At 36.9% G+C, this 57,671-nt stretch carries 55 protein-coding genes and 1 pseudogene (1 of these 56 running past the window's edge); 12 read left to right on the top strand and 44 right to left on the bottom strand.

Going from position 1 to position 57,671, the window contains the following annotated elements; all coding sequences use genetic code 11:
- The 19 genes from BAQ49_RS28445 to BAQ49_RS28355 all read right to left on the bottom strand — a co-directional run.
- Window positions 1-50: the 5' end (the start) of an NUDIX hydrolase gene (locus BAQ49_RS28445; RefSeq protein WP_001190080.1), read on the bottom strand. It extends 409 nt beyond the left edge of the window; the window shows 50 of its 459 coding nt (coding positions 1-50); it begins with the start codon at window positions 48-50; its stop codon lies off the left edge, out of view.
- 215 nt (window positions 51-265) lie between these two features.
- The gene (locus BAQ49_RS28440) at window positions 266-1,072 is read right to left on the bottom strand and encodes a DUF368 domain-containing protein (protein WP_071748028.1); all 807 of its coding nucleotides are present in this window, start codon (window positions 1,070-1,072) and stop codon (window positions 266-268) included.
- Between the two features lie 161 nt (window positions 1,073-1,233).
- On the bottom strand, window positions 1,234-2,190 hold the full coding sequence (gene trxB, locus BAQ49_RS28435; protein WP_044738134.1) for a thioredoxin-disulfide reductase: 957 nt from the start codon (window positions 2,188-2,190) through the stop codon (window positions 1,234-1,236).
- 84 nt (window positions 2,191-2,274) lie between these two features.
- Complete coding sequence (locus BAQ49_RS28430) at window positions 2,275-3,786, bottom strand: tetratricopeptide repeat protein (RefSeq protein ID WP_071748027.1); 1,512 nt, start codon at window positions 3,784-3,786, stop codon at window positions 2,275-2,277.
- 145 nt (window positions 3,787-3,931) lie between these two features.
- Window positions 3,932-4,438 (bottom strand): acyltransferase, encoded by a 507-nt coding sequence (locus BAQ49_RS28425; protein WP_071748026.1) that lies wholly within the window; start codon window positions 4,436-4,438, stop codon window positions 3,932-3,934.
- Window positions 4,439-4,516: 78 nt separating this feature from the next.
- Entirely contained in the window at window positions 4,517-5,167 is a 651-nt protein-coding gene (gene ppaX, locus BAQ49_RS28420; RefSeq protein WP_071748025.1) for a pyrophosphatase PpaX, read from the bottom strand.
- A 66-nt stretch (window positions 5,168-5,233) separates the two neighbouring features.
- On the bottom strand, window positions 5,234-6,046 hold the full coding sequence (gene lgt, locus BAQ49_RS28415) for a prolipoprotein diacylglyceryl transferase (RefSeq protein WP_071748024.1): 813 nt from the start codon (window positions 6,044-6,046) through the stop codon (window positions 5,234-5,236).
- 24 nt (window positions 6,047-6,070) lie between these two features.
- Window positions 6,071-7,000 (bottom strand): HPr(Ser) kinase/phosphatase, encoded by a 930-nt coding sequence (gene hprK / locus BAQ49_RS28410; protein ID WP_002016091.1) that lies wholly within the window; start codon window positions 6,998-7,000, stop codon window positions 6,071-6,073.
- Window positions 7,001-7,156: 156 nt separating this feature from the next.
- Window positions 7,157-7,537, bottom strand: a complete 381-nt coding sequence (locus tag BAQ49_RS28405) for a phage holin family protein (protein WP_071748023.1) — start codon at window positions 7,535-7,537, stop codon at window positions 7,157-7,159.
- A 187-nt stretch (window positions 7,538-7,724) separates the two neighbouring features.
- Window positions 7,725-10,595, bottom strand: a complete 2,871-nt coding sequence (gene uvrA / locus BAQ49_RS28400; RefSeq protein WP_071748022.1) for an excinuclease ABC subunit UvrA — start codon at window positions 10,593-10,595, stop codon at window positions 7,725-7,727.
- A gap of 5 nt (window positions 10,596-10,600) precedes the next feature.
- Window positions 10,601-12,577, bottom strand: a complete 1,977-nt coding sequence (gene uvrB / locus BAQ49_RS28395; RefSeq protein ID WP_071748021.1) for an excinuclease ABC subunit B — start codon at window positions 12,575-12,577, stop codon at window positions 10,601-10,603.
- A gap of 152 nt (window positions 12,578-12,729) precedes the next feature.
- A complete protein-coding gene (locus tag BAQ49_RS28390) occupies window positions 12,730-13,161 on the bottom strand; it encodes a DUF4362 domain-containing protein (protein WP_071748020.1) in 432 nt (143 codons plus the stop codon).
- Between the two features lie 45 nt (window positions 13,162-13,206).
- The gene (locus BAQ49_RS28385; protein ID WP_071748019.1) at window positions 13,207-13,827 is read right to left on the bottom strand and encodes a hypothetical protein; all 621 of its coding nucleotides are present in this window, start codon (window positions 13,825-13,827) and stop codon (window positions 13,207-13,209) included.
- Window positions 13,824-14,585 (bottom strand): MerR family transcriptional regulator, encoded by a 762-nt coding sequence (locus BAQ49_RS28380; protein ID WP_071748018.1) that lies wholly within the window; start codon window positions 14,583-14,585, stop codon window positions 13,824-13,826. Before BAQ49_RS28380 ends, BAQ49_RS28385 begins: the two co-directional genes overlap by 4 nt.
- 100 nt (window positions 14,586-14,685) lie before the next feature.
- On the bottom strand, window positions 14,686-14,913 hold the full coding sequence (locus BAQ49_RS28375; RefSeq protein WP_071748017.1) for a hypothetical protein: 228 nt from the start codon (window positions 14,911-14,913) through the stop codon (window positions 14,686-14,688).
- Window positions 14,914-15,018: 105 nt separating this feature from the next.
- Entirely contained in the window at window positions 15,019-15,240 is a 222-nt protein-coding gene (locus tag BAQ49_RS28370; RefSeq protein WP_002089582.1) for a hypothetical protein, read from the bottom strand.
- Between the two features lie 17 nt (window positions 15,241-15,257).
- The gene (locus BAQ49_RS28365) at window positions 15,258-15,647 is read right to left on the bottom strand and encodes a hypothetical protein (RefSeq protein ID WP_071748016.1); all 390 of its coding nucleotides are present in this window, start codon (window positions 15,645-15,647) and stop codon (window positions 15,258-15,260) included.
- Window positions 15,648-15,658: 11 nt separating this feature from the next.
- On the bottom strand, window positions 15,659-15,856 hold the full coding sequence (locus BAQ49_RS28360) for a helix-turn-helix transcriptional regulator (RefSeq protein ID WP_071748015.1): 198 nt from the start codon (window positions 15,854-15,856) through the stop codon (window positions 15,659-15,661).
- 253 nt (window positions 15,857-16,109) lie between these two features.
- Window positions 16,110-17,132, bottom strand: coding sequence for a YeiH family protein (locus BAQ49_RS28355; protein ID WP_071748014.1), 1,023 nt, complete (start codon window positions 17,130-17,132; stop codon window positions 16,110-16,112).
- A gap of 152 nt (window positions 17,133-17,284) precedes the next feature.
- On the opposite strand from BAQ49_RS28355, the gene BAQ49_RS28350 reads away from it, so the two are divergent.
- From BAQ49_RS28350 to abc-f, 4 genes are all read left to right on the top strand, one after another.
- The gene (locus tag BAQ49_RS28350) at window positions 17,285-18,178 is read left to right on the top strand and encodes a LysR family transcriptional regulator (protein ID WP_071748013.1); all 894 of its coding nucleotides are present in this window, start codon (window positions 17,285-17,287) and stop codon (window positions 18,176-18,178) included.
- Between the two features lie 51 nt (window positions 18,179-18,229).
- Window positions 18,230-18,598, top strand: a complete 369-nt coding sequence (locus tag BAQ49_RS28345) for a MerR family transcriptional regulator (protein WP_002016114.1) — start codon at window positions 18,230-18,232, stop codon at window positions 18,596-18,598.
- 4 nt (window positions 18,599-18,602) lie between these two features.
- Window positions 18,603-19,148 carry a flavodoxin family protein gene (locus BAQ49_RS28340; RefSeq protein ID WP_071748012.1) on the top strand — a complete coding sequence of 182 codons (546 nt, stop codon included), beginning with the start codon at window positions 18,603-18,605 and terminating at the stop codon, window positions 19,146-19,148.
- Window positions 19,149-19,412: 264 nt separating this feature from the next.
- Window positions 19,413-21,047, top strand: a complete 1,635-nt coding sequence (gene abc-f, locus BAQ49_RS28335; protein WP_071748011.1) for a ribosomal protection-like ABC-F family protein — start codon at window positions 19,413-19,415, stop codon at window positions 21,045-21,047.
- 114 nt (window positions 21,048-21,161) lie between these two features.
- Here abc-f and BAQ49_RS28330 read toward each other — a convergent pair whose 3' ends face one another.
- The 10 genes from BAQ49_RS28330 to BAQ49_RS28285 form a co-directional block, all read right to left on the bottom strand.
- A complete protein-coding gene (locus BAQ49_RS28330) occupies window positions 21,162-21,473 on the bottom strand; it encodes a heavy metal-binding domain-containing protein (RefSeq protein ID WP_002068307.1) in 312 nt (103 codons plus the stop codon).
- Between the two features lie 65 nt (window positions 21,474-21,538).
- Window positions 21,539-23,254: an ABC transporter ATP-binding protein gene (locus BAQ49_RS28325; protein WP_071748010.1), complete on the bottom strand. Its 1,716-nt coding sequence runs from the start codon at window positions 23,252-23,254 to the stop codon at window positions 21,539-21,541.
- Between the two features lie 227 nt (window positions 23,255-23,481).
- Window positions 23,482-24,666 carry a PDZ domain-containing protein gene (locus BAQ49_RS28320; RefSeq protein WP_180237312.1) on the bottom strand — a complete coding sequence of 395 codons (1,185 nt, stop codon included), beginning with the start codon at window positions 24,664-24,666 and terminating at the stop codon, window positions 23,482-23,484.
- Window positions 24,667-24,761: 95 nt separating this feature from the next.
- On the bottom strand, window positions 24,762-26,198 hold the full coding sequence (locus BAQ49_RS28315) for a S41 family peptidase (protein WP_084667599.1): 1,437 nt from the start codon (window positions 26,196-26,198) through the stop codon (window positions 24,762-24,764).
- Window positions 26,199-26,316: 118 nt separating this feature from the next.
- Window positions 26,317-27,210 carry a permease-like cell division protein FtsX gene (gene ftsX / locus BAQ49_RS28310; protein ID WP_071748007.1) on the bottom strand — a complete coding sequence of 298 codons (894 nt, stop codon included), beginning with the start codon at window positions 27,208-27,210 and terminating at the stop codon, window positions 26,317-26,319.
- Window positions 27,200-27,886: a cell division ATP-binding protein FtsE gene (gene ftsE, locus BAQ49_RS28305; RefSeq protein ID WP_071748006.1), complete on the bottom strand. Its 687-nt coding sequence runs from the start codon at window positions 27,884-27,886 to the stop codon at window positions 27,200-27,202. The genes ftsX and ftsE overlap by 11 nt, the downstream gene beginning before the upstream one ends.
- A 322-nt stretch (window positions 27,887-28,208) precedes the next feature.
- A complete protein-coding gene (gene cccB, locus BAQ49_RS28300; RefSeq protein ID WP_071748005.1) occupies window positions 28,209-28,532 on the bottom strand; it encodes a cytochrome c551 in 324 nt (107 codons plus the stop codon).
- 458 nt (window positions 28,533-28,990) lie between these two features.
- A protein-coding gene (prfB, locus tag BAQ49_RS28295) for a peptide chain release factor 2 (protein ID WP_098888432.1) occupies window positions 28,991-30,089 on the bottom strand; the annotation gives its coding sequence in 2 pieces (ribosomal slippage) (window positions 28,991-30,016 and window positions 30,018-30,089; 1,098 coding nt in all).
- 143 nt (window positions 30,090-30,232) lie between these two features.
- The gene (gene secA, locus BAQ49_RS28290; RefSeq protein ID WP_071748003.1) at window positions 30,233-32,740 is read right to left on the bottom strand and encodes a preprotein translocase subunit SecA; all 2,508 of its coding nucleotides are present in this window, start codon (window positions 32,738-32,740) and stop codon (window positions 30,233-30,235) included.
- 253 nt (window positions 32,741-32,993) lie between these two features.
- Window positions 32,994-33,932: a helix-turn-helix transcriptional regulator gene (locus BAQ49_RS28285; protein ID WP_071748002.1), complete on the bottom strand. Its 939-nt coding sequence runs from the start codon at window positions 33,930-33,932 to the stop codon at window positions 32,994-32,996.
- Window positions 33,933-34,015: 83 nt separating this feature from the next.
- Here BAQ49_RS28285 and BAQ49_RS28280 point away from each other — a divergent pair, with 83 nt between their 5' ends.
- Window positions 34,016-34,459: a VOC family protein gene (locus BAQ49_RS28280; protein WP_071748001.1), complete on the top strand. Its 444-nt coding sequence runs from the start codon at window positions 34,016-34,018 to the stop codon at window positions 34,457-34,459.
- A gap of 104 nt (window positions 34,460-34,563) precedes the next feature.
- Here BAQ49_RS28280 and hpf read toward each other — a convergent pair whose 3' ends face one another.
- The 7 genes from hpf to BAQ49_RS28245 form a co-directional block, all read right to left on the bottom strand.
- Window positions 34,564-35,106 (bottom strand): ribosome hibernation-promoting factor, HPF/YfiA family, encoded by a 543-nt coding sequence (gene hpf, locus BAQ49_RS28275; protein WP_002034758.1) that lies wholly within the window; start codon window positions 35,104-35,106, stop codon window positions 34,564-34,566.
- 321 nt (window positions 35,107-35,427) lie between these two features.
- Complete coding sequence (gene cspC, locus BAQ49_RS28270; RefSeq protein ID WP_001990088.1) at window positions 35,428-35,625, bottom strand: cold shock protein CspC; 198 nt, start codon at window positions 35,623-35,625, stop codon at window positions 35,428-35,430.
- Window positions 35,626-35,751: 126 nt separating this feature from the next.
- On the bottom strand, window positions 35,752-36,432 hold the full coding sequence (locus BAQ49_RS28265) for a ComFC family protein (protein ID WP_071748000.1): 681 nt from the start codon (window positions 36,430-36,432) through the stop codon (window positions 35,752-35,754).
- Entirely contained in the window at window positions 36,432-37,781 is a 1,350-nt protein-coding gene (comFA, locus tag BAQ49_RS28260) for an ATP-dependent helicase ComFA (protein ID WP_071748083.1), read from the bottom strand. Before comFA ends, BAQ49_RS28265 begins: the two co-directional genes overlap by 1 nt.
- 130 nt (window positions 37,782-37,911) lie before the next feature.
- Entirely contained in the window at window positions 37,912-39,258 is a 1,347-nt protein-coding gene (locus BAQ49_RS28255; protein WP_116733515.1) for a C40 family peptidase, read from the bottom strand.
- Between the two features lie 233 nt (window positions 39,259-39,491).
- Window positions 39,492-39,806 carry a winged helix-turn-helix transcriptional regulator gene (locus tag BAQ49_RS28250; protein WP_000400851.1) on the bottom strand — a complete coding sequence of 105 codons (315 nt, stop codon included), beginning with the start codon at window positions 39,804-39,806 and terminating at the stop codon, window positions 39,492-39,494.
- A 172-nt stretch (window positions 39,807-39,978) separates the two neighbouring features.
- Window positions 39,979-40,821, bottom strand: a complete 843-nt coding sequence (locus BAQ49_RS28245; protein ID WP_000844771.1) for a DegV family protein — start codon at window positions 40,819-40,821, stop codon at window positions 39,979-39,981.
- A 238-nt stretch (window positions 40,822-41,059) separates the two neighbouring features.
- Here BAQ49_RS28245 and BAQ49_RS28240 point away from each other — a divergent pair, with 238 nt between their 5' ends.
- Both BAQ49_RS28240 and BAQ49_RS28235 read left to right on the top strand, forming a co-directional pair.
- Window positions 41,060-41,695: a YigZ family protein gene (locus BAQ49_RS28240; RefSeq protein ID WP_071734660.1), complete on the top strand. Its 636-nt coding sequence runs from the start codon at window positions 41,060-41,062 to the stop codon at window positions 41,693-41,695.
- A gap of 74 nt (window positions 41,696-41,769) precedes the next feature.
- Window positions 41,770-42,888, top strand: a complete 1,119-nt coding sequence (locus tag BAQ49_RS28235) for an LCP family protein (protein ID WP_000392810.1) — start codon at window positions 41,770-41,772, stop codon at window positions 42,886-42,888.
- A gap of 102 nt (window positions 42,889-42,990) precedes the next feature.
- Here the strand turns inward: BAQ49_RS28235 and wecB are convergent, their stop codons facing one another.
- Together wecB and BAQ49_RS28225 are read right to left on the bottom strand one after the other, a co-directional pair.
- Entirely contained in the window at window positions 42,991-44,106 is a 1,116-nt protein-coding gene (gene wecB, locus BAQ49_RS28230) for a non-hydrolyzing UDP-N-acetylglucosamine 2-epimerase (RefSeq protein ID WP_071747999.1), read from the bottom strand.
- A 75-nt stretch (window positions 44,107-44,181) separates the two neighbouring features.
- Window positions 44,182-45,552, bottom strand: coding sequence for a UDP-glucose dehydrogenase family protein (locus BAQ49_RS28225; RefSeq protein ID WP_071747998.1), 1,371 nt, complete (start codon window positions 45,550-45,552; stop codon window positions 44,182-44,184).
- 439 nt (window positions 45,553-45,991) lie between these two features.
- Here BAQ49_RS28225 and BAQ49_RS28220 point away from each other — a divergent pair, with 439 nt between their 5' ends.
- From BAQ49_RS28220 to BAQ49_RS28210, 3 genes are all read left to right on the top strand, one after another.
- A complete protein-coding gene (locus tag BAQ49_RS28220; RefSeq protein WP_071747997.1) occupies window positions 45,992-47,065 on the top strand; it encodes a UDP-N-acetylglucosamine--undecaprenyl-phosphate N-acetylglucosaminephosphotransferase TagO in 1,074 nt (357 codons plus the stop codon).
- 208 nt (window positions 47,066-47,273) lie between these two features.
- Window positions 47,274-48,011 carry a polysaccharide deacetylase family protein gene (locus BAQ49_RS28215; RefSeq protein ID WP_071747996.1) on the top strand — a complete coding sequence of 246 codons (738 nt, stop codon included), beginning with the start codon at window positions 47,274-47,276 and terminating at the stop codon, window positions 48,009-48,011.
- A 104-nt stretch (window positions 48,012-48,115) separates the two neighbouring features.
- Entirely contained in the window at window positions 48,116-50,791 is a 2,676-nt protein-coding gene (locus BAQ49_RS28210; RefSeq protein WP_071747995.1) for a sigma-54-dependent transcriptional regulator, read from the top strand.
- A 105-nt stretch (window positions 50,792-50,896) separates the two neighbouring features.
- On the opposite strand, the gene exsM is transcribed toward BAQ49_RS28210, so the two are convergent.
- The gene (exsM, locus tag BAQ49_RS28205) at window positions 50,897-51,310 is read right to left on the bottom strand and encodes an exosporium regulatory protein ExsM (RefSeq protein WP_071747994.1); all 414 of its coding nucleotides are present in this window, start codon (window positions 51,308-51,310) and stop codon (window positions 50,897-50,899) included.
- Window positions 51,311-51,499: 189 nt separating this feature from the next.
- Here exsM and BAQ49_RS28200 point away from each other — a divergent pair, with 189 nt between their 5' ends.
- Window positions 51,500-52,681 (top strand): chromate transporter, encoded by a 1,182-nt coding sequence (locus BAQ49_RS28200; RefSeq protein ID WP_071747993.1) that lies wholly within the window; start codon window positions 51,500-51,502, stop codon window positions 52,679-52,681.
- Window positions 52,682-52,776: 95 nt separating this feature from the next.
- Here the strand turns inward: BAQ49_RS28200 and chbG are convergent, their stop codons facing one another.
- The 5 genes from chbG to BAQ49_RS28175 all read right to left on the bottom strand — a co-directional run bounded on the left by chbG (window position 52,777) and on the right by BAQ49_RS28175 (window position 56,995).
- Window positions 52,777-53,481: a chitin disaccharide deacetylase gene (chbG, locus tag BAQ49_RS28195; RefSeq protein WP_071747992.1), complete on the bottom strand. Its 705-nt coding sequence runs from the start codon at window positions 53,479-53,481 to the stop codon at window positions 52,777-52,779.
- A 51-nt stretch (window positions 53,482-53,532) separates the two neighbouring features.
- A complete protein-coding gene (gene celF, locus BAQ49_RS28190) occupies window positions 53,533-54,858 on the bottom strand; it encodes a 6-phospho-beta-glucosidase (RefSeq protein WP_071747991.1) in 1,326 nt (441 codons plus the stop codon).
- A 3-nt stretch (window positions 54,859-54,861) separates the two neighbouring features.
- Window positions 54,862-55,185: a PTS lactose/cellobiose transporter subunit IIA gene (locus BAQ49_RS28185; protein WP_000989047.1), complete on the bottom strand. Its 324-nt coding sequence runs from the start codon at window positions 55,183-55,185 to the stop codon at window positions 54,862-54,864.
- Between the two features lie 183 nt (window positions 55,186-55,368).
- Window positions 55,369-56,676: a PTS cellobiose transporter subunit IIC gene (gene celB, locus BAQ49_RS28180; RefSeq protein ID WP_071747990.1), complete on the bottom strand. Its 1,308-nt coding sequence runs from the start codon at window positions 56,674-56,676 to the stop codon at window positions 55,369-55,371.
- Between the two features lie 16 nt (window positions 56,677-56,692).
- The gene (locus BAQ49_RS28175; RefSeq protein WP_071747989.1) at window positions 56,693-56,995 is read right to left on the bottom strand and encodes a PTS sugar transporter subunit IIB; all 303 of its coding nucleotides are present in this window, start codon (window positions 56,993-56,995) and stop codon (window positions 56,693-56,695) included.
- Between the two features lie 427 nt (window positions 56,996-57,422).
- Between BAQ49_RS28175 and BAQ49_RS28170 the strand changes: the two are divergent.
- Window positions 57,423-57,671: pseudogene (locus BAQ49_RS28170) on the top strand (polyamine aminopropyltransferase); the annotation flags it as partial.

Genomic DNA, 57,671 nt, shown 5'->3' with positions numbered 1-57,671 from the left:
AAGAGTACTTCATTATCTCTAATTAACACACAGTTTGTCACTCTTTGCATGTTTCTTCACCTCAGCTACTTGCAGCAAAATTTCTCACTGCATACTCATTTCATTATACTATCAAAAACAGTTTGCTACAACGAAGGTGCCAGTCCCCTTTTGCTAAGTAATTGTAAAAATTTTTTCTATAACAAGCAATCAAAATGCCTTACTTCCCATGAATAGCACATAAAAATCCCCTTAACGTTTTTACCGTTAAGGGGACGAAAAATCCTTATTTCTTACCGAAATAAGTAACGACCGCAAATCCTAAAATAAAAGTAATAATTGAACTTACAATTGAAATTCCACCAGTCGGAATGCCAGGGAACACAATGACAATTGAACCGATAACAAGTCCAATAATTGCCGCAAATGTCATACTTTTATAACGATCTAATAAAAAGCTAATCCCTTTACTACTTACAACAAATCCAACCATAACGCCAGCACCGATAACCGCGATTAATGGTAAATTGAGTGTAGTTAAAGCGTTAATTGCTGTCGGGTACACACCAATAATTAATAAAATAAACGATCCGCTAATTCCAGGAAGAAGCATAGCCATACTAGCCATCCATCCTGCGAAAAATAAACCAATTGCATTTAAAATTGTTAACGTCGTAATTGGATCAGCTGCCTTATCTGGTTTAAAGAATGCTGTTATCGCAACAAGAATTGCTGCAATTATTAATAAGACAATATGACCACCTTTAAACGTTGCCTTTGCATCCGCTTCTCTCATTAACATCGGTAATATACTAATAATTAAACCAAGGAAGAAAAATTGAGTCGGTTCATAATGATTTGCTAATAAATATTTAATAACGTGACTTAACGTTAGAAAAGCTGCCGCTACACCCGCTGCAAGTGGGATTAAAAATGCTAAATGTTTTTTCCATTCGCGACTAAAGAATCCGCTAATTGCTGCCAGCAATTGTTCATAAATCCCTAACACAACAGCGATTGTTCCGCCGCTCACACCAGGAATTAAATCACTAACGCCCATACAAAATCCACGATATATATTACGCCATTCCATACTGAATAAATTCCTCATTTCTTATAGTGATTTTTTCCGTAAATTCTAGTATAACAATAAGAAATATTAAATTCTTAATTATTTTTGACAAAAGTTTGACATTTGAACAAAAAAAAGAAAGCCACCCATCGGTAGCTTTCTTCTCAAAAGGAAAAATCCCCTTATTTTTCTGTTACAGTTTTTAATCCTTCTAATAACTCTTCTACGTAGTGCTGTGCACTCTGCGCTGCAATACTACCATCGCCTGTTGCAGTTACAATTTGACGAAGCATTTTTTCACGAACATCACCGGCTGCGAAAATACCAGGAACTTTCGTTTCCATACGCTCGTTCGTTTCAACATAACCATTTTCATTTGTAATACCTAACTCAACAAACGGTTTTGATAATGGTAGCATACCGATGTATACGAAAACGCCGTCAGTTTTAACTTCTTGTTCTTCTCCACTGTTTACATCTACAAGTGTTACGCTTCCTACTTTACCATTTGCATCGTTAATTTCTTTAATCGTGTGATTCCAAATGAAATCTACTTTCTCATTTTGGAAAGCACGATCTTGTAAAATTTTCTGTGCACGAAGAGTGTCACGACGGTGAACGATCGTTACTTTTGATGCGAAGCGTGTTAAGAACACACCCTCTTCAACAGCAGAATCTCCGCCGCCAATAACAACAAGTTCTTTCCCTTTAAAGAATGCACCATCACATACTGCACAATATGATACACCGCGGCCACCAAGTTCTGCTTCGCCTGGCACACCAATTTTTTTATACTCTGCACCGCTTGCAACGATAATTGCACGTGTTTTATATTCTTTTTTACCAGCAATAATTGTTTTGTATTCTTTGCCATCGATGATTTCTTTCACATCACCGTATGCATATTCAGCACCAAATTTCTTCGCATGCTCAAACATTTTATTTGATAAGTCTGGTCCTAAAATAGACTCATAACCTGGATAGTTCTCTACATCTTCTGTATTTGCCATTTGTCCACCTGGAATACCACGCTCAAGCATCAATGTGCTTAAATTCGCACGAGATGTATATACCGCAGCTGTCATACCAGCTGGTCCTGCACCAATAATAATGACATCATAAATTTTTTCTTCTGACACACTATTCACTCCCATTCATTCATACACATTAAGTTACCCTCATTATACTGTTAGCATCACTTTTTTCCCAATGATTTGCCTATCCTACGTGTGCGTGCGCTTAACAGCCTGCACATACTTTCGTACAGTCGCTACAGATACATTATATACATCACCAAGCTCTGCCTGTGTCATCTTATTTCTTTGTTCGCCGCGCACAATGTATTCAATTGCCGCTGACCAACCGTACACATTTGTAAAAGTCGCTCCAGATGTATATAAACGTATGAACGTACAAAACCAAAAGTTTAAACACTCTTCGATTAATTCATCGTCTTTTTTCGTATAATTGTATAATGCATCCGCGATTCGCGCGCACTGTTCAAATTGCTGTAAATCAGCTGGGATGCTTTTATGACTATTAAGTAAAAAGAAATATTTTGCAAGTTGCGATACGATTGGAACACCATTTTTCGCTTGCGTTACATCAAAGAAGAATCCAACCTTCTCTGGTGTTGACAACTCATTCATTAAATATAAAGCTAGCATTTTCTCTTCTAGCGTTGTACTTTTCTGAAATGATTTCCGTAACTCTTCAAATAAAAGATTTTGTCCTTCATCTGCTAAATTCAGTGCATTCCACGGTTCTTTTCCTTTTTTATCAGGATGCAACTCTACTACATGTTGCCACATTTTTTCAGCCACTTGCTGATCTTTCATCATATAGGCAGAATATGCAAACCAATAATAAAAACTAACGTCTCCCTCGTATCCTTGACGCTTTAATACTTTGAACCATTTATAGGCACACTCGAAATGACCAATTGTTGCAAGCGTCGTTGCAAGTTTCAAACGATGTTCAAATGAAATCGGATATACTGAAACGAGCTGCCCCGCTAATGCTTCTACTTGTTTATGTTCTCCAATTGAATATAGAAAAATAAGCGTATTACAAAGCGCATGAATATTACCAGGATTTCCCTCTAAAATCATTTCTGTTAACTTAAGCGCTTGATCTACATTACCTGATTGGAAATGTGCAATCGCTAAATTATTATGACCCGACCAAAATTCTGGATATTCTTTCGTAACAACTTCTAGTGTAGCAATCGCCTCTTCTAATTGTCCGTTACGAATGTAACGGTTCGCTTCTTCCTGCATAACAATTAACTCATCTTCATCTTCAATCTCTTCCGCACCCATTGCTTCTTCTTCCATAATCTCAAGCAAATCTAACGTATCTTCTACAAATTCCTTCTCTTCCGCAACTTCTAAATATTGCTCTGCATACTTTTTTGCCTGTTGAAACAAGCCCATATATGCATAATTATTTGCAATAAAATAATAGCATTGCTCAAGTTCCGGATTGGATCTAACAAGCTTTAGAAATATCTGATTCGACTCTTGATATTCACCAGATTCAGATAATGCTATTGCTAGTTGGCATAAAATAAACGGCTCCTTCTCGCTTTGTGCCGCTCTTCGAAAATATTTAATTGCATCTTGCAATTTTTGCCCTTTATAAGCCCTCATCCCTTTTTTATAAAAGAAGTCCGCTAATTGATTAAAAGAGATAACTTGTCCGTTCTCCTTATATATTCTTTGATTTTTCCCCATATATCCTCCAGTTTTTTGTTTTCTTCGTTCACACATTCTTCTATCTATAAGTATAAACGATTCCGTAAAAAACAAAACAGTATATTATAATCAATTATTTCCTTTTTATTCATAAAAAGAGAAGGGAAATGTTACATTTTTAACATCAACCTTCTCTAGTGGCCATTTCCTCTTTCGTATAAATAATACGCATCGGATTTCCGCCTACGAAAGCGCCCTCTGGTACATCTTTATGGACAAGTGTGCCAGCAGAAACGATAGCACCATCTCCAATCGTTACACCTGGTAAAATTGTCGTATTCGCTCCAATCATAACTTCATTCCCTATGATGATTTCTCCGAGTCGATACTCACGAATTAAATATTCATGCGCTAAAAGCGTTGTATTATAGCCGATAATTGAATTGTCTCCCACAGTAATCTTTTCTGGAAACATAATATCTGGCATTACCATAAGTGCAAACGACGTTTTCTTTCCTACCTCCATCCGCAAAAACGTGCGATACAACCAATTCTTCACGGATAAAACGGGCGTGTAACGTGCGATTTGGATAATAATAAAGTTTTTCATTACCTTCCAAAAAGAAACTGTTTTATACACATTCCACAATGAATTCTCTCCTGAAACAGGATAGCGCGTTGTCCGTCGCACTTAACTCTCTCCTCTACTAAAAAAAGTGAAACTTGAAGTTAGTAGAGAAACATTTCCCCTACTTGCTTACTTGGACCTTTATGAACGGTTCATATTAGACAAAATCGGTAGTAAATCACTCATTTTATCTAGCATAAAGTCCGGCTTGTAAGCCTCTAAATACGCTCTACCTTTCAATGTCCATGAAACCGCTACTGTTTTCGTACCTGCATTTTGTCCACCGACGATATCATGATGATTATCACCAACCATCAATGTTTCTTCTGGTTTTGCATCTAATAATTTCAATGCTTTTTGAAGTGGTTCTGGATGTGGTTTCACATGTTCCACATCATCAATCGTCACGACAACATCAAAAAATTGATCAAGTTTTGAAAGCTTTAATCCCATTTCAACCGTCTGTCTCGCTTTCGTTGTAACGATACCGATTTTATAGCCTTGCTTCTTCAATTCTTGAACAGTTTCATATACAGTCTCATATTCTTCCACTAACTCATCATGATGCTCATGATTAAATTGGCGATAACATGCAATCATTTCTTCAACCTTACTTGTATCCATCTTACTAAAAGTGTCATGCAAAGATGGACCGATAAATGCCAATACATCTTCACGCTTATATTGATTTGGATAATATGTATGTAACGTATGCAAAAAAGAAGAGATAATAAGTTCATTTGTATTAATTAACGTTCCATCTAAATCAAATAACACTGTATTTATTTTCATCGTCCTTAACCCTTTCATTACCTGAATATGAAAGAAGCAGCATCTTATATAAGATGCTACTTTTCTCTAATTTTCTAAATATCTTTTATCAGCTTGCCCCATCTTTCGTCTCACAATAATGAAAATGATAGAAATAACAACAATTCCAATAGACATTACTTGTGCAATACGAAGTGGTCCTAACATTAAACTATCTGTACGCAAACCTTCTACGAAGAAGCGTCCCACTGAATACCAAATTAAATATGTGAAGAATAGTTCCCCGCGGCGTAAATTCACTTTTCGTAACGCGAGTAGTAAAATAACACCTGCAAAGTTCCATAATGATTCATATAAAAACGTTGGGTGATAATACACACCATCAATATACATTTGATTAATAATGAAATCCGGTAAATGAAGGCCTTCTAAAAACTGTCTCGTTACTTCATCACCATGCGCCTCTTGGTTCATAAAGTTTCCCCATCGGCCAATTGCTTGTCCTAATAAAATACTCGGCGCAGCAATATCCGCTAACTTCCAGAATGAAAGCCCGCGTCGTTTCGCAAAAAGGATTCCTGTAATAACAGCCCCGATTAAACCACCGTGAATCGCCAAACCACCTTGACGAATATTAATAATTTGACTCGGATTTTGCGAATAATATTCCCATTCAAAAATGACATAATACATTCTCGCAAACAGAATGGCGATTGGTACTGCGATTAATACAAGATCAATAAATGTATCTTTCGGAATACCTAGCCTTTCTCCCTCACGAGTTGCTAGCCAAAGACCTAGTAGCACGCCTGTACCGATAATAACCCCATACCAATAAACAGGGAACGGTCCGAGCTGAATTGCTACACGGTCAAGCTGTGGTACGGAACCTAGCAGCATATGTATGACCTCCCTCTCCAGAGTCTACTCTTGATTTCCTAACTCAATCGCACTCATTAATCGTTCAGAGAACTGCTGTGCCGCATTGACTCCCATACGTTTTAATCTGAAGTTCATCGCTGCTACTTCAATAATAACAGCCAAATTTCGACCAGGACGAACTGGAAGTGTAATCTTCGTAAGTTCTGTATCAATAATCTTCATCTTCTCTTCATCAAGACCTAAGCGATCATAATTTTTCTTTTGATCCCAAATTTCAAGATTAATAACAAGCGTAATACGTTTATAATTTCTTACTGCCCCTGCACCGAATAACGTCATTACGTTAATGATACCTAGACCACGAATTTCTAATAAGTGCTCAATTAAATCAGGTGAGCTTCCTACTAATGTGTCTTCATCTTCTTGACGAATTTCTACGCTATCATCTGCAACAAGGCGGTGACCACGCTTTACAAGTTCAAGTGCTGTCTCACTTTTCCCGACACCACTTTGACCTGTAATCAAAACACCAACGCCATAAATATCTACTAACACACCATGAACAGCTGTTGTTGGCGCTAACTTACCTTCCAAGTAGTTTGTTAAACGACTTGATAATCTCGTCGTCGTTTGAGCAGAACGTAATAAAGGCACGCCTGATTCACGTGATGCTTGTAATAACTCATCCGGTACATCTTGATTACGAGTTACAATAATACATGGCGTCTCCTCAGTACAAAGCGCTTTCATTCTCTCTTGCTTTTGTTCTGTCGTTAACGTATCAAAGAACGTAAGCTCCGTTTTTCCAAGAAGCTGCACGCGATCAGCTGGATAATATGTAAAAAATCCTGCCATTTCAATTCCAGGTCGTGATAAATCACTTGTATCAATCGGACGATGAATCCCTTCTTCACCACTTACTAACTCCAATTGAAATTGTTCAATTAAATCTTTTGTCCTTACTTTCGGCATATGTATAAACCTCCACTCCGCTGCGGGTTCAGTCTCATTTGATGTAAAATTCCATTCTATCGGATATTGTACCATTTTTTTCTGGAAACAAGAAATACGGTTTCTAATAAATAGAAAAAAACATTTCATACGAATCATGAAATGTTTTTCTTTTTGTCATTTTCTCTTTTTTTCGTATAACGGTTCAACAATTGCCTTTTCGATTATCATATTAAAAATCGAAATACAAATTGCCGCAACAATCGCTACACCAAATCCTGATATATTAAATGCGTCTCCCAATAATGAATCTGCCATTTTTAACGTAATCGCATTAATAACAATTAAGAAGAAACCAAACGTTATAACAGTAATCGGTAGCGTAATTAAAATTAAAAACGGCTTTACGAACACATTTAAAACCGCCAATATAATACTCGCAATAATTGCCGTTTGTATATTTGCTATGTAAAATGCGTCTGGTGCAACCCCTTTTAAAAGTCCGGATACAGCAATTAACACAACGCTATTTACAAGAAGTGATACAATCCATCTCATTTCGTTACACATCCTTTTAACATATATATTTCATCATACGCTAATAGTTAATAAACGCAAGTATCCTACAAACACTTATACCAACTTATTCTATTCTATATGCTTGTATACCTACTAACACTCTTACCCGTTTTCCTTTGCAAAATAAAAACCAAGTGTACTTCCCACTCGGTTTTCATAAATAAACTTATTGCGATAATTCTACTTCTTTTATCTTCTCTTTCATTCTTGCTTTATCACGATTTAAAATCTCTTTTAAATACTTACCTGTATACGAGCGTTCTTCTTTTACTACTTGCTCTGGAGTTCCGGAAGCAACGATTTGTCCGCCTTTGTCTCCGCCTTCTGGTCCAAGGTCAATGATATAATCCGCTGTTTTAATAACATCTAAATTATGCTCAATTACAAGTACTGTCTCGCCACTCTCAACAAGACGTTGCAACACTTCTAGAAGACGTGCAATATCATGGGCATGTAAGCCAGTCGTTGGCTCATCTAAGATGTATAACGTACGCCCTGTAGAACGACGGTGCAATTCAGAAGCTAATTTCACACGCTGCGCCTCGCCGCCTGATAACGTCGTAGCTGGTTGCCCTAATTTCATATAACCAAGCCCTACATCTACAAGCGTTTGAAGTTTACGCTTAATTTTCGGGATATTAGCAAAGAACTCTACCCCATCTTCAATCGTCATTGCTAATACTTCAGAAATGTTCTTATCTTTATATTTAACTTCCAACGTTTCACGATTATAACGTTTACCGTGACAAACTTCACACGGAACATACACATCTGGTAAGAAATGCATTTCGATTTTAATAATTCCATCACCGCGGCACGCTTCACAACGGCCACCTTTTACGTTAAAACTAAAACGTCCCTTTTGATATCCGCGTACTTTCGCTTCATTCGTTTGTGCAAACACATCACGAATATCATCGAATACACCCGTGTACGTCGCTGGATTAGAACGTGGTGTACGACCAATTGGCGATTGATCAATATCAATAACTTTATCTAACTGCTCAAGACCCTTAATTTCTTTATGAGCCCCTGGCTTCGCTTTCGCTTTATATAGCTTTTGAGCTAACGCTTTATATAATACTTCATTAATCATCGTACTTTTTCCAGATCCAGATACGCCTGTTACTGCTACGAATGTACCTAGAGGGAATGACATTTTCGCGTTTTTCAAGTTGTTTTCTTTCGCACCGACGATCTCCACTTTACGTCCGTCACCTTTACGTCTTTCAAGTGGTACTGGAATGAACTCTTTACCGCTTAAATATTTCCCAGTTAATGAATTCTCGTCTTGCATCACTTCAGCTGGTGTACCCGCTGATACAACTTGACCACCATGAATACCTGCACCCGGTCCGATATCAAGTAAATAATCAGCAGCCATCATCGTATCTTCATCATGCTCAACGACAATTAACGTATTTCCTAAATCACGCATTTCCTGCAATGTACGAATAAGACGATCATTATCACGTTGATGCAAACCGATAGAAGGCTCATCAAGAATATAAAGCACACCCGTAAGACGAGAACCAATTTGCGTCGCTAAACGAATACGCTGCGCCTCACCACCTGATAAAGTTCCTGCAGCACGACTTAACGTTAAATAATCTAAACCAACGTTCACTAAGAACCCAACGCGCTCCTGAATTTCTCTTAAAATTAAATGAGCAATTTTTTGTTGTTTCTCCGTTAACTCAACATTTGAGAAGAATTCCTGTACTTCTTGAACAGAATATTTCGTTACGTCAGCAATCGTTTTATCACCAACGAAAACAGCTAAACTCTCAGGCTTTAATCGTCCGCCTTTACACTTCGGACAAGCTTGCTCTGCCATATATTTCTCCATTTGCTCACGAACATAATCAGAACTCGTCTCACGATAACGACGCTCGATATTCGGAATAACACCTTCAAATAAAATCTCATTTTCCTTTACTTGACCAAATTCATTCACATAGCGGAAATAAACTTTCTCTTCCCCGCTTCCGTACAATACTTTATCAAATAAATCTTTCGGTATATCTTTCACAGGCATATCCATATCAACGCCGTAGTGATTACATACAGATTGTAAAAGTTGCGGGTAATATTGTGAACTTGTCGGTTCCCACGGAGCAATCGCATGTTCATTTAATGATAAATCCCAGTTCGGAATAACAAGCTCTAAATCTACCTCTAGCTTTGAGCCAAGTCCATCACAAGAAGGACATGCACCGAACGGACTATTGAATGAGAACATGCGCGGCTCTAATTCTCCAATTGAAAAACCACAATGCGGACAAGCATGATGCTCACTAAATAAAAGTTCTTCTTCTCCCATAACGTCGATTAAAACTCGGCCCCCGCCAAGCTTTAAAGCACTTTCGAGTGAATCTGCAAGACGACTCGCAATTCCTTCTTTTACAACAATACGGTCAATTACAACTTCTATAGAATGCTTCTTATTTTTATCTAACGTAATCTCTTCAGATACATCAAGCATTTCACCATCGACACGTACACGAACATAACCTTGCTTCTTAATATCTTCAAGCACTTTTACATGTGCACCTTTACGCCCTGACACGATAGGTGCTAGCACTTGCAGCTTCGTACGTTCAGGATATTCGAGAACACGGTCTACCATCTGTTCTACTGTTTGCGATGTAATTTCAATTCCATGATTCGGACAAATTGGTGTACCAATTCGCGCAAATAATAAACGCAAATAATCATAAATCTCCGTTACCGTTCCAACCGTTGAACGCGGGTTACGACTCGTCGTTTTTTGATCAATTGAAATCGCTGGAGATAAACCTTCAATCGTATCAACATCCGGCTTATCCATTTGCCCTAAAAACTGACGTGCATACGCAGATAACGATTCTACGTATCTGCGCTGCCCTTCTGCATAAATCGTATCGAATGCTAACGATGATTTTCCTGAACCAGACAATCCCGTCACAACAACAAGCTGATTTCTCGGAATGGTTACGTCAATATTTTTTAAATTATGCGCTCTAGCACCTTTTACAACAATAAAATCTTTACTCACTATTTTCACCCTTCCGCTTTTAATTCTAATAGTAAATCTCTTAATTCAGCTGCACGCTCGAAATCTAACGCTTTTGCTGCTTCTTTCATCTCTGCTTCCATCTTCGCAATTGTATTTTCACGTTCTTTTTTCGTCATCTTCTTAGCTGGTGTTGCTTCATATGTTTCCGTATCCTCAGCTGCTGTTGTCGCACGAATAACGTCACGTACTCCCTTTTGAATCGTCTTCGGCGTAATACCATGCTCTTCATTGTAAGCTTCTTGTATAGTACGACGACGCTGCGTTTCTTCAATTGCAATTCCCATTGATCTCGTTATACGATCTGCGTACATAATAACGCGGCCGTTTGCATTACGCGCCGCACGACCAATTGTTTGAATTAATGAACGCTCTGAACGCAAGAATCCTTCCTTATCAGCATCTAAAATAGCTACAAGTGATACTTCTGGAATATCTAATCCTTCTCGTAATAAGTTAATACCGACAAGTACATCAAATTTACCAAGACGAAGGTCACGAATAATTTCAATACGTTCTAACGTTTTAATTTCAGAGTGAAGATAGTTCACTTTAATTCCTACATCTTTCAAGTAATCTGTTAAATCCTCTGACATTTTTTTCGTTAAAGTCGTAATTAATACACGTTCATTTTTCAAAATACGATCTTGAATTTCTCCTAACAAGTCATCAATTTGACCTTCAATTGGTCGTATATCAATTGGTGGATCTAAAAGCCCTGTTGGACGAATAATTTGTTCTATTACTTCTGGTGATTGCTCTAATTCGTATGGTCCTGGTGTTGCCGAAACGTAAATAACTTGATTCGTTTTCTCTTCAAACTCATCAAACGTGAGCGGTCTATTGTCTAAAGCTGATGGCAGACGGAACCCATGATCCACAAGCACTTGCTTACGCGCTTGGTCTCCGTTATACATCGCTCTTACTTGCGGCACCGATACGTGCGATTCATCCATAACAATTAAGAAATCCTCTGGAAAATAGTCTAACAGTGTATATGGTGTTGAACCTGCTGGACGAAGTGTTAATTGACGGGAATAGTTTTCAATCCCTGAACAAAAGCCCATCTCACGCATCATTTCTAAATCATAGCGTGTACGTTGTTCTATACGCTGCGCTTCTAACAATTTACCGTTATCATTTAATTCTTTTAAACGTTCTTCTAATTCTTTTTCAATATTTTCAATAGCAACCTTCAGCTTTTCTTCACGTGTAACGAAGTGAGATGCCGGGAAGATTGCTACATGATCACGTTCTGCTAATACTTCACCCGTTAATGCATTTACTTCTCGAATACGATCGATTTCATCACCGAAAAATTCAATTCGAATACAATGCTCGTCAAGCGATGCCGGGAAGATTTCAACTACATCTCCGCGCACACGGAATGTACCACGCTTGAAATCAATATCATTACGTCCATACTGTACATCAACAAGTTCACGAAGCAATTGATTACGATCCTTTTCCATACCAACTCGAAGTGAAACAACTAACTCGCGGTATTCTTCCGGTGAACCTAAACCGTATATGCACGACACACTCGCAACGATAATAACATCATCTCGTTCGAATAAAGAAGACGTTGCTGAGTGACGTAATTTATCGATTTCATCATTAATTTGCGCATCTTTTTCAATAAATGTATCCGTATGTGGTACGTACGCTTCCGGCTGATAATAATCGTAATAACTAACAAAATACTCAACAGCATTGTTAGGAAAGAAATCTTTCAACTCACTATATAACTGTCCTGCTAACGTTTTATTATGAGCCATTACAAGTGTTGGCTTCTGCACTTCTTTAATGACATTTGAAATCGTAAATGTCTTACCCGTCCCTGTCGCTCCAAGCAACACTTGCTTTTTCTTTCCACTATTAATTCCCTCTACAAGCTTCTCTATCGCTCCCGGCTGATCACCTTGCGGGGAATATTCTGAGATAATTTCAAATGGATGTTCCAACTAAAAACCGACCTCCTCATAAAAATCTGTATTATTATTTTACCACGAATGCCCATAAAAAACCTAAAAAAACGAACAGATATTCGGTAAAGTTTTCGACAAGTTATACATAGAAAAAGGAAGGAATAAAAAACGTCCTTCCTCTATCAATTTTATTTTTTAGGTATATATAATAAGTCATATCCATTGCGCCCATTTTCATTCGCACAATCTATTAACCTATAAGCCGTTTCTGATTCACGTTGCTCTTTAACAATCCTTTTACAACTATCTTTATGTAACCCTTTATGGTCACCAGCAAATTGGTCTTGTCTATTATCTAACACATAAAGTATTTCTTTCTCACTATGCTCTAACGTTTGAAAAACCGGATCACCTTCATGTGTATAATTTACAATTCTTATTTTATCAACTTCCCCTTGTTCCACGTTCAAAACGAACTTTTCGAATTTATCTAGATTAGAAATTTCTGCCCCCTTTGCAACGACATCATTCTTCTTATCAATTGCACTGTTAGGTTGTGAGCATGCTACTAAGCTAAAGAGAACTAGGCATATAAAACCGCTTCTTTTTTCTATTATCATCCTCTCCTATAAAAATTATTTGTATACCCAAAAAGCTACTTTCCTCTATGAAAGTAGCTTCTCGTTTCCTTTCTCCTTCTTCGGAAAAATCACATATGAAAATGAAATTGCAGTATCCGCTAAAAGAATAATAGCCCACACTTGGCTTACACGGCTTGCTGCTTTATTTAAAACGATTCCTGACTCTAACCAATTGCTCCACTGTTCAAATGGAATAAATCCATACGCGAAGAAAAAGAATATATGAACAACAACGAATAAAACAAGATGTAATAACCAAGTTTTCATTTCTTGCTTCGCGTGCGCCATGCCTGTTACTTCAAGTGGTTCTTCGATAATAGGCGCCGGTTCATTCCGCCACTTCGCAACTAATTTTTGTACATATATATCTAATTTCTTCAAATCCTTTTTCCCATAAAAAACTGCATATAATAAGATGATTACCGTAATGATTTGAAAATTAGAGAACTTCCCTGTTTGATAATAGTCCAATACCCCTAAAGTTAAAATAAACACTTCATTTATGAGTAGCACAATCCCCATAATAAAGCTCGCCTTTTTCAAGCGAAATCCATACCTTAGTAAAAAGAATCCAATAGCTGATAGCCAAAATACAATCTCTGCACCAATTAAAAAGTACCATCGATATTCTGCGAGTATACTCATTTATTCCTCTCCCTTTCATCATATATACGAAAAGCCTCATCCATATATACTAGAAGCTCTTCCTCAATTGGATACATACTCATTTTTTGTGAATCTTCTTTTGACTTTCTTACTTCCCACAATTTATCTAAAAATGCTTCGTCACCATTTGCCATCTCTAAACACTTCTGCATTAATTTCTTTGTTGCACCTTGTACCTCATCACACGATGCTTCCTTACCGTCTTTCATAAAGTTACGTAATTGCTTTAATAAATCTACCCACTCTAACACATTCGGATCTTCCTCACTCATATTTGGCAAATTATGAAGTAAATCTTGCTCTTCTTTCGAAAAGACTTCATTTTGAAATATTTCACGTATACGAGGAGACTGTTTCGAAAGCTGAATGAGTTCAAACATAACTTTCCAATCCAGTTCCCCTTCTACATCTACTGAATAAACAACTGCTTGTAAAATACGTTCCATTCGATTAAATTTTTTCTGTTCTTCTTGTACAAACTTAAGTTGCTTTTCAAGCGATACTTTTAAATTGAGCTCATCCGTTATTAACATATTCGTAATCTCTTTTAATGAAAAACCCATTTCTTTTAAAAATAAAATTTGCTGCAAACGAACAACATCTCTCTCGCTATATAACCGATGTCCCCCATCAGTTTTCCCACTCGGCTTTAATAAATTGATTTGATCATAATATCGTAACGTCCTTACTGTAACCCCTGTTTCCCTCGTTAGTTCTTGAATTGAAATCAACTCCATCACCTCTTCTCCTTCATTATAAAAGGTGACGTAACGTAACTTTCAAGTAGTTTGTAAAAAAAATACAAAAAGCTGTTTATACCTTTTGTATAAACAGCTTTTATGGAAATAACCCCTTTTGTATAGTACGCCCACAAGATAAAATAATTGCCCCAACAACAACACTTGTTGCTGTTTTATGATAATGCGCTAAGACTAATAAATAGTATGATAAACCTACAGCACCAATCATAATACATACACTTGGCACTGGATTACGAGAGAAGTTTTGCATCCCCCACAAAAGTGCAAATATAGCCGTCGCAACACATAATACCGCTAATCCCATCCCGTTTCCCCTTTATGCATTTATTTGATTTCCCTTGTTGCTAATACACTCGTCAATGCCCCGCTAAAGATAAGCTTCCTATAAACCTTATAACCTCTTGCTTATTCATACATGATCAGCCTCTTTTTGATTTCTATATTTCCATTTCGGCCAATAGTTCACAAAGAAATAAACAAACTGTCCTAATACAAATAAAACAAACGGCATGCCCGCATTTCCATAAACAATTAAATTGTACAAACTCCATACCGCTAAACTCATTGTTAAAAACAACCCTAAATATTTAAACGCTTTATCCGATTGAAATCTCTCAAACTCATCTTGCATTTTCATTCCTCCTATCGCTATGCTCTTTTTCCCGCCATTACCCCTATGATGAGGCTACCAGCAAATAAGAAACTACATACAGTAAATATTTCTGGCGTAGGTATGACATCTCTGCCTATGACTTTGCTCGCACCAATGTAAACAATAAGAAGAACAAATGCGAATATAAGCGAGACATTTACATGCCTTTTTATATTTTCATTTACTCGCTCATCTGTATCTGGAAGTTCTTCTTTTTTGTACTTACGCTTTTTGTAATACACATATACAGTTAAAAGTAGAATTGCTAAAATGTTACTAACTATTAGCAGTAACATCGGTATAGATGGGTCCATAATACGAACTAAAACGTCTCCTCCACATAATCCTAAGACAGTAGCGATATACAACTTTTTAGTGTCATTCATTTTCTCTCCCCTTACTCCAGCGTAAATATTTCCTCTACCTTCATCTCAAAATATTTGGCGATTTTTAGGGATAACTCTAGACTCGGGTTGTAATGATGGTTTTCAATCGCCACGATTGTCTGCCGTGTCACCTGCATCACCTTTGCCATTTCAGCTTGTGTTATATGATGTTGCTTTCTTAATTCTTTAATTTTATTTTTTACACCCATAGGCTCCACCTTCAAAAGTAAAGATATCTTTACTTAAATTATAAATATTTTTCAGTTATAAGTAAAGATATCTTTACAAATTTTCAAAAAACTCTTTTACTGAAAATCTTCTCTAACGTAGTGCGATAGGAATTGCATTTATATCGGCGATTTTCCAAATATATCGACTTACCGATAAATACCGACATCCGTAGCGCTATAATCATAAGAAAAAGCTGTCCCAAAATATCTTTTGGAACAGCTTTTTCCTCTACTACATAAATCCTAATGCCCATACAAGAATATATCCAAGAATCGATAGGCAAACCGAGCCAATCAGCCCTGCTACAAATGCTTTGCTTCCTAATTTGCGGAACGTTTTAAACTCTACATTTAAACCGAGTCCTGCCATCGCCATTGCGATAAGCATGTACGCAATGACTACAATATATCCCGCAACAACTTCTGGGATAATCCCAAGCGAATGCACCGCACTCATTGCTAAAAATCCGAAGATGAACCAAGGAATCGGAAGATCGCGCCACGATCCTTTTTCTTTGCTTCCCTCGCTCTTACCAAACCATAATCCAATTAAAATCGCTACTGGCACAAGCATCGCTACGCGCGTTAATTTCACAATAACCGCGATGTCTACAGCCGTGCTACCGCCTGGCGCTGCAGCCGCAATTACGTGAGCAATTTCATGCAGCGTCGCCCCTGAGAATACACCGTAACCGTACGGAGATAAGCCGAGCACTGGGTATAATAGCGTATAAATAAGTGTAAATATCGTACCTAAAATTGCAATAATCGCTGCCCCAACTGCCGTTTCTTCATCTTTCGCTTTCACTTGCGGTGCAATTGCCACGACCGCTGCCGCACCGCAAATTGCCGTCCCGCATGCTGTTAAAATCCCAAGTTTCTTTTCTACTTTAAATACTTTCGTTAGTCCATATACAACGAAAATGGTAAATGTAATGACAACCGCTGCGATGACCAATACTTTCGGCCCAGCCTTCGCAATATCTACAAGATTTAACCGCATTCCAAGTAAGATAATCCCGAAGCGAAGCAACTTCTTACTCGCAAAGTTCGTTCCCGCTATCGCTTCTTGAGGAATCCCGATTGCCGCACGCCAAACCATCCCGATTAGAATAGCGATTACTAATTGTCCCATAATATTTAAAAATGGAAGCTCTGCTAAATATTTCGCGGCAATGGCAATCAATAACGTAATCCCAATACCTTGCGAAAATCCAAAGCCCTTCTTCTTTTGTATAACAAGTGTTTGTTCCACCTTGTACCACCCCAATAATCATATTGGAACATGCATGTTCTTTCTACTTACATTATAAGAGAGTTTTAATAATAAGTTTAATATCAATATTGAATCTCTATCATCATAAATACTTATGATAAAATAAAATCAAAAATAAAGGGGCCTAACAAATGAACGTCGATATTTTAAAGATCTTTGTTACTGTCGTTGAGCAAAAACATTTCTCTCGTGCTGCGGAACTATTAAACCTTTCACAACCCGGCGTAAGCATGCACATACGTAACTTAGAAAACGAATTTGGAACTACACTCATTCAGCGCTCCCCGAAGCATGTCCAAGTTACGGAAGCCGGAAACATATTATACATACATGCAAAACAAATGCTCTCTCTTTATGAAGAAGCAAAACAAGAAATTAACGAACTACATAACGTTGTAACAGGGACACTTCGCATCGGTGCTAGTTTTACAATTGGCGAATATTTGCTTCCAAAAATACTCGCTAACTATGCGAATGAAAATCCACACGTCGAAGTTCATACATTTATCTCAAATACAGAAGAAGTTTTGCAAAGCCTTCGCTCTAATCAAATTGATATCGGCTTAGTGGAAGGCCAAGTCGTATACGCTGATGTAGATGTTGAAACTTTTATGCAAGATGAAATGAAACTCGTCGTCCCGCCAAACCATCCATTGCTCCATATCAAGGGGATTAACGAAAATACATTGCAAGACCAAGTCTGGGTATTAAGGGAGAGCGGTTCTGGCACACGTGCCTATAGCGATCGCTTTATACACCAACATCATTTAAAAATGAAACGCTTCTTTACATTTAGCAGTATTCAAAGCGTGAAGGAAGCCGTTGCAGCCGGTCTTGGCATCGCTATCCTGTCAGATTGGACTGTTCGAAAAGAACTGTTGGCACAAGAAATATTCCACATCCCTGTTCCCAACGAAGAGCTAATCCGTCCATTCTCCATCGTGCGCGGCAAATATTTTATCCCGTCTAAAGCTATTCAAGTCTTTTTAAAACACGTAGATTCTTTTGCGAAAAAACAAAGTTGACCTTCACATTAGTGTGAAGGTTTACAATACATGTAAAAGGAGTGAAACGCATTGCGAATTGGAGAGTTATCAAAAGAAACTGGGGTTAGCGAAAGGGCATTAAGACATTATGAAGAAAAGGGATTACTCCCTTCGAAACGCCTAGCAAATGGCTACCGTGATTTTGATGAAAGTGCAATCGAAAAAGTAGAGCTGATTCAAATGTACTTGCAAATCGGCTTAAATTTAGAAGAAACCGAACGAATGCTACGTTGCCTCGAAATCGAGCCACATCTCTACGAAAATCCGTGTAGTAGTATCCTTGCACTTTACGAAGACAAACTTGATGAGGTAACAAAGCAAATTACATTACTTTCCAACATTCAAACGAATTTACAAAAACACGTTTCACTCCTAAAACAAGCAAAAGAAAAGGGATGATTACATGTTTGTTATACATGGCAGTTCAAGACAAAACGGAAATACGGAAGCTTTAACACATATGGTGGTTGATGGGATTGAAACAGAACAAATTTACTTGCGTGATCATATTGTCCATCCAATCATAGATCAGCGACATGATGTAGAAGGATTTCAACCTGTAAATGATGACTATCAACAGTTAATTGAGCGCATGCTAGAGCACAACACGATTATCTTCGCTACACCGCTATACTGGTACGGAATGAGCGGCCACATGAAGAACTTCGTTGATCGCTGGTCACAAAGCTTGCGTGATAAATCTCTTCATTTCAAAGAAAAAATGAAAGGCAAAAAAATGTACGTTGTCATCGTTGGCGGAGACAGTCCAAAACTGAAAGCATTGCCGCTTATCGCCCAGTTTCAATATATCTTTGATTTTGTTGGTTCATCATTTGAAGGGTATATTATTGGGGATGCGAATGGACTAGATGAAATCAAGAACGATGCTGAGGCGCTGGCAAAAGCACAATTGTATAATAATAAATTCAAAAATAGCACACAGAAATAAGTTTGACAAATCCATTTGTATGCGCATACAATAAAAATAATATTATGAAAGGAAGGTACTTTGACCAATGAAGTTCTAATTCTCTTATTTATTTCATCCATCACAAATAGTGAACAAAAATGATGAAAACTAGCAGAGGATTAGTCTGTCCATTTGTCGATACTTTCTTTCGAGACGATCATGTAAAAAATCGTTTATTTATGTACGATTTTTACATTGAAGGGCGACGTTTATCCTCTCTAGTGAAACTAGGGAGGTTTTTTTATGACTATTTTAATCGCACGTAATATCGAAAAGAGCTTTGGTGATCGCACCATATTTACGTTACCATCACTAGAAATTCAAGCAAACGATCGTATAGGAATTGTCGGAGTCAACGGAGCTGGAAAATCTACGTTATTACAAATATTAAGTAAAGAAATAGAAGCCGACAAAGGCACAGTAACTCATCATAGTTCAATCGCCATCATTCCACAGCTTAGCGAGGGGATACCGGAAACCGCTTCTTCCCTCGCTAAAGGCAAATGGAATATTTCAAACGTCGCAAATTCAATGAGCGGCGGTGAACGAATGCGCCTAAAGATCGCCCATGCCCTCGAACAAGATGCAGGCATTCTATTTGCTGATGAGCCAACAAGTCACTTAGACATGTTCGGTACAGAGCAATTAGAAAAGGCACTTTTATCTTATAAAGGTGCACTTGTTTTAATATCGCATGATCGTGATCTTTTAGATGCCATATGTACAAAAATCATCGAAGTTGAAGACGGTACTATTCAAGAGTACAAAGGGAATTATTCAAACTATCGAAAGCAAAAAGAACGTGAGCGAATACAAAAGCAAGCAGAATATGCTCAATATATACAAGAAAAAAATCGGTTAGAACAGTCAATTTCACAAAGAAAGCAACGTGCTTCTAGCATGACAAAAATCCCAACACGGTTCAGTTCATCTGAATCTAAACTTTATAAGTGCAGCGGGGCTCATGGGCAAGAAAATGTTAGCAAAGTAGCGAAAGCACTAGAAACACGCCTTGAAAAGTTGGAACAGAAAGAAAAACCGAAGGACTTTTCTCAAGCTCATTTTGACGTACAATACCACACACCAATTCATAGTAAAGCAGTTGTTCAGTTTAATAAAACAACGAAGAAAATAGGGGATCGCACACTATTTAAAAATATGAATGGAACTATTGCTCCTGGTGCAAAGCTTGCTGTTTTAGGGGCAAACGGAAGCGGAAAAACAACTTTGTTCAAAATGCTTCTCGCGAACGAGCGTGGCATTCAGCTTTCGAAAAGTTGTAAAATTGGATACTTTGAACAAACATTATCTATTTTAAAAACAGATAAAACAATTTTAGAAAACGTTCTAGAAGAAACAAACTATACAGAATCGTTCGTTCGAACAATACTTGCAAGACTCCTATTCCGCCGTGAAGATGTTCATAAACCTGTGCACGTCTTAAGTGGTGGAGAACGCATGAAGGTTGCACTCGCAAAAGTATTTTTAGGAAACTATAATATGCTTCTGCTCGATGAACCGACAAACTATTTAGACTTAGCAACGCAAGAAGAATTAGAAATCATGTTACAAGAATATCCTGGCACAATACTTTTCATTAGCCATGACCGTGCCTTCATTCGTTCTGTTGCAGACCATATTCTACAAGTAGATGAGAGTGAACCAAGAGTATTCCACGGTAATTACGAGCAATACACAAAAAGAACAACCGGGGATTCTGTAAACGTTACTGAACAAGAATTATTACGATTACAAACAAAATTAACAGAAATCATCGGCCGAATTTCCATACCAAATCATCACGATGACATCAAATCTCTCGAAAAAGAATACGAAACATTATTAGTTCAAATACAAGAATGTAAAGAAGCGCTCTAATGTCTTCCCTATATATCGACAGGGCCTTCCGCATTTCCCAAGAAATATTGGAACTTCGACATAGAAATATTAGACATAACAACAAAAGGCCGTGCACCAGCACGGCTTTTCACTTTATATTCGGACAGCAGTCCCGCTCACAGCAACCATTAGCATCCCTTCGCGAACTACTTCGTAATCCACGTCGATACCAACAATAGCATTTGCATTTTTTTGTCTTGCGAGAGTTTTCATTTCTTCCATTGCGATGTCGCGCGCTTCTTTTAATTTACTTTCATAAGCGCCAGCACGACCGCCGACAACGTCACGGACAGAGGCGAAAAGGTCACGAACGATATTCGCGCCCATAATCGCTTCTCCATTGACGATATCGATATACTCAATAATTTCTTTTCCTTGAATTGTAGACGTTGTTGTTACAATCATACTTTATAGCCTCCCATATGAGATTTCCACCTACTTATGGTGCACTAATTCAGTACAAATTATATTTACGAACTAAACTGAGCTTCGTATAACCTACTGTATCCTCCGCCTTGCTCAATTAGTTCCTCATGCGAACCTTGTTCTGCAATACCATCTTTATTTACAACAACGATACGATCTGCATTTTTAATCGTTGCAAGCCTGTGAGCAATAACTAATGTTGTACGGCCAACAGATAGTTCTGCAAGTGATTTTTGAATAGCAAGTTCCGTCTCTGTATCTAGCGCAGAAGTTGCTTCATCTAAAATTAAAATTGGCGGATTTTTCAAGAACATGCGAGCAATTGCTAAACGCTGCTTCTGTCCACCTGAAAGTTTCACGCCGCGCTCACCAATAACCGTATCTAAACCGTCTGGCTGCGAGTAAATTAAATCCTCTAACTGTGCTCTCTTTACTGCCTGCCAAATGTCATCTTCTGACGCTTTTAAATTTCCGTAAGCAATATTTTCGCGAATTGTTCCTGAGAATAAGAAAACATCTTGCTGCACAATCCCAATTTGTTTACGAAGTGACGATAACGTCATCTCTTTTGTATCAATGCCATCAATTTGAATCGATCCAGATGATTGTTCATAAAAACGTGGTAATAAACTACATAGTGTTGTTTTCCCTGCCCCTGATGGCCCTACGAAAGCAACTGTTTCACCTGCATGTATTTTCAAACTAATATCGTTTAAAATCGGCTCTTTATTTTCATATCCGAACGTAATGTTGTTATATTGAATATCACCGTGTACATGTTTTACTTCTATCGCATCTTTAGAGTCTACAATATCAGGCTCTGTTCCCAAAAGTTCTACATACCTTTTAAAACCTGCGATCCCTTTCGGATAACTTTCAATAACAGCATTAATTTTCTCAATTGGGCGGAAGAAAATATTCGTTAATAGAACGAATCCGATAAATCCGCCGTACGTTAATTCACCTTGCAGAACAAACCATGTACCACATATTAATACGAAGAGCGTTACGAGACGCATCAGCATATAACTAATCGAAGAATTTAACGCCATAATTTTATACGCCATTAACTTCGTAGTACGGAAACGAGCGTTGTTAACACCAAACTGTTCTTTCTCAAATTTTTCATTTCCGAATGCTTGTACAACGCGAATACCACCAACGTTATTTTCAATACATGCATTGAAATCAGCAACGTCTGAGAATAATCGTCTAAACGTACCTGTCATTTTTTTATTAAAGTAAAGTGCCAACCATAATAAGAATGGAATTACGAAGAATGTTAGAAGTGCTAACTTCCAGTTAATCATCATCATAAATGAAAATGCCCCAATTAAAGTCATTACGGCGATGAATAAATCTTCTGGTCCGTGGTGAGCAATTTCCCCAATTTCCATTAAATCATTTGTAAGACGTGAAATTAAATGACCTGTTTTATTATTATCAAAAAATCTGAATGATAGCTTTTGAATGTGATCAAATAATTTCTGCCTCATATCTGTTTCAATGTTAACACCAAGCATATGTCCCCAGTATGTAACAACATATTGCAAACCTGCATTTAACATATAAACTGCAAGTAAACCGAAACAAGCCCATAAAATAAGCGTCCAGTTTTGCCCTGGCAATAACTTATCGATAAATTGGTTTACGATAAGCGGGAAGCCAAGTTCCAGTAATCCTGCGATAACTGCGCAAGAAAAATCGAGTATAAATAAACCTTTGTACGGTTTATAGTAAGAAAAAAATTTACGCAGCATATATTCCCTCCATTTTCCAAATTAAAAACACTCCCTAAATGATAACCATTATCAAATAATTATTCAAGTTATCCGTCTATGAAACTAAAAATAAGATTAGCGATAGTTGTCATTTTTTGCCGGAAAGTCGATATATTCGAATAATCGCTGATATAAATTTCATTTACTACCTATCCCATCTAAACCAAAAGAAAAGGGTGTCACCTAATGGTGACACCCTCATTTTATTATATAGCTTCTGAATCAAACTCATGCTCCTGCTGGACAAACACAACACCTAATTCGTGATGGCCCCCGGCGTATAATGCCGTTTGAGCAAGACGAAGCTCCCCATTTGTATCTAATACTTCTAATTTACAAAATGCTCCTGTTGTCTTCGTTTGAAGCGCATCATAAAACTCTTCTGTACTTCTTGGAATGACTCCATTTACTTTCGTAATAACTTCTCCAGGCTTTAAATTCATCTCTACCCCAATTGTATTCGGAATTGTATCTAGCACAACGAGCCCATCATTACGTGCGGCAAAGTACGCCGGCCTTGTCTCATCCGCAATTTTCTCTTGCATTGAAATTGTGAAACGCCCAAGCATTGCAACTCCCATCGCGATTATCGCGAATACGTGCCACCAATAACTTGCGATTCCTAAAACGAGCACGAGTCCTGCTAGTCCATATACACGTCTTCCTGTAAATAATAAAGCTTCCGTTGGCTCATAACTTCTAATCGTTCTCATAAATCCAATTAAAAATGGAACGAGGAATAAAGAGTATGTAGTTGAACCTATTGAAACGACAGGCCACCAAGGAATAAAACTTGTCACCGCGTCTCCTGGTATAAGAATAAATACTGGTACAAGCCATAAACGATTTGATTCATGTAGCCCAATTCGTAGCCCACGCTTACCTTTTTTAATTTTCGGCGTAGAATACCGTACTGCATTTTTAGAGATTAATAAACCCTCTACAACGAGCATAACGCCTAGTAAAATAGCAAGGGATACAATTGTACCCTCTTCACCTTCTCCAAGCTGTAAGAAGGAAACTGGCACCTTAGACGATAACAACACGAATGCAATAGCGATACCGAACGTATACGCTACAGATAAATAGCGATACATAGCAGTTAATCCAAATAATAACGTCCAAAGTAAAATTGCCCATAAACTCGCTTTTGAAACGACGAGCCCGAGCCCAATCGTAATAATAGATACGATTAATCCGTACTTAATACCTGCAAATAGAGTTGTTCGCAGTTCAAACCAAATATCATATACTTTAAAAGAAAAATCTTTTCGTTCTCTTAATATACGTAAGTATCCAACGAAGATACTACTAATTAAAAATACATAGACAGCAGGGTGTAAGAAAAAACGTCCAACTGCTCGTAGTATTTCAAAAAGCCATGCCTCCACGAATTCATTCACCACCATTTATATCATTCTTTCTTTTTATCTTATCATATTTAACACATAAAAAAATACAGGCATCAAAGTGCCTGTATTCTTTCTTATTTCGCTATTAATTTCAATGCCGTTTGTAGTTGTAAATCGTTTTCTCCAGAACGGATTTTTTCAATGATTTTATTTTGAATTGCTTCAGCTGTCTTTTTATCAAGTTGTCCTGTCGCTTCCATCTCATTTGCATTTTGGAATGCTTTCAGTGCTGATTCTGTCTCTTTACTAAAGTATCCATCATCACGGCCTGGTACATATCCTAAGCTCTTGAGCATTTCTTGCGCGTGTTTTACTTGCACATCATTCGAATTGTATGAAAGTGTCTTTTCAATTTGAATTGGTGTCGCGTGATAATAATCTGGTTGCTTCACTTCTACAGTTGGCGCGATTCCTTTTTTATGAATCCAATTACCGTCCGGTGTTAACCATTTAAACATCGTTAATTTAATGTTACTGCCATCTTTAAATGGAACAGCCTGCTGAACAGTACCTTTACCAAACGTTTTTTCACCAATTAAATCGTATCCTTCTCCTTCTTTTAGCGCACCAGCTAAAATCTCTGAAGCAGAAGCACTTCCGTTATCAATTAATACTGAAATTGGATATGACTTTCTCTCTTTCAATTCCGTAGAGAATTTCTTCTTCTCACCATTTCGCTGTTCTACTTGCAACATTGGCTTTTTATCTGTCATGATGTCTCCTAGTATGTCCTCTACACTATTTAAATAGCCACCAGGATTACCACGTACGTCAATAACTAAGCCTGCTATATGTTTCTTCTCTAATTCTTTTAACTGATCCTTAAATTCTTTCGCAGTATTTTCAGCAAAAGAAGTAATTTGCATATAACCGATATCTTTTCCGCTCTCTTGCTTTACGGAACTAAATACAGTGAAGATTGGAATCTTTTCACGCTTAATTTTAAATACAATCGGATCAGCCACTCCTGCGCGCTTAATTTCAATTGCAACAGTCGTTCCTTTTTTACCACGAATTTTCAATACTGCTTCTTCACGTGATAAATCTTTCACACTATTTCCATCTACAGATAAAATTTGGTCATTTGGTTTAATTCCTATCTTTTCTGCTGGTGAACCTTTAATTGGCGATACGATAATAAGCTTACCGTCCGTTTTGTTCACTTCAGCTCCAATCCCTTCAAGTTCAGGATCTAGTGATTGACTAAACTGTTTTGCCGTTTCTTTATCCATATACGTGGAATAAGGGTCCTTCAGCGTAGACAACATGCCTTGTATTGCACCTTCGACTAACTTGTCGTCTTTCACGTCTTCCACATAACGTGAATCAATTAGTGCATACGCCTCATTAATTTTTGCCAAATTCCCTTGCGCTGTGCCAGCATTACCATTCGATACTGTTTGCGTTACATACGCTGGGTTTATCCCAAACCAGTACATACCACCAAACATCCCGCCAGCACCAATTAAAAATGCAACAACCATTCCAATAATTGCAACTCTACGTTTCAATGCGGAATTCCCCTTTCCAGAACACACAGGTGGTGTAGCAAAAGGCATCACACGATGTGTGATGCCTTTACCTATTTCTACTATATGATAAGCTTGTACGAATTATGTTTGCAACTTTTTATACTTTTAAGAAGCGACGAATTGACATTACACTTCCCCACATACCAATTAATGCACCGATTAACACTAATAAACCAGCTAATTGGAATACGAACGGGTTGTATGGTAGAAGCTCGAAAATTGTTCCGCCAAGTTTTTCATTAAACACACCTTGCAATGAATTATATATAACTAAAATTACTCCGATTGGAATAATTGATCCTAATACTCCTAGGAATAATCCCTCTAACAAGAACGGCCAACGAATAAACCAGTTTGTTGCACCAACAAGTTTCATAATTTCAATCTCAGTACTACGAGCATAAATTGTAATTTTAATTGTGTTAGAGATTAAGAACATCGCTGTGAATAGAAGACCAGCAATTAGCAGAATCCCGATATTACGACCAGTTTTTACAGTATCAAATAATTTTTCAACTTGGCCTTTACCGTATTGAACATTACTTACAAACTGCATTTTCTCAATCTTTTTCGCGATTGCTGCTGTATCAGTCGGCTCTTTCGCCTTTACAACAAATACGTCTTTCAGTGGGTTATCTTGCTCAAATAGTTCGAACGTTTTTCCACTATCACCTAAGCTTTTAATTAAACGTTTCAACTCTTCTTCTTTAGAAGAATATTTAATAGAATCTACTTTCGCAATTTTACTCATATCTTCTTCTAATTTCTTTTGATCAGCTTCTTTTGCTGCTGGATCAATATGCACACGAATTTCCACATCTTGCTCTACTTTCGTCGCAAAATGGTTCATATTCATAATCGCTGTTAAAAAGACACCTACAAGTAATAATGTAACCGTTACTGCACTAACAGAAGCAAACGTCATCCATCCGTTACGGGATAGATTCTTTACACCTTCTCGCAAATGTCGACTAAGGGTCTTAGTCTTCATATCCGTATCCTCCCTCAATCTCGTCTCGAACAATTTTCCCGCCTTCAATCGCGATTACACGATGACGAATTGTATTTACGATATCTGAGTTATGCGTCGCCATAACAATCGTTGTACCACGCTCATTAATGCGCGTAAAAATCTTCATAATATCAAGAGCCGTTTCAATATCTAAGTTACCTGTTGGCTCATCGGCAATTACAACCTTTGGTCTATTTACAATCGCTCTTGCGATCGCCACACGTTGTTGCTCTCCGCCTGAAAGTTCACCTGGAAGTGCATCTGCACGATCATCTAGACCTACAAGACCTAACACTTCTGTAACACGTTCACGAATCGCATCTGGTTCTTCTTCAATTACCTCTAAAGCAAACGCAACATTCTCATATACCGTTAATTTAGGTAGCAATTTAAAATCTTGGAAAATCACGCCTAATTGACGACGGAAATACGGAACATCTCTTTCTGCTAATGTTTCAATTACAAGTCCATTTACATTAATTGATCCTGTAGATGGTTTCTCCTCACGATACATCATTTTAATAAATGTAGATTTTCCGGCTCCACTCGGTCCAACTACGTATACGAATTCACCTTGTTTAATGTTAACTGTGAGACCAGCAATGGCTTTCATACCATTTGGGTACTCCTTATAAACATTCGTCATTTTTATCATTATTTATCACCCAATACTTAATGATTTTTTTCGAAATACTTTTCTGTACATTTGAAAATAAAAGAATAACCTTATTCTCGCTTGACCATTCTTGTTGAAGGTAGCTTCCATACATGCTTTTTATTAGCACCGCTACTCTATGTAATATATTTCAGCAAAATTCTACAAACCTCATTGTAACATCAAACGGTTTCCAGTTCGGATACATTTTTGTTACAGTTATGTTACATCCCCAAAAAAGGTAAACGAGCTGATTGTATTGCTTAACCTAAAGCGCTTTTCGGTCAAGTTATACAATCAGCTCGTTTATTAATTACGTTTCTTATTTATGTTCTGCTAACCACTCAGCTACTTTTTTCGCGTCCTCACCTTGAATAAGTCCAGGTGACATTGAGCCGCGACCTTTTTTAATAATTTCTTCGATATCTGCAGCGTCATACTTACTGCCTACTTTTCTTAAATCAGGTCCAGTTGCTCCTGCTAAATCTTTCGCGTGACAACCAGCACAACTTCTTTGGAAAATTTGTTCTGCACTATCTGTACTTGCAGATTGTTTCGACGGTTTACTTTCTTCTTTATTTCCACATGCTCCTAAAGCAAAAACGACTGATGTTCCTAACGCAATAGCCAACAATTTCTTTTTCACTTCTATCGCTCCCCATTGTTGATATTCTTTTCATTCATAACTAGGCAATAGTCCTCATAACACACTCAATATTCATTATAAGCATTATCTTTATATAGAAAAACCAAGGTGTATTTCATATTTTTTACAAATATATCGAGAAGCCTAATAAAATAAAGCTTTCACGAATTGTTTCAATTCTGTGAACACCTTAGAAAGTTCTATAAAGAACCTCTTTCTTCAAAGCAAATTAAAAAAATTCCATATAAGGTCCTACTCTATTACCGCTTTGTTTTACTATTCTCTACTTTTTACAAAACAATATGCAGCGTTGTATTCTACATATAATCTCATCAAAAAGAGAAGTTGTCGTTTTCAACTTCTCTTCCTCATTATTTCATCAATATAAATAAGATAAACCTCTTTATATCCTCTTTTACCTCAGCATGTGCCAACAATCCTGTTGGCTTTTTCTCTTATTAAATACGAGAACGTAAATACGCATCAATAAATGGATCAATTTCTCCATCCATAACTGCTTGTACGTTACCCACCTCTGTATTTGTACGGTGGTCTTTCACAAGAGAATACGGGTGGAATACGTAAGAACGGATTTGGCTACCCCATCCGATTTCTTTTTGTTCCCCGCGGATTTCATCTAATTGTGCTTGTTGTTCTTCTAGTTTCTTTTGATATAATTTTGCTTTTAACATTTTCATCGCATGCTCACGGTTTTTAATTTGAGAGCGCTCTGACTGACATGTTACAACCGTATTTGTCGGTGTATGCGTAATACGAACTGCTGAATCTGTCGTATTAATGTGCTGCCCACCAGCTCCACTTGCACGGTACGTATCAATTTTCAAGTCTTCTGTACGCACTTCAATTTCAACTTCATCATTGAACTCAGGTACAACTTCACAAGATACGAATGATGTATGACGACGGCCTGAAGAATCGAACGGTGAAATACGTACAAGACGATGTACACCTTTCTCTGCTTTTAAGTAACCGTAAGCGTTATGACCTTTAATTAATAAAGTAACACTCTTAATACCAGCTTCATCACCTGGTAAGTAGTCAACCGTTTCTACTTTAAATCCACGTTTTTCAGCCCAGCGTGTATACATACGTAATAACATAGAACCCCAGTCTTGTGACTCTGTTCCACCTGCACCTGGGTGTAATTCTAAAATAGCGTTATTTTTATCATAAGGATCGCTTAGCAGTAACTGAAGCTCATACTCATTCATATCTTGAATTAAAGTTTTCACTTCTGACTCTAATTCCTCATGTAAATCCTCATCATACTCTTCTTTTAACAGTTCATGCGTCATTTCTAAGTTTTCGAACGTCTCATCTAACTGACGGAAACTTCCAACCATATCTTTCAGCGCATTCGCTTCATTAATTACAGCTTGTGCGCCTTGTTGGTCATCCCAAAATCCTGCGCCCATCATTTTTTCTTCTAACTCTGCAATTTGTTTTTCCTTAGTAGGGAGGTCAAAGAGACCCCCTAAAAGCCGCTAATCTCTTAGCCATTTTTTCTAATTCTTGCCTAATTTCTACTAATTCCATTTCCTTCACCTCTATGTAATTGCTGTTACTTTCATACGAAAACAAGGGAAACTCTCTCCACTTATTACGGAGAGAGTTTAATCCTTTTTATTATATATTTTTGATGTAAAAGTTTGCAAAGCAGTCTGAACTACAGTTTCCTATTACTGCCCAATGCCACAACAGTTTTTATATTTCTTGCCACTACCGCATTTACATAAATCATTGCGTCCCATTTGGTCACCTTTTACAACCGGTTTTTTCTTCGCTTCTTCGCCATCGCTAGATGGATGAACAGCTTCACCTTGAACAACTTCTTGACGCTCTAAGTTTTGTTCAATTTCGGCTTTCATAATGTAACGAGAAATTTCCTCTTCGATAGAAGCAATCATTGACTCGAACATTGCGAATCCTTCCATTTGATACTCACGAAGTGGATCAATTTGACCGTAAGCACGTAAATGAATACCTTCACGAAGATGATCCATCGCATCAATATGCTCTGTCCATTTCGTATCTACAACACGGAATACAACAACTTTTTCGAATTCACGCATTTGCTCTTCTGGCAGAAGCTTTTCTTTGTCGTTGTAACGCTCTATTAACTTCGCGATAATTGGCTCGCTCATTTCCTCTGGAGCAAGGCGACGTAATTCTTCTTCTTTTACATCCCCTTCTTGCAGAAGGGTTGTATTTAAGTAGTCAACAAGACCTTTAATGTTCCAATCTTCTTCAATTTCCTCTTGTGTATGAAGCGCAACAGCACGTTCTACCGTAGATTTCATCATACCTTCAATAATACTGCGTAAGTTCTCAGAATCCATTACTTCTTGACGCTGTTTGTAAATAACTTCACGTTGCTGACGAAGTACATCATCGTACTGCAGTAACTGCTTACGTGCATCATAGTTATTTCCTTCTACACGTTTTTGTGCAGATTCTACCGCACGAGAAACCATTTTACTTTCGATCGGCTGTGAATCATCCATACCAAGACGATCCATCATCGCTTTCATATTATCAGAACCGAAGCGGCGCATTAATTCATCTTCCATAGACAAGTAGAACTGCGTTACACCAGGATCCCCTTGACGACCAGCACGACCACGTAACTGATTATCAATACGACGGCTTTCATGACGCTCTGTACCGATAACTGCTAGACCAACGTTTTTAATATCGTCTCCAAGCTTAATATCCGTACCACGACCAGCCATATTCGTCGCAATCGTTACAGCACCTTTCATACCAGCTTCTGCAATGATATCTGCTTCACGCGCATGGTTTTTCGCGTTTAAAATGTTATGGCGTACACCTTTACGTGTTAACATTTTTGAAATAAGCTCTGACGTTTCAATTGCAACTGTACCAACAAGAATAGGTTGCCCTTGTTTATGACGATTTACAATATCCTCAACAACTGCATTGAATTTGCCCTCCATTGATTTGAAGATTAAATCAGCACGGTCATCACGAATAATGTCTTTGTTCGTTGGAATTACGATAACATTCATATTGTAAATGCTACGGAATTCTTCTTCTTCCGTTTTCGCTGTACCAGTCATACCAGATAACTTTTCATACATACGGAAATAGTTCTGGAACGTAATTGTTGCGAGTGTCATACTTTCATTTTGAATTTCTACGCCTTCTTTTGCTTCAATAGCTTGGTGTAAACCTTCGCTATAACGACGACCTTTCATAAGACGACCAGTGAATTGGTCTACAATTACGATTTCGCCTTCTTGTACAACATAATCTGTATCAAGATGCATAACAACGTGTGCACGAAGCGCCTGATTAATATGGTGAAGAAGTGCTACATGTTTTAAATCGAATAAGTTATCGATATGGAAAGCTTTCTCAGCTTTCGTAATACCATCTTCTGTTAACATTACATTTTTCGTTTTCACATCAAATGAATATTCTTTTTCATTTTCTAATGTACGAACGAATGCATTTGCAAACATATATAGCTCTGCTGATTTTTGAGCTTGTCCAGAAATAATAAGTGGCGTACGTGCTTCATCGACTAGAATAGAATCGACTTCATCGATAATAGCAAAATGAAGTGAACGCTGAACGCACTGCTCTCTATATAACACCATGTTGTCACGTAAGTAATCGAATCCAAGCTCGTTATTTGTGCTATACGTAATATCAGCAGCATAAGCAGCTTGTTTCTCTTCACGTGACATACTATTTAAGTTAATCCCTACAGTTAAGCCAAGGAACTCATGAAGTTGTCCCATTTCACTTGCATCACGTTGCGCTAAGTATTCATTGACTGTAACAACGTGAACACCTTTTCCTGTTAATGCGTTTAAATATACAGGTAAAGTAGATGTTAACGTTTTACCTTCACCCGTTTTCATCTCAGAGATATTCCCTTCATGTAAGGCAATACCACCCATTAACTGCACACCATATGGACGCATTCCAAGAACACGAGTTGCTGCTTCACGAACAACCGCAAAAGCTTCAGGAAGTAGATCGTCTACTGTCTCACCTTTTGTTAAACGCTCTTTAAATTCAAGCGTCTTTCCTTTTAATTGCTCATCAGTTAGTGGCTTAATAGATGATTCTAATGCATCAATTTGCTCAACTGTCTTCTGCATACGTTTAATTTGGCGTTGGTTAACATCGAACACCTTTTTTAAAATACCGATCATAGGGAATACGCTCCTCTTTTTATTAAAATAAAACTTCCGATTGCTTTTTTCTTTCTCTCTTTACAATCAGTCGTTATAAAAATCAAATATATGTTATGCCAATTTTTCTCCTAATTAAAAAAACTAAAATGTATAAACCTAATGATAATTGTAACACTTGTCTTATAACTATGACAACAATCGTCCAAATGTCTAGCCCTATATTCAGAAAAAGTTTGTATTTCATTTGTTCCAACAAACTAATCTCTCTTCGCTACAAATTTTGTATTAAATCTAAGTAGTATTCTTTTAAGTTCTCTTTTAAAGAAGATGGCTCAATTATTTTTATAGTTTTACCAAAACTAGCTAGATACGAGATGATAAAGTCAATTTCAGCAGGCTCATAAGTTCCTATTAAATACGTCCCTTCATGTTCCTCCCGTAATTTCATCGAAGGATATTGTTGTTGCTTAAATATCTCTATCCCCCTCGCCGTAATTGAGCATTTAAATTGAATAGCTTGTTCAGTTGCTTTCCAAAGACTATGTGCATTATGTATATTTATATTTTCCAAATCCAGACTATCCTGAGCATCTACTATTTCTGACGACCTAATACGATCACAGCGAAACACTCGATAAGCAGATTTATCTAAATCGTAAGCCTGACAATACCAATAACCTTTCATTGCATAAATCGAAATCGGCTGAATCCGGCGCATTGTCGTTTGTTTCGGCGTTACATAGTTTATAGTTAAAGCCCTATTTTGAACAGCGGCTAACAAAATCTCTTCTAGATAACCACATTCATGTGCTTGTTCCGAATGAAAAAAGGAAACTCTTTTTTGCAAGTTTTCAATTTGCTCACGCTGTTTTGATGAAACACTATCCAAAAACTTCTTATTGATGGAACGAAACGAGATTTGAAAGGGAATACTTACAAAACTACTTAGTGCTTGCATTGCAAAATAAAGTGCAAAAACTTCATGATTTGTAAATAAAATCGGTGGTAATGTCATCGATTTTATTAAACGATATCCTCCATATCGACCATACTCTGCAAAAAGAGGTACACCCATTTCCTCTAAAGATGCAATATCACGTAAAGCTGTCCTTTTTGAAATTTGAAATTCATCCATTAAATCTTTCAATGTGAATGTTTGTTTTTGATTAATAAAGCGTAGCATCTGATTTAAACGTTCAACTTTTTTCATAAACTCTCCCTATAGGTGCCAATTAGTGGCACCTTATACTTGTATAGTAATAAGTGTAAACATATTTTGAAGGAGGCAATACAATGAACTTTGAAGTAATCACTTTTTTATCATTAAATGGGCAAGGTGCTAAAGCAATTGCATTTTACGAACAGCATTTAGGTGCTAAAGTTTTATTTAAAAAGAATTATAAAGAAATGAAAGAAATAGATCCGAATTTCACGTATAAAGAAAACCAAGAACATTATATTACCCATTCCGTTTTACAAATTGGTACTAATAAAATTATGATTGCAGAACAGGCAGTGGATTCCACACGCCCTTGGCAATTAAGTAATAGCTCATCATTATGCATTCAATCTAAAGATTTCCAAACCATTGAAACACTCTATCACAATCTAATTCAACATGATGAGGTTTATATTTTAACACCTTTTGAAAAAAACTCCTTCAGCCCGGGTTATGCCATTGTACGAGATCCTTTTGGAATAGTAATACAATTAACCGTGACAAAACATGACTTCTAAATTTCATTACGAATTAGCCATTAAAATTCATATCAATATTACAGGATAAGGAAGCAAAAAACATATAAAAAAAGCGTAGCCATTTTGGCTACGCTTTTGAATAATTATTTAGTTTCGATTAAACCATATTTCCCGTCTTTACGGCCATATACAACATTAGTTTCATTTGTATCAGCATTTGTGAAGACGAAGAAACTATGTCCTAGCATATCCATTTGCAAGATCGCTTCTTCAACGTCCATCGGTTTTAAATCGAATCGTTTTGTACGTACTAGTTCTAATTCATCCTCTTCTACCGCATCCAGAACAGCTACTGCTTCCGGAAGGATAAAGTTAGTTTTCACAGAACCTTTCTCACGTAACTTACGATTTACTTTTGTTTTATGTTTACGAATTTGTCGCTCAATTTTATCAACAACTAAATCGATAGCAGCGTACATATCGCTATTAGTTTCTTCTGCACGAAGTAATAAATCTGTAAATGGAATTGTTACCTCGATACGTTGCTTGTCAGAGTACACTTTTAAATTAACCTTAATCTCTGGGAATGTATCAAAATAACGCTCTAATTTACTTAGTTTTTTCTCTACATATTCCTTTAATGCTGGAGTTACTTCAATATTTTCACCACGAATGTTGAATTTCATAGATGAATTCCTCCTTTCAAGCCTATGTACTATAATTTCGACATTGGCTTAAAAACTCCTTCTAATTTTTTAAAAAAAATTAGTGGAATTGCGATTTTTTTATCGTTTTTTGTTGAAATGAAAAGATGCATCGTTTCTATCTTTATTTTATCCTATTAACATCGTGAATAACGAATGTAACTGTGGACAATTGGTTACAGAAAAGAAACAACTTTTTGACAACTTACCCACAACAAAAAAGCCCTTGTTACGAGCAAGAGCTTTCGCCATCTATATAATGCTGCTAAAAATACAGCTCTATCTTTTCCCAAAACTTAATTTTTACAGTTTCACAACATTAGCCGCTTGCGGTCCACGTGCTCCATCAACAATATCAAACTCCACTTGTTGACCTTCTTCTAACGACTTATACCCATCTTGTTGAATAGCAGAAAAATGAACAAACACATCGTCACCATCTTCACGCTCAATAAACCCAAATCCCTTTTCTGCATTGAACCATTTTACTCGTCCTTGCATGTTCATTCCATTCCCTTCACTCTTAAAATCAGGGCATTCGCCCCATATTCTGACTATAACGAATGACAAGACTTTTAGTCAAAGAAGATTTGTCGTCTTTTTATTATTCCTTTCGACATTCGCATATTAACCTCTACAAAGCGTCAAACAAGAAACTTCTCTCGCTCCTCGATCATAAGTAATTCCTGTCGTATACACATCATCCACGATTAAAACACGTTGCTCATGAAACATCTCTTCTCCCTGAAAATAAAAAGGATTAACTCCCGATATCCTTTCTTTACGCTTCTTCTTACTTTGTTTTTCTGTTTCAATTCTTCTTAATGATGTACAAAATATTTTGACAGGCAAACAAGAAGCTAGTAACTCAGCTTGATTAAAACCACGCTCGTATTCTCGCTCTTCACTAAGAGGGACCGGAATCACAGCTGAAACATTCGCAAAATATTTTTGAAAAAGACTTCGAATAGGCTGATGAAAAATATGTACTAATTCAGCATCTCCTCGAAATTTAAACTGTGCTAATATTTCTTTCATCCCTTCATCATACACATACAACGAACGATTTATGAGAGACGGGAACCTCTGCTCGTTCGTCCACCTTATGCAATCCTTACAAATATCACCGTTCTTATATTCCGCTGGTACAAGTTCTAAAGGCCGACCACACTCCTTGCAAATATCCCCTATAATATAGGAAAGTTTTTGCTCACATCTATCACATATATACTTTTTATGAGGCTTAACAAAAAAAGTGTACCAACTAACCGCATACAAAATATATTCGTCACAAAGTAGACAATGCATCAATCTATCAGTCCTTGTTCTTTAGCATTTTTATTCATACTTTGAATATGTTTTTTCGCGCGTACCATCGCCTCTGTCTTTCCATAATGAAAATAGATGACATCTCCATCCGGTTCATCAGCGCTTCTGCCAGCACGCCCTGCGATTTGAACAAGAGCACTTTCTGAAAATATTTCTTCCTCAGCTCCTAAAATTGCCACTTGTAAATTTTTCACAGTTATCCCTCGTTCCAAAATCGTCGTTGTAACTAATAAAGGGATTTCTCCCTTCCTGAAAGCTGCTACCTTCTCTTTTCTCGCCGGATCTTCTGCGTACACACCATCAATTTGATTGTTTAATGATTTTAATAAGTGGCTAATTTCTTCTACATATCGCACATGAGGAACAAATAGAAAAATGGGGTATCGTTTTGATAAGTACATATTTAACCATTGTAATAACGCACGAGGGATTTTTTTACGCATAAGACCCTTCTTCCAATTTCCGCACCACCGAAATATCGGGACTGGCAATGGATGACGATGATAACGTCCTGCAATAATAACCCCTTTTTGCTTACCATTCTGTAATTTACGCTTCCAATTTTCATCTGGAGTTGCAGTTAAATAAATACGTGCTGCCTCCTCTTTCATCGCTTCGTTTACTGCATAATGCAACATCTTATCCGCATGATATGGAAAAGCATCTATCTCATCTACAATCATGACATGGAACGCTCTATAGTAACGTAACAATTGATGTGTAGTTGCAACGATTAACGCCGCATCTTTTTCTCCGTCTAAACTCCCTCCGTATAAAGCAGCTACATTTATATTCGGAAACACTTCTTGTAATCTTGGTGCTAACTCAAGTACAACGTCCGTTCTCGGCGTTGCAATGCAAACTCTTTCTCCCCTTTGTAGTGCCTCTGCAATTCCACGAAACAACATTTCTGTTTTTCCAGCCCCGCACACCGCCCAAATGAAAAATGATTCTTTCTGCTTAACAGCATCAACAACACCTGGTGCAGCCAATTCCTGACCAGCAGACAAAATACCTTTCCACTGTAAAGGATTCAAATAATTTTCTCCTTGTATTTTAGCAATCCCGCGCACCAGTACAGCACATTCACTGACCCTTCCCATCGTTATACACTTACGACAATACGTACATACTTTACTGCACCGTTTACATACAAATGATGCAAATAGTCGTTGCTCTATATTGCCGCAACGCTGGCATGTATATTTTGAAAATTTCTTAATTACGCCTTGCACACAAACGACTTCTCGGTTCCTTTTCAAATGATCCAATTTATCCTGCAAATCTGAAGAAAGTTCTTCTAACAATAACTGTCTACCAGCTAACATCATCAATAACCACCTCCAGCACTACTATAAATCCTTCTCTTTATCTCGTAAAAACTCAAAAAAGCCGATAACCTACTTATAAAATAGTAAGCTATCGACTTTATACACATATTTTATTCAATTATAAATCCTAGAATCTACCGTATCCTAAGAAATGTTTTTGGTTGTACGAACTGTTAATATCACCGTACGCAATCCCTTTATCACTCGCATGAATCATTTGTCCATTCCCAACATAAACACCGATGTGAGACGGACCATTTTTATAAGTGTTTTGGAAGAACACTAAATCTCCAGGCTGTGGGCTACTTACTTTAGAAACTGAATTCCAATATCCATTAACATCTTGACGTCCTACACCAAAGATGTAAGAAATAAATCCACTACAGTCAAAACCACCGTTTGATGGAGATGCACTTGCCCAAACATAAGGCATACCTAAGTATTGTTTCGCTTTACCAATTACGCCAGTATCCGGAGCTGGTACTGGTGCTGGTGCTGGCTTTTCTTTTTTAGGCTCTTCTTTTTTAGGTTCTTCTTTTTTAGGCTCTTCTTTTTGAGCTTGTCCACCATTGTTCGCTGGTGCAGCTTGCTGTACTGGGGCTGCAGCTGGTTGAGCTTGTGCTTCTTTAGCTTGTGCTTCTTTAGCAGCTTGTTCTGCTTGTTTTTGAGCAGCAGCTTCTTGTGCAGCTTTTGCTTGCGCTTCTTCTTCCGCAATACGTTGTAATTGCAGTGCTTGTTTCTCAAGATCTTTCAATTGGCTTTCCGTGCTTGTCATTGAAGTTACAACTGTATCCATTTTACCGCTTAAATCATTTACCGCTGTTGCTTTTTTCTCTTTTTCAACGTCAAGTTCTTTCTTGGCAGTTTCAATTTGAGCTTGTGCTTCTTTTAATTCTTTTTGTTTTTCTTTTACTGTCTCAACATCTTTTTTCACGTTCGTTTGATCTTCTTGTTGAGTTTTCATGATATCTTCGTCAGACTCAAGAATTTTAGACACAGAATTTAAACGATCCACTAAATCTGCAATATTTTTCGAGTTTACAAGAACTTCTGTTACAACGTTCGTATTCGGTTGTTCTTGTAGTGCAACTAAACGTTTTCTTAATAACTCTTCACGTTTTGCAATCTTTGTTTGTAGTTCTGCAATATCTTTATTTTTCTTTTCAATTAATTGCTCAGTATCAGAAACTTTTTTCGTTGTTTCATCAAGTTTTGCAGCGTTCTCTTGAACAGACTTATCTAAACCTTGAATTGTTTTGTTTAAGTCGTTCATTTGTTTTTGTAATTCATCACGTTCTTGTTGTTGTTTATGTAAAGTGTCATTTTGTGTGTTAATTTGTGAGTTCACGTCAGAAATTTTATCCTCTGCAAATACATTTGGTGTTAGCCCTGAAAACATTAACCCTGCAACTAATGCGCAAGATGCCATTTTTAGCTTTTTCATTTTATTTTTTACACCGCTTTCTTTTTTCATTTTCCGTATATAACCTATTAAAATTTATACCATAATTCGGGAGTTTTTTTGCTAATGTTACGGTTTTGTAAAATAAATGTAATATTACATTTATCTCTATAGCAAAATACATCTAAATTTGTATATATATGTAGAAATTTAGGTGACTTCCGACATTTTTTATAGAATTGAAAAAAACGTAAGGGAATCCCTTACGTTTTGAAAATACTCCAAGTATGAATGAGATAGAAACGTTACTTCATCCATTTCTCAGCCCAATTTTGGACTTCATCCATAACACGTTCCAACGCTTTCCCTTTATCAGTTAAACCATACTCGATTCTAACTGGTACTTCTGGGTAAACATTACGAACTACAATACCTTCACCTTCTAATTCCTTTAAACGTTCTGACAACATACGATCGCTCATATTCGGTATAATATCTGCGATTTCTCTAAAACGTTTCGGCTCTTCCAACAAAGATTTAATAATTAAGCCAGTCCATTTCTTACTAAGCAATGTAAAAGCTGACTCAAACTTTGGACATAAACAAGAATTATGCTCCATATGTTTCACCTCTATCCTATTATAAAATAGTTTCTTGTAAAAAGTAAGTAATAAAACTTTCCTCATTATTTAATTTTACGTACATTTTACCATTTCCAAATATTAACTTGTCAATTCTTCGTAAAATACCCGTAAAAAACCCTCTTCAAGTAAGAGAGCTTTTACATCTTTATCACTTCGTATACCAGCCTAAACCAAGCGCACCTTCACCTAAATGCGTCCCAATTACAGCTCCGAAATAACTCGTACGAATTGTAACGTGAGGGTATATCTCTTCTAATTCTTGTTTCCATTCATTAGCTTCCTCTTCACGATTCGCATGAATAATAACAGCCTCCATAGGCACACCTTTACTTGCCTGCTCATCAAAGATTTCAACGATACGTTTTAATGCTTTTTTACGCGTACGAATTTTTTCGAATGGAATAATTATTTTATCTCTAAAGTATAATACTGGTTTTACTTGTAACAAACTGCCGATGAAAGCTTGCGCGCTATTTAATCTTCCACCGCGCTGTAAATGATGTAAATCATCTACTACAAAATAAGCATCCATCGTTTTTTTCATTTCATCAAAGCGAGCGATAACCTCTTCTGGAGCTTTCCCTTCACCTGCTAATTTCGCACCTTCACGCACGTAAAATCCTTGTACTTCACAACTAATTTCAGAGTCGTACGTATATACATCGATACCATCTACCATCTGTCCAGCTGTCGTTGCCGTTTGGTATGTACCACTAATTCCACTGGAAAGGTGAATGCTAATAACTGCATCATATTCTTTAGATAACTCTTCATATAACTCTAAAAACTTTCCAATTGCTGGTTGCGAAGTTTTCGGAAGTTCTTCTTGTTCACGTACTTTTACATAAAAATCATTTGCTGAAATTTCAGCCTCTTCTTGATAAGATTCCGTTCCAAACACAACGTTTAATGGAATCATATATATATTGAGTTCATCACGAATATGCTTCGGTATATATGCTGTACTATCAGTAACAATAGCTGTTTTCATTTTCGTACCTGCCTTATAAAAAATTTTTATTCCCTAATTTTACACGAAAACGAGAAAAGGTGCATCCATACATAAAAATGCCAATTAGAAATTATAATCACCCTCTCGACAAATTACAACAACAAGATCAAATCCTCATCAAAAATTTCAACATATTTGCAAAAAATGTTTGAATATAAAAACAACCGCTTTTAAAATGTAAAGTACTAGTCATTTTGAAGAATAGGGGCGTATACCATTGTTATTACAATATTTAACAATCAAAGGCTACGGCGAGCACGAAATTGTCATTCAAAAATCAAGATTCATTTGCTATGTGAATCGCGCCACAACAGAAGAGGAAGCTCAAGCATTTATACAAAAAATAAAAAAACAAAATTGGAATGCAACACATAATTGTTCTGCATATTTAATCGGTGAACAAGATCAAATTCAAAAAGCGAATGATGACGGTGAACCGAGCGGCACAGCTGGTGTACCTATGTTAGAAGTATTAAAAAAACGAGGTCTAAAAGATACTGTCGTCGTCGTTACACGCTATTTTGGCGGCATTAAACTTGGTGCTGGTGGATTAATTCGTGCATATGGAAAATGTACAAGTGAAGGTCTTAACCATGTCGGCGTTGTTGAACGAAAACTAATGCGCGTTATGCAAACAGAAATTGATTATACGTTGCTTGGCAAGCTAGAAAATGAATTACGTAATTCAGAATATGCCATTAAAGATATACACTATCTAGAAAATGTCACATTCGATACTTATGTAGAAGAGGACAAAAAACAACCATTCATAGATTGGATGATTGAATTAACAAATGGGAAGTGTACAATTAAAGAAGGAGATATGTTGTACTTAGAACAAGACGTTATCTAAGAATAGCTAACTTATCGCCTCTAAAGATTAATGTAGTGAATTAATTCCCTACAAATGAACTAAGGAGATTATATATGGAAGAACGTTATTATCATCTCCAAAATAGCAGAATAAAAAAGAAACGTAGAAGAAAACTTTTCTTCTTTCTTATTTTCGCATTTTTATTTGGTAGCGTAGGACTTTATGTATTAAATTCCTACACTTCTCTCATGGGGATGTACAGTGGATTTAACCGTGAAAAATCTAAATTACGAGCAGAAGATGTGGAAATCACAAAAAAACCTTTCACAATACTAATTATGGGTATTGAGGATTACGCAACAGATGGTCAAAACGGCCGAACAGATTCACTTATGTTCGCGACAGTTAATCCAAACTCAAAAAAGGTTTCACTTATGAGTATCCCTCGCGATTCTCGTGTTAAGATTGTTGGTAAAAATAAAGAAGACAAAATTAACGCTGCCCATGCTTATGGTGGAGAAAAAATGGCAATTGACACCGTCGAAGGATTTTTAAAAGTCCCTGTTGATCATTATATTAAAATTGATTTCCAAGGCTTTAAAGGTATCGTTGATGCTGTTGGAGGTATTACAGTTGATGTTCCTTTTGATTTCGAGGAGCGCTCCGATATAGATTATTACAAATTAATTCACTTTAAACAAGGTAAACAAGACTTAAACGGTGAAGAGGCACTCGCTTACGTCCGCATGCGAAAGCAAGATCCTAACGGTGACTATGGCCGAGCAGCGAGACAAAGGCAAGTACTGGCGGCTGTTGCCCAACAGCTAAATTCTGCTTCAACCGTATTTAAAATTAAAGATTTAACCGCGGTAGTTGGGAAATATATAAAAACCGATATTCCTATTTCTGACGGACTTGCTCTTTACAATAAAATCTCTGGATTCGACCCACAAACGATCCAAACATTAAAGCTTGAAGGAGAAGATAAAAAAATTGGTGGTATTTATTATTTCCTTCCAGACCCAATCAGTGTAGAGACAACTCGTAACGAGATATTAAAAGAAATAGGGGAAAAAGAACAAGCCCCAACAGAAACTACAAAAAATGAGAGTACAAATTCTGATTCTAACTCCATCGCAAAACAAAAGAAGGAACCGAGTGAGAACAAAACACCACCACCTCCTCCTTCTACAAATGCTCATGCAGAGTGGATTATGAGGAATCATGAATAAAAAAAGCCAAATCGTATACGATTTGGCTCTTTTTATTTCCCGCGATTGTTGTGGGCTAATACTAAATGAAGGATGCAACCTTCCATTTAGTAAAGTTTCACTTTATTTGTTGAAGTGTTGTAAAATCGCTTCTACAATACGCTCTGATGCACGACCGTCGCCGTAAGGATTAGATGCTTTCGTCATCTTATCATGAGCTTCTTTATCTGATAACAACTCATCAGCAAGACCAAAGATTGTTTCTTCATCTGTTCCTGCTAATTTCAGCGTACCTGCTTCGATACCTTCTGGGCGTTCCGTCGTGTCACGAAGGACAAGAACTGGCACACCTAGTGACGGTGCTTCTTCTTGTACACCACCAGAATCAGTTAACATTAAGTATGAACGAGCTGCAACGTTATGAAAATCGATTACATCTAGCGGCTCAATTAAATGAATGCGGCTATGCTCGCCTAAAATATCATTCGCTATTTCACGAACAACAGGATTCATATGAACAGGGTATACAACTTGTACATCTTCGTGTTTATCAACAAGACGCTTAATTGCACGGAACATATTGCGCATTGGTTCCCCTAAGTTTTCACGACGATGTGCTGTCATAAGTACAAGACGATCATTTTCAAGTTTTTCCAATACCGGATGGCTATAAGTTTCTTTTACAGTCGTCTTCAGTGCATCGATCGCTGTATTTCCTGTTACGAAAATGCGTGACTCATCTTTATTTTCTTTTTGTAAGTTCGTTGCTGATTTTGTTGTAGGTGAGAAATGAAGATCCGCCATTACACCTGTTAGTTGGCGATTCATCTCTTCTGGATATGGAGAATACTTATCCCATGTACGAAGTCCTGCTTCAACATGTCCTACTGGAATTTGATTATAGAAAGCAGCTAAGCTTGCAATAAATGTCGTCGTTGTATCACCATGCACAAGTACGATATCAGGCTTCGCTTCTTTCATTACTTTATCTAAACCTTCTAAACCACGTGTTGTAATATCAATTAACGTTTGACGATCTTTCATGATATTCAAATCGAAATCTGGCGTAATTCCAAAGATATTTAATACTTGATCTAACATTTGACGGTGTTGTGCTGTTACAGTCACAATCGATTCAATTTTTTCTGGGTGCTTTTGCAATTCTAATACAAGAGGTGCCATTTTAATTGCTTCTGGTCGTGTCCCGAAAATTGTCATTACTTTTAAACGTTCAGTCATTTCATTACCTCTTTTCTTTCACTAGTTACAACTTCTATTATCGCATATAAAAATATGCATGTGAAAATACACTTTTTAACGTACCTGAGAAACATTACTATGACAGACGCCTTTTCGCCCAACTGAGTAATAATCTAACCCCTGCTTCTCGGCATCCTCATTAGTATAACAATTTCTCCCATCAAATAGAATAGGTTCCCTCATAAGCTGTACATACTTCTCTAGCGGATAATTTCGAATTGATTCCCATTCTGTTACGATAAAAACTGCATTTGCCGCTCTAATCGATTCGTCTATACACTCAGCGTATCGTATAGCATTTCCAAATATACCTTTTACATTTTGAATAGCCTGCGGGTCATATACAACCACATCTGCACCTATATTAATTAATTCTTGTATTATAATAAGAGAGGGTGCTTCTCTAATATCGTCAGTATTCGGTTTGAATGCTGCACCAAGAACCGCAATCCGCTTCTTCTTCATATTTATCATTTTCTTCGCTTTTTCTATTAACAACAACTGTTGTTTATTATTCACTTCAATGACTGCTTTCAACAAGCGAAAATCATGAGAAACATTCCCTGCAATTTGCACAAGTGCTTTCGTATCTTTCGGAAAACAAGACCCTCCATATCCGATGCCCGCATTTAAAAAAGATGCACCAATTCTCTTATCCATCCCCATCCCTGTAGATACATCTAATATATCTGCACCCACCTGCTCACATATATTGGAAATCTCATTAATAAAACTAATCTTCGTAGCCAAAAAAGCATTAGATGCATATTTAATCATCTCAGCACTTCGAATATCCGTAATATACGTTTGTAAGCTTAATTTGCTGTACAAATTCTCTACTTTCCTTGCTGCTTCCTCACTACATGCTCCAATTACAATGCGATCACCATGAAAAAAATCATAAATACCAGAACCTTCCCTGAAAAATTCTGGATTCGATACGATATGTAATTCGTGTCTACCTTGTAGTTTCTCCTCAATCCATTCCCTCATCGCATCATTTGTACCTACTGGAACCGTACTTTTCGTAACAACAATAATATCGTTATTCACATATGTTCCAATATCATCACAAGCACTACGAATATACGTTAAATCTGCTGTTCCATCTAATAAAGATGGTGTTCCAACTGCAATAAATATAAACTCTACATCATTAAATGCCGTTAGTCTGCTTGCTGTAAAAGTTAAATGACCGTTCTCATACTCTTCATTTATTAATTCATTTAATCCACATTCATAAATAGGTAACTCACCTTGTTTGATCTGTTCAATTTTTTCACTATTTATATCAAAACATGTGACTGAATGTCCCAATTTCGCCAATCCTACTCCAGTAATCAATCCAACATATCCGGTACCTATTATCGTAATTTTCATTTTCCTTTCGCACAGGAATATACATAAGAAAATATACGAATACATAGAATCCCCCCTGTGCTTCCCCCTCTCGCACTAAAAATAAGAAAACTTTTTTCTTATTTATTATATGAATTTTCTTTTTATTCATTTTTAAGATTTTGTAAAGTTAAATGATGCAATATATATAAAATGTAAATTCCCACATTTTAACACGGAACTTACTCATTTTTACGTGCAACACTTATAATAAAATACTTGTTATAGAAGAGGCAGATACACTGTCATATTTCAAGTCGCAATATGAACAACCTTCTCAAACGATCCAACATTCTATTTACAATTGTCATATATTCTATGCACTTCCATTTACAGCTAAAAGAAAAAAAGATTGAATTCTAATCTTTTTGTGATACCATATGTTATGAGCCTGTAAATAAACATCATAATTTTCAGATAAATACAATTAGAAAAATTACGTTAAACTATAAAAGGTGGGGTATTAATGGACTCACAAGTGATTTATGCCATTTTGGCATCTTTCATCACTGTACTCGTCGTTACTCCTTTAGTTATTAAATTAGCTTTCAAAATAGGAGCAACAGATAAACCAAACGCACGTAAAGTACACCAAAAAATTATGCCTCGTCTTGGCGGGTTAGCAATTTTCATCGGTGTAGCTGTAGGATTTGTTGTCGGTGGATTGTACGAACAAAGAATGCTATCGATAACTTTAGGTGCTATCATTATTGTTATCATCGGGATTTTAGATGATATGTACGAACTATCTGCGAAGGTAAAATTCGGTGGACAACTATTAGTTGCCATCATGATTGTAAAAAGTGGATTATTAGTGCAAGTATTATATATTCCAATTATTGGAGATACTGAACTCGGATGGCTTGCTTATCCAATTACAGTATTTTGGATTGTCGGTATTACAAATGCCATCAACTTAATTGATGGATTAGATGGATTATCCGCAGGGATTTCATCTATCGTACTTGCAACGCTAGCATATATGGCCTTCACTAGCCCATGGGGTACTGGAGCAGCTATTATATTACCTCTAGCACTAATCACATTAGCAAGTACAATTGGATTTTTATTCTACAACTTCCATCCTGCAAAAATCTTCATGGGAGATACAGGAGCACTATTTTTAGGATACTGTATTTCTGTTATATCGTTACTTGGATTATACAAAAGCGTAACGTTATTCAGCTTTATCGTTCCAATTATTATTTTAGGTGTACCTATATTTGATACGACGTTTGCAATTATCCGCCGTATCGTAAATAAAAAGCCTATTTCAGCACCAGATAAGTCGCATTTACATCACCGTTTGCTTGCAATGGGATTCTCTCACCGTAAAACGGTACTAATTATTTACGCACTTGGTATTTTCTTTAGCGTAAATGCAATCATTTTCAGTAGTGCGACACTATGGTTATCCATTATTCTTCTTTTCGTTTTAATCTTCTTTACAGAAATTATTGCTGAAGTAATCGGTCTTGTACACGAACGTTACAAACCAATTATTTCCTTCTATAAAAAAGTGAAAAAACGCGAAGACTAATTGTAGTATAGCCTTTACTTTTATGAAATATTCAAATAGCATCCTCTTTTCCATAAGAGGATGCTATTTTTATTTTTTAAACCTTATTCCCTATTTCCAAAATATAGATTGTTTGAGAGTGCCTCTATTGGAGAAAGATATACGTATAACGAAAAAAGTATCAAATTTTCATTTTTACATCTTGATTGTCAAACTGAGGGTGAATGTTATGATCAAGCGATTACTTCAATGTATAATTTTATTTTTAACTATTACTATGTACGCATCATCTAATACAGAAGCAACTACAGACATTCAAGCAGAAAATCAACAAAGCACTCAAACTACCTCTCCTACAAAAAAAATTGCGTACTTAACATTTGATGACGGACCGAATAAATACACACCACAAATTTTAAATATTTTAAAAGAGAAGAACGGAAAAGCAACTTTCTTCGTTATTGGCGGAAAAGTGCCACATTATAAAAAAACGATGGAGCGATTGATTAAAGATGGACATTATATTGGTCTCCATAGTATGTCACATGATGTAAAACGTCTTTATACTGGCGATCCATCAATTTTAATTGAAGAAATGGAGCAAACCCAAAATATTGTCCGGCAAATTACACATCTAAATACACATCTCGTTCGTGTCCCATACGGTAGCATGCCTTACTTAAAAAAGAATTACCGCGACGCACTCGTATCTTCCCAGTATAAAATGTGGGATTGGACAATTGATACATATGACTGGAAAAGCTATGATAATCCTTCCGCAATACTAGAAAGAGTGCAAAATCAAAGCGATGAACAAGTAGAGGTTATTTTAATGCATGATTCTAGTGTCACAGTGCAAATACTTCCAAAAGTAATTGATTATTTGCAATCACAAGGATATAAACTACTTCCCTACAATCCATCTTCCCATCTCGAAGTGAATTTTTGGAAAGACACAAGATTGTAACAGCTTTAGTGCTTATATACTAAAGCTGTTTTATTTTTCTCTTCCCACACTTCCCATTTTTGTGTAAAATTTTAAATAGTGATGAAGTTTCGAGGTGAATAGAAATGAAACGAATAGATCTCATTTTTAACGCAATACAAAAAGGGAATTATACAGAAGGTGTAACAGCATCAGAACTCGCTACACTTCTACAGTTAGACCGTGCAAATGTTAGTAGCGACTTAAACAAGCTCGTGAAAGATGATCGTTTATTAAAAACGAGTACACGTCCTGTCCGTTTTTATATAGAAACGAATACTTCATTGGAAACGCATTCAACAAAAGGTACTTCATTAGATACATTTGCAATTGAAAATACAAGCCTAAAAATTGCAATTGAAAAAGCAAAAGCTTCTATTCTCTACCCTCCAAACGGTATGCATACTTTACTACTTGGAGAAACAGGGGTCGGAAAATCGATGTTCGCTTCTTTAATGCACGAGTATGCAATTGAAGTGGAACAACTTCCAAAAGATGCGCCTTTTATCGTCTTTAACTGTGCTGATTATGCAAACAATCCACAACTACTACTTGGACAGTTATTTGGGATAAAAAAAGGAGCTTACACAGGTGCCAGTGATCAAAAAGGTTTAATTGAAAAAGCCCATGAAGGAATCCTTTTCTTAGATGAAGTACATCGTCTCCCTCCAGAAGGACAAGAAATGCTCTTCACATTTATTGATCGCGGAGTATATCGCCGCCTTGGAGAAACAGAAAATGAACGTAAGGCACAAGTATTAATTATTACTGCAACAACAGAAGAACCAAACTCATTTTTATTAAAAACATTTACAAGACGTATTCCAATGACCGTTACGCTTCCACCACTTCGTGAGCGAACGCATAAAGAACGCTTTGCTTTATTGCAACTATTTTTCACAAATGAAGCAATTCGTCTAAGGAAAGAGATTCATGTTAGTCCAAATGCAATGCGGGCTTTCGTCTTTTACAATTGTCCAAATAACATCGGCCAATTGAAAACGGATGTACAAATTGCCTGTGCGAAAGCTTATTCTGATTTCGTAACAAAAAAACGTGATTCTGTCGGTGTTTCAAGTACAGATTTACCTTGGTATATGAAAGAAGGACTGTTTATCGAAAGAAAGAGCCGTCACCTATACCAAATACCAAATGAAACATTTGTATTTACAGGTGATGAAGGCTGGAGCAAGCATAAAACAGAAGATGAAAAACGTTCTTCTATTTACGATTATATTGATTATAAATATGAAGAACTTCAAGCACGCGGCATTGAAGAGGACGAATTAGAATTACTAATAGAAAATGATATTCAAAGCTTTTTCGTTCAATATTTTAACCAAATGTCTAAAAAAACAAGTCATGAAAATGTTTTTAAAATTGTGGATCGTAATATCGTTTCCGTATGTGAAAAAATTGCAGAACTAGCTGAAAAACATTTATCTAAGACTTTTGATGAAAAAGTGTTTCTTGCTTTAAGTTTACATGTACAGACAACTCTACAACGATTACAGGGCGGGAAACAAATTCACCACCCACAATTAAATCAAATTCGTACGAAATATAAAGAAGCTTTTTCCGTAGCTATGCAATGTATTCAACTGTTAGAAGAAGAATTACAAATAACAATGCCTATTGATGAAGCAGGCTTCTTAACAATGTTCTTCGTTGTTGACCCAATTCCTGCCTCACAAACAGAAGTAAAAGTATTAATATTAGCGCATGGTAATGGCATCGCAACAGAAATGGCAAACGTCGCAAACGAACTTCTCGGTATTGATGAAGTAACTGGTATCGATATGCCCTTGCATGAATCACCGAAAGATTTCTTAGAGCGTGTTAAGGTGTATATGAAAACACTTCAAAATGTAAACGGGCTTCTCTTACTTGTTGATATGGGATCTCTCGCTTATATTGGTGATATATTAGAAACTGAGTTCAAAATTCCTGTACGTGTTCTTTCCATGACAAGCACACCACATGCACTAGAAGCAGCTCGAAAAGCTCAGCTTGGCTACTCATTAGATGCACTATATGAAACAGTGAAGAACTTAACGCCATTCTATTTAAATGTACAAGAGGAAAAGAAAAAGCCGCTGTCACCAATGAAATCTGTTATTTTAACAGCTTGTTTAACTGGTGAAGGAAGTGCTTTAGCAATTCAAAAAATGTTAGAGAACTATTTACGCTTTGATAAAGACTTAATTGAAATTATTCCGATTAGCATCGTTCACGAAAAAGATTTAACAAAAATGATCGAGAACATAAAAAAAGAGCGTAATATCATTTGTATCGTCACGAATTTCGATGTGCAAGTACCATGCTTAACATACCACTTCCAAGACATTGTGAACTACACAGCGATTCAGCCAATTCAAGAATTAATTACGTATGAAGAAACATATGCGAAAATGGCTGATATTCTTGAACAACAAATGCAGCGTAACGATGGCGCATTACTCATTAAAACAATTCGTTATGCATTAAATACAATTCAAGAATTAATTTCTTTACAGCTAACTCCTGACAGTTTAATGGGTGTGATTTTGCATATGAGCTGCATGGTTGACCGTCTTCAAAAAGGTGAAAGTCTCCTCCCTCATCCTGATAAAGAGAAACGAAGACAGGATGAGTACTGGATGTATATGAAAGTAAAAAAAGCATTGCAACCTATTGAAAATACATTTGAAATACAAATACCAGATGACGAAGTATTTTATGTAATGGACTTCTTCATCAAAAATCAACCTGTAAAAAATTGATCTAGGCGATATTTTAAATATATCGACTTACCGACAATACTTCACAAAAACGGCAACCAGTATAATTAAAAAAGGCTGTTCCAATTTTTTTGGACAGCCTTTTTTCTACTTCTTTACTTTCCTGATTCTCCCCCTTATTTCTCCCTTCTTATTGGACTTTGTATAAACATTTACATATACATTCGCCTGAATAATTTCTTGAAGCAAGCTGTCAAATGCTCTCCCCTGTAAGGGCCCTTCAAAATCCTCCACATTAGCTACACCAGTAACGACTCCTTCATTTACACTAATACCTTGCTTTAGCGGACCAAACAAACTTAAAACAACTGGACCAATTTGATCTGCTTTCCCTAAATGAATTTGACACGATGTAACTTTTTCAACATTTTTCAATATGACTCGATATTGCAACTTCTTTAAATCCTCACTAAAAATAAACTCTGTTACACCATAAGCTTCTGTATTTACAGGAGGTATTTCCCTCTTCCCTGTTAACTTAGCAAAGAAATGTGTTGTCATACTGGCATTCTCCTCATATAAATTTCCCAGCACTACTTCTACTACTTTATGGTTTAGACATAATCATTTATGACTTTTTCAATTTTTAATTACAACTAAAAGATTCACAAAATCTTTACATAGAAATCATTTCATTCACTTTATTGCCTCTTGTATAATGCACTTAGAAAAACATTCTTGGAGGTCATTTTGAAAAATAACAACTACTCTTTTCGATTATTAATGGAGATTTTTCTCGTCTCATTTAAATTAGGACTCACTTCGTTTGGAGGCCCTGTCGCCCATCTTGGGTATTTTCATCATGAATACGTGCAAAAAAGAAAATGGATGGATGAACGAAGTTACGGAGACTTAGTAGCACTATGTCAATTCCTTCCTGGACCAGCCAGCAGTCAAGTCGGGATGGGGATTGGATTATTACGCGGGGGATTATTAGGATCCATTATTTCATGGATTGGATTCACTCTACCGTCTGTGCTCGTTTTAGTTTTCTTCGCTTCATTCCTTAATCAGTTCGAACTTGGAAGTACGGGCTGGATTCATGGACTGAAACTTGTAGCGGTTGCAATTGTCGCTCATGCAATATGGGGAATGGCTCAAAAGTTAACACCGGACCGAAACCGTGCAACAATCGCGATTGTAACTGCCGCAATCGCCCTATTATGGCCAAGTAGTTGGACACAAGTCATTCTCATTATAATATCTGGCTTTATTGGTTGGTTTTTATATCGCGGCCAACCAGTTAACCAAGCTCACAAAATAAACGTCCCTATTTCAAAAATGGTAGCAATTTCTTGTCTCATCTTATTCTTCGGACTATTAATACTGCTACCAATATTACGACCGTACTCTTATTTTATATCTTTATTTGACAGCTTCTATCGCTCTGGTGCACTTGTATTTGGCGGAGGACACGTCGTACTTCCTCTTCTTGAAAGTGAGTTTGTACAAAACGGGATGATGACAAAAGAACAATTTCTGGCTGGATACGGATTAACACAAGCAGTACCAGGACCACTCTTTACATTTGCCTCTTATATAGGAGCAGCGCTAAATGGAACCGCCGGAGCAGTTGTTGCAACAATCGCGATCTTTCTTCCTGCCTTCCTGCTCGTTATTGGCGTCTTACCATTCTGGGACAGTGTAAGGAGAGTATCCTACATACAAGGCGCACTACTTGGAGTGAATGCAGCCGTTGTCGGTATTTTACTAGCAGCTTTTTATGATCCAATTTGGACGAGTACAATTATGAATTCTGTGGATTTCGTTTTTGCTTCTCTTCTATTTTGCTTACTCGCTTTTTGGAAAACGCCACCTTGGGTTATCGTTATACTTGGAGCCTTTGGCGGATATGTTCTATCCATTTTATAAAGTGAAACTTTAATCAGCCCTCACCAATCGGGCTGTCCAGCAAATAGCGGGATAAATAGAAAAAACGACGGCATTATGTAGCCGTCGTTTTTCTATTAAAACTTCACAAGCTCTATTCCTTTAGGTAACTCGCTCTCTGTTAAAATACGCAACTCTTTCACGCGATCCATTACGTAAGAAGAACGCTTCACAAGCTCTGGATCAATATAAGCTGGATGCACCATAATTTCTACCGTTTGCTCACCTTGTACTCTTTCTTTTAACTTCACGAAGTAATCTTCCTTCACACCATCCGCGTAAAAGTCACTGTAAAACACGTCAGAAAATGGGCGTACTGCTCGATCTTCCTCACAACGACGAATTGGAACATTATATTTAGCCGCTAATCTCTCAAGAACATCGTGCAAGATCGGCAATCCATGTACGTGATGATGGCTATCTAAATGAGTTGGTGTTAATCCGTAAGATAAGAATTTCTCAATTTGAGCAGTCCATTCTCTCTCAACTTCTTCTGGACTTACCTTCCCTTCCCATACAACGCTTTGTTTATGAAACGATCCATCGTTACTTACAAGTGATGGTACGTCTCCAAGAAGCGGTTTCCCTGCCGTTAATACGAGATGTACTCCTACCCCTAACGTTTTATACTCTTTCGCTAAGCGTACTGCATGTTCTGTCCCTGGCATATTCATCATCATCGTCGTTGAATTTACAAGCCCATTTTTATGTCCATCAATAATTCCGTAATTTGTACCTTCTGTAAGACCGAAATCATCTGCATTTACAATTAGCTTAATCATCGTAATACCCCCTACTAGAATTAAAAAAAGCGGGCTAAATAGCGCCGCCTTTTATTTCTCTATCTTTTTAAAGAATTGTGGAAGATGCTCTTTATGTGCTTCCAACATTTCATCTAAAATTTGTTTTGCAACTTTATCTGATGGTACAAGTGGATTAATTGTCATAGCAAGCAACGCCTTATGATAATCTCCTGTAACAGCAGCTTCAATTGTTGTGCGCTCAAATGATTTAATTTGCTGTACTAAACCGCGAACTGGTACTGGAAGATCTCCAACTGCAATTGGTTTTGGACCTTCTTTCGTAATAATACAGTTCACTTCAACAGCAGAATCATGTGGTAAGCTTGCAATTGTTCCGTTGTTTCGTGTATTAACAGGCTGGATATCACCTTTATTATTGTAAATAGACGTAATTAAGCTACATGCTGCGTCACTATAATAAGCTCCGCCACGTTTTTCTAATTGTGGTGGCTTAATATCTAAATTCGGGTCTTTATATAACTCGAATAAATCATCCTCTAATTGTTTTACTACTTCTGCACGTGTACCTTTTTCAATTGAAGCTTCTTTCTCTTCTTCTAACATTTCACGTGTTTTATAGTAGTAACGATGGTATGGACATGGAATTGCACGCAGGCCGCGAATAAAGTCTGGCTCCCAGTTAAGCGCAGCGATATTTTCCATTGTGATTTGCTTTTCTGGATCTGTTACAAGCTCTAACACACGATCCATTACACTTACTCCATCTAAGTATACATCTAATCCGTATACCATATGATTTAAACCTGCGAAATCTACATGTACCCGGCTTGCATCTACTTCGAGTAATCTCGCAAGACCCATACGAATTCCGATTGGAACGTTACACAGACCAACTACTCTTTGAATGTTTGTATAACGAAGGACAGCTTCTGTTACCATACCAGCCGGATTTGCGAAGTTAATAAGCCATGCGTTTGGACAAAGTTCCTCCATGTCCTTACAAATATCTAAAATAACAGGAATCGTTCTCAGCGCTTTAAATAAACCACCAGGACCATTCGTTTCCTGACCGATTACATCATATTTTAACGGGATCGCTTCATCTTTTGCACGTGCCTCTAATAAACCAACGCGAAGCTGTGTTGTTACGAAGTCAGCACCCTTTAATGCCTCACGACGATCAAGTGTTAAATGAATATTAATTGGTAAACCTGATTTTTTCACCATACGTTTCGCTAAGTTACCAACGATTTCTAACTTTTCTTTTCCTGCCTCAATATCTACTAACCAAATTTCACGAACAGGAAGCTCATCATAACGTTTAATAAATCCTTCAATTAACTCTGGTGTATAACTAGATCCACCGCCGATTGTAGCAATTTTAATTCCAGTCATGCTTTATTCCCCTTTCGCTTCTAGCTTTTTATAAAGGTCAATAAATTCTGCTGCTAATTCTTTTACTGTAATCGCATTCATTAAATGATCTTGTGCATGAATTAAAAGAACACTAATCTCTGTTTTTTCTCCTCTTGCTTCTGATTGTATGAGCTCTGTTTGGAAATGATGCGCTTCATTAATCGCTTCTTTCGCCTTTGCCATCGCTTCGTCTGCTTCTGCCATTTTCCCCTGTTTGGCAAATTGAAGTGCCTCCATTGCAAAGCTTCGTGCATTACCACTATTTAAAATCAATTGGAATGGAATTTGTTCTGCTGTAGTCATCATAATTACCGCCCTCTCTATTATGGTTCAACTGATTTAAATACCCCTTCAGTTTGAACATGTCTATTAAATTATTATTTTATTAATGATAGTTTGGTGTTCTTGTAGATGGGTCTCATCTTTCTGAACATGATATAAAGGTAATTGTTCTCACAGACAATACTGTCTGTGAGAACAATCTCTATGTTACATAGGTACAGAGTTGTTATTTCCTTGCGCTGCTGCTTTTTCAGTACGAACAACTGAACGGTCACATAACACAACGAATGGATAATAGATTACCATTGCAATTATAAAGTTGAATAACTGTAGAATCGCACCAGAAATATGTCCACCTGTTACAAGATAACCACTAATAATTGGTGGTGTTGCCCATGGAATCATCACAACTGTTTTTGGTACCCATCCAATAGATATAGCTGTATAAGAAGTAATTACTAATACAATTGGTGTTATGATAAACGGTAAGAATAAAATTGGATTTAAAATAATTGGTGTACCAAATATTACTGGTTCGTTAATATTGAATGCACCTGGTCCAATTGATAAGCGAGATACACCGCGCAATTGTGCACTTTTTGCTACAAGTAATACCACTACTAAGAAAGCTAATGTTGCACCAGAACCACCAAGATATACGAAAGTATCAAAGAATGGTTTTGTAACAATGTTTGGAACATCAAATGCAGATGTGCCACCTTTGAATAAATTAATATTTTTCTCTAGTGCCGGTAAGTATAATGGCTCAATAATACCACCAACGATATTTGGACCATGTAAACCGAAGAACCAAAGAAGATGAACAAGGAATACAATGACAATTGCACTTGGTAATGTCCCTGCTAAACTTTGCAGTGGTGATTGAATCGTATTAAAGATAAATTCATGAACACTTGTACCAGCTAATTTCACTGCTAATTGAATACCTGCAACTGCTGTTAAGATAACAAATGCAGGAACTAAAGCTGCGAAAGATCTTAAAACTGCCGGTGGTACTCCATCAGGCATTTTAAATGTAATTTCTCTTTGTACAAAGAAACGGAATACTTCAGTAACAAGGAGTGCCACAATAATTGCTACGAATAACCCTTGTGCACCTGTCCAAGCTAAATCCAATCCGCCTTCTTTCGGTGTTGTTGGCGTAAGAATAATTAACGCACCAAATGAAATAATACCTGCTGACAAACCATCAACGCCGTAAGATTTTGCTAAGTTATAACTTGTTGTAAATGCTATGATTAGTGCTAGAATCGCGAAAGAACCAGTCCACATTCCACCGCCAACTTGTTTCCACGTTTCACCAAACAAACCTTTCATGAAATCTTGGAAAGCCTCAGATGGAAAACCATTAATTAGTGATGCCAGTGCACCAACTAAAATAAGTGGCATAACTGCAATAAATCCATCACGGATCGCAGCTAAGTGACGTTGCGATCCAATTTTACCAGCGACAGGAACAATATACTTCTCCATAAATGCAATAAACTTTTGCATTTCGCTTCCCCCCTAATTATTTTTTAAGTTTTAATGCGTGATCTAAAACTGCTTCTCCATTCATCATGCCGTAGTGCATTGGATTGATAACGTCGATTCCAACGTTTCTCTCATCAGCAAGCGCTTTCATTGAAGAAAGCATGTAACGAACTTGTGGTCCTAGTAATAAAACATCTGCTTGATCGATATTTGTTTTTACTGCATCCCCAGATACAGCCCAAATCTTTCCTTCTAGACCGCGAGCTTTTGCAGCCGCTTCCATTTTTGTAACTAGTAAACTTGTAGACATCCCTGCTGAACAACATAATAAGATATTCATTTATAAATCCCCCTTGTGTGGTATAAAAAATTTATGTTTTTTATTTTTCTTTACGCTATTTATTAATGCAATTACCGTGCCAACTTTTTAAAACGCCTAAAATCAGCGTTTTTTCGAGCAATTTATTTGTGTGTTACCGCTTTCAATTAGTGTGTCACCCGAAAAACGCACAGTGTGTTATAAAACAACACGCTTTTAACACATAACTGTATGAAAATAGATTAGTGTTTAGTTGTCTAGTTGGGTTTAAAACAAAAAAACACTAAATTTTTTTTAAAACGTGAAAATATAATAACGAAAAATATAATATTTCGAATTAAATCAAAAACAAATACCTATTCAAGACACTCGTCTAACTATTGTCCAGTCAACCCCTATTAAATTACATAGAATAGAATAAAATAAAGTATTTTGAAAGGGGATTCCAATGCCAAAGCATCGAAAAAAGAATAGAATGAAGATTCACAGAATACAGTTTCAAAATAAATGGTATAAAAAAGAAGAAGATTCCGAATTAAATTCAGACACGTATAAACTAGACAAACAGAACACTGAAGATACGCACGACAAACAAGACAAACAGGACAAACAGGACAAACAAGACAAACAGGACAAACAAGACAAGCAAGATAAACAAGACAAGCAAGATAAACAAGACAAGCAAGATAAACAAGAC

This window comes from Bacillus proteolyticus, from assembly GCF_001884065.1.
Classification (GTDB): Bacteria; Bacillota; Bacilli; order Bacillales; family Bacillaceae_G; genus Bacillus_A; species Bacillus_A proteolyticus.
The sequence above is the reverse complement of the archived record's forward strand: the minus strand, read 5'-3'. Positions and strand labels throughout refer to the sequence as shown.

What these genes read in the sequence shown, in the direction of transcription:
- ppaX (WP_071748025.1), bottom strand. Translation starts at nt 5,167, where the DNA reads ATGAAAATAAATACAGTGTTATTTGATTTAGATGGAACGTTAATTAAT.
- BAQ49_RS28350 (WP_071748013.1), top strand. Translation starts at nt 17,285, where the DNA reads ATGAACGTCGATATTTTAAAGATCTTTGTTACTGTCGTTGAGCAAAAA.
- BAQ49_RS28220 (WP_071747997.1), top strand. Translation starts at nt 45,992, where the DNA reads ATGGACTCACAAGTGATTTATGCCATTTTGGCATCTTTCATCACTGTA.
- BAQ49_RS28430 (WP_071748027.1), bottom strand. Translation starts at nt 3,786, where the DNA reads ATGGGGAAAAATCAAAGAATATATAAGGAGAACGGACAAGTTATCTCT.
- lgt (WP_071748024.1), bottom strand. Translation starts at nt 6,046, where the DNA reads ATGCTGCTAGGTTCCGTACCACAGCTTGACCGTGTAGCAATTCAGCTC.
- BAQ49_RS28245 (WP_000844771.1), bottom strand. Translation starts at nt 40,821, where the DNA reads ATGAAAACAGCTATTGTTACTGATAGTACAGCATATATACCGAAGCAT.
- ftsE (WP_071748006.1), bottom strand. Translation starts at nt 27,886, where the DNA reads ATGATAAAAATGACGAATGTTTATAAGGAGTACCCAAATGGTATGAAA.
- BAQ49_RS28210 (WP_071747995.1), top strand. Translation starts at nt 48,116, where the DNA reads ATGAAACGAATAGATCTCATTTTTAACGCAATACAAAAAGGGAATTAT.
- BAQ49_RS28385 (WP_071748019.1), bottom strand. Translation starts at nt 13,827, where the DNA reads ATGAGTATACTCGCAGAATATCGATGGTACTTTTTAATTGGTGCAGAG.
- ftsX (WP_071748007.1), bottom strand. Translation starts at nt 27,210, where the DNA reads ATGAAGACTAAGACCCTTAGTCGACATTTGCGAGAAGGTGTAAAGAAT.
- BAQ49_RS28250 (WP_000400851.1), bottom strand. Translation starts at nt 39,806, where the DNA reads ATGGAGCATAATTCTTGTTTATGTCCAAAGTTTGAGTCAGCTTTTACA.
- BAQ49_RS28340 (WP_071748012.1), top strand. Translation starts at nt 18,603, where the DNA reads ATGTTTGTTATACATGGCAGTTCAAGACAAAACGGAAATACGGAAGCT.
- BAQ49_RS28255 (WP_116733515.1), bottom strand. Translation starts at nt 39,258, where the DNA reads ATGAAAAAAGAAAGCGGTGTAAAAAATAAAATGAAAAAGCTAAAAATG.
- chbG (WP_071747992.1), bottom strand. Translation starts at nt 53,481, where the DNA reads ATGATTAAGCTAATTGTAAATGCAGATGATTTCGGTCTTACAGAAGGT.
- BAQ49_RS28390 (WP_071748020.1), bottom strand. Translation starts at nt 13,161, where the DNA reads ATGATAATAGAAAAAAGAAGCGGTTTTATATGCCTAGTTCTCTTTAGC.
- BAQ49_RS28225 (WP_071747998.1), bottom strand. Translation starts at nt 45,552, where the DNA reads ATGTATTCGTATATTTTCTTATGTATATTCCTGTGCGAAAGGAAAATG.
- BAQ49_RS28265 (WP_071748000.1), bottom strand. Translation starts at nt 36,432, where the DNA reads ATGCATTGTCTACTTTGTGACGAATATATTTTGTATGCGGTTAGTTGG.
- cspC (WP_001990088.1), bottom strand. Translation starts at nt 35,625, where the DNA reads ATGCAAGGACGAGTAAAATGGTTCAATGCAGAAAAGGGATTTGGGTTT.
- BAQ49_RS28360 (WP_071748015.1), bottom strand. Translation starts at nt 15,856, where the DNA reads ATGGGTGTAAAAAATAAAATTAAAGAATTAAGAAAGCAACATCATATA.
- BAQ49_RS28440 (WP_071748028.1), bottom strand. Translation starts at nt 1,072, where the DNA reads ATGGAATGGCGTAATATATATCGTGGATTTTGTATGGGCGTTAGTGAT.
- comFA (WP_071748083.1), bottom strand. Translation starts at nt 37,781, where the DNA reads ATGTTAGCTGGTAGACAGTTATTGTTAGAAGAACTTTCTTCAGATTTG.
- BAQ49_RS28380 (WP_071748018.1), bottom strand. Translation starts at nt 14,585, where the DNA reads ATGGAGTTGATTTCAATTCAAGAACTAACGAGGGAAACAGGGGTTACA.
- exsM (WP_071747994.1), bottom strand. Translation starts at nt 51,310, where the DNA reads ATGACAACACATTTCTTTGCTAAGTTAACAGGGAAGAGGGAAATACCT.
- BAQ49_RS28325 (WP_071748010.1), bottom strand. Translation starts at nt 23,254, where the DNA reads ATGCTGCGTAAATTTTTTTCTTACTATAAACCGTACAAAGGTTTATTT.
- BAQ49_RS28365 (WP_071748016.1), bottom strand. Translation starts at nt 15,647, where the DNA reads ATGAATGACACTAAAAAGTTGTATATCGCTACTGTCTTAGGATTATGT.
- BAQ49_RS28280 (WP_071748001.1), top strand. Translation starts at nt 34,016, where the DNA reads ATGAACTTTGAAGTAATCACTTTTTTATCATTAAATGGGCAAGGTGCT.
- secA (WP_071748003.1), bottom strand. Translation starts at nt 32,740, where the DNA reads ATGATCGGTATTTTAAAAAAGGTGTTCGATGTTAACCAACGCCAAATT.
- wecB (WP_071747999.1), bottom strand. Translation starts at nt 44,106, where the DNA reads ATGACTGAACGTTTAAAAGTAATGACAATTTTCGGGACACGACCAGAA.
- BAQ49_RS28185 (WP_000989047.1), bottom strand. Translation starts at nt 55,185, where the DNA reads ATGATGACTACAGCAGAACAAATTCCATTCCAATTGATTTTAAATAGT.
- BAQ49_RS28405 (WP_071748023.1), bottom strand. Translation starts at nt 7,537, where the DNA reads ATGAGATGGATTGTATCACTTCTTGTAAATAGCGTTGTGTTAATTGCT.
- BAQ49_RS28330 (WP_002068307.1), bottom strand. Translation starts at nt 21,473, where the DNA reads ATGATTGTAACAACAACGTCTACAATTCAAGGAAAAGAAATTATTGAG.
- hpf (WP_002034758.1), bottom strand. Translation starts at nt 35,106, where the DNA reads ATGAAATTCAACATTCGTGGTGAAAATATTGAAGTAACTCCAGCATTA.
- BAQ49_RS28285 (WP_071748002.1), bottom strand. Translation starts at nt 33,932, where the DNA reads ATGAAAAAAGTTGAACGTTTAAATCAGATGCTACGCTTTATTAATCAA.
- BAQ49_RS28375 (WP_071748017.1), bottom strand. Translation starts at nt 14,913, where the DNA reads ATGGGATTAGCGGTATTATGTGTTGCGACGGCTATATTTGCACTTTTG.
- BAQ49_RS28235 (WP_000392810.1), top strand. Translation starts at nt 41,770, where the DNA reads ATGGAAGAACGTTATTATCATCTCCAAAATAGCAGAATAAAAAAGAAA.
- BAQ49_RS28215 (WP_071747996.1), top strand. Translation starts at nt 47,274, where the DNA reads ATGATCAAGCGATTACTTCAATGTATAATTTTATTTTTAACTATTACT.
- BAQ49_RS28175 (WP_071747989.1), bottom strand. Translation starts at nt 56,995, where the DNA reads ATGAATATCTTATTATGTTGTTCAGCAGGGATGTCTACAAGTTTACTA.
- celB (WP_071747990.1), bottom strand. Translation starts at nt 56,676, where the DNA reads ATGCAAAAGTTTATTGCATTTATGGAGAAGTATATTGTTCCTGTCGCT.
- BAQ49_RS28370 (WP_002089582.1), bottom strand. Translation starts at nt 15,240, where the DNA reads ATGCAAGATGAGTTTGAGAGATTTCAATCGGATAAAGCGTTTAAATAT.
- celF (WP_071747991.1), bottom strand. Translation starts at nt 54,858, where the DNA reads ATGACTGGAATTAAAATTGCTACAATCGGCGGTGGATCTAGTTATACA.
- abc-f (WP_071748011.1), top strand. Translation starts at nt 19,413, where the DNA reads ATGACTATTTTAATCGCACGTAATATCGAAAAGAGCTTTGGTGATCGC.
- hprK (WP_002016091.1), bottom strand. Translation starts at nt 7,000, where the DNA reads ATGCCGAAAGTAAGGACAAAAGATTTAATTGAACAATTTCAATTGGAG.